This window comes from Cystobacter fuscus DSM 2262 (assembly GCF_000335475.2).
GTDB classification, from domain to species: Bacteria; Myxococcota; Myxococcia; order Myxococcales; family Myxococcaceae; genus Cystobacter; species Cystobacter fuscus.
In genome coordinates, this window is record NZ_ANAH02000009.1 from 169,816 (window position 1) to 227,486 (window position 57,671).

Here is a 57,671-nt window from a genome sequence, read left to right on the forward strand (position 1 = left end):
GTTGTAGGCCCGGGCGATGGAGCGCAGACGCATGTCCGGGTTGACGGCGGTGGGCCGCCCCACCACGGCGAGCATGGCGTAGTCGGAGGCGCTGTCGGAGTAGCCGTGGCACTGGTCGAGCGCCAGGCCCTCGCGGACACAATAGGAGCGGATGGCGTTGGCCTTGTTCGCCCCTTCGATGATGGGGGGGATGACCTTTCCGGTCGCCTTGCCCCCCACGAACTGCATCTTGTTGGCGATGAGATCGTCGGCGCCCAGGTGGCGCACGAGGGGCCGCATGCTGAAGTCCAGGGCACCCGTGACGAGCACGATGCGGCAGCCGGCCCGGCGCGCCTGGTCGATGAGGTCGCGCGTCTGCTCGTACAGGGCGGGCTTGAGCACGTCCTCGAACATGTCCTCGGCGACGGAGATGAGCCGATCCTCGGACAGTCCGGCGTAGTAGCGGTAGAAGAACTCGTTGAACTTCTTACGGTTCACCGCGTCCATGGCGGCGAACAGGGGGGCACTGGCGGCCGTGGCCAGCGTCCTCCCGGCGATGCCCAGCAGGGAACCCCGGTTCATCGCATAGTAGGCGTAGACGTGGACGACGTTGGTTTTCACCAACGTCCCGTCGACATCGTAGAAGGCGGCTTTCGCGGGCATGGGCAAGGCGGGCTTCCTGACACCGGAGTCAGGCGTGTGTCAACCGCGCTCCACCTCCCGGAATTCGCCGAATGGACCCCAGAAGCCCCGCGAGGCTCCTCGTGCTGACCGTCAAACAGCCTCGGTTATCCCACATCCTGGGACGCGGCTCTCGAAGCTGCTTGGAAAGCGAGAAGGCGGCGCATTCCCCGGGGCGGCGCGTCACAGCCAGCCGTGCTGCCTGTACCAGAGGGCACTGCGGCGGATGGTGTCGGCCGGATCCCTCGTGGCGCGAAAACCCAGGAGCCGCTCCGCCTTGGCGCTCGAACACGTCCAGGCGGGCGCGAGCAGCTGGCGCGCGAACTTGCGGTTGAGGGGCAGGGGACGGCCCGTCAGCCGCGCCACCCCATCCGCCGCGGTGGCCAGGGTGCTCAGGACGAGGGGCGGCAGGTTCACTGTCCGGGGCCGGACACCCAGGGCCTCGGCGGCGAGGTCCTGGATGCGCTCCAGGGTGAAGGGGTGGGGGTGGCCCACGAAGAAGGACTGCCCGAGGGCCTCGTCCCGCTCGGCCACCACCTGGAGCAGGTCCACCACGTCCTCCACGTCCACCAGGGTCAGGGGCCGCTCGCCCCCGCCCAGGCGCAGCCTCAGCCCCCGCGCGACCAGCCGGAAGAGCAGCAGGTTCTCCCGGTCCCGGGGCCCGACTATCCGCGGAGGCCGGACCACCGTCACCGGCAGCCGGTCCGCGTAGGAGAAGGCGATGCGCTCCGCCTCGGCCTTGCTCTCCCCATAGGCATCCGTGGGGTGGGGAACATCCTCCTCCTCCCGGGGACGCCCGGCGCTGCTCGGCCCCGAGGCCCCCAGCGAGCCCACCAGCACCAGCCGGGGCCGGTTCCCCGCGGCCACCAGGGCCTCGCACAACCGCCGGGTCCCCTCGGCGTTGACCCGCAGGAAGTCCTCCCGGGTGGCCGCCCGGCGCACGCCCGCCAGATGGAAGACCACCTCCTGGCCCTCCACCGCGCGCACCAGTCCCGGAGCGTGGATCACGTCTCCTTCCGCTCGGGTGTACTCCACCCCGGCCAGCCCCGAGACGTCGCTGCCCGGGCGCAACAGACATGTTGCACGGTGACCCCGCTCGACGAGTGCTCGCACCAGCGCCGAGCCCAGAAAACCATTCGCTCCAGTGACGAGGATCCGGCTCATGTCGATGTCATTGCAGAAAACACTCTTCCCTTCCGAGGGAGAAACATTATTTTCTCCCTCGGCCCTCAGAGGGAAGAATGCAGCGGAGGGCTGATTTTCGGCCTCGGGCGTGCTACGAGCCCGTTGGCTCAGGGTGTGAACACGCTGTGCAACGCCCCTGGACACTGCGACCAGGGGAAGGAGATCCGAACAGAATGGCCGCCAAGAAGACCACCACCGCCGCTGCGAAGAAGGCTCCCGCCGCCAAGAAGGCTCCCGCCGCCAAGAAGACGGCCGCTGCTGGGGGCAAGCGCAAGCCCAACGCGGCGTTCATGAAGGAGATGACGCCTTCGCCCGCGCTGGCGGAGATCGTCGGGAGCAAGGCCCTGCCTCGCACCGCCGTCGTCAGCAAGATCTGGGAGTACATCAAGAAGAACAACCTCCAGGATCCGAAGAACAAGCGGCAGATCAACGCCGACGACAAGCTCAAGCCCATCTTCGGCGGCAAGAAGTCCGTCACGATGTTCGAGCTGACGGCGCTGGTGAACAAGAACCTGTCCTGAGCCGTGACGACCGGCTCCACTGGCCGGTAGTTCCCCGGAGGGCCCGCCACCGCGAGGTGGCGGGCCCTTCGCGTTGAGCAAGCCACCAGGCGAGCGTTGGATAGCGGGCGGAAATCGCTCGACGTGGTGGCCAGATGCGTCAGGCGGCCCTACGACTGGGGCCATGCGATTGGATGGAACGACGGTGTCGGGGGGTGACGCCTCCCAGACGGGACTCGATGCGTTGGCGGTGGCGGTGTACACGCGGGTGCGGACGGACCTGCTCGCGCGGGGCACGCCCCTGTCCACCTACCGCGTGCAACTGCACAAGGGTTTCTCCTTCGAGGACGCGCGGCGGATCGTGCCCTACCTGGCCCGCCTGGGCGTCTCGGACATCTATTGTTCGCCCTACCTCAAGGCGAGCCCGGGCAGCACGCACGGCTATGACTGCGTGGACCACAAACAGCTCAACCCCGAGGTGGGCTCGCCCGTGCAGCACGAGGCCTTCTGCAACACGGTGCGCGAGCACGGGCTCGGGCAGGTGCTGGACGTGGTGCCCAACCACATGGGCATCGAGACCTTCAACCCCCTGTGGTTCGACGTGCTGGAGAACGGCCCCTCGTCCGTATACGCGCGCTTCTTCGACGTCGACTGGCACCCGGTGAAGGACGAGCTGGCGGGCAAGGTGCTCCTGCCGGTGCTGGGCGACCAATACGGGGTGGTGCTCGAGAAGGGTGAGCTGAAGCTGGGCTTTGGCGACGGGGCCTTCGTCCTCCACTACTACGACCGGCTCTTTCCCGTGGCCCCCCGGCAGTACGAGCGCATCCTGGCGCGTGGCCTGGAGGCGCTGGAGGCCCGGTTGGGCCCGGCGGACGCGCACCTCGTCGAGCTGCAATCCATCCTCACCGCCATCCACCACCTGCCCCCTCGCACCGAGACGGACCGCGCGCGCAGCATCGAGCGCAATCGCGAGAAGGAGGTCATCAAGCGGCGGCTCGCCGCCCTGGTGGCCGCGAGTCCCCAAGTGGCCGCGTACATCGCCGCCAACGTGGAGGCCATCAACGGCAAGCCCGGCGACCCGCGCTCCTTCGATGAGCTGGACGCCATCCTCGAGGGCGGCAGCTACCGGCTGGCCCAGTGGCGCGTGGCGGGGGAGGAGATCAACTACCGTCGCTTCTTCGACATCAACGGCCTGGCCGCCATGCGGGTGGAGGATCCGGAGGTGTTCGCCGAGGCGCACCAGCTCATCTTCGAGTGGCTGCGCAAGGGGCAGGTGACGGGGCTGCGCATCGATCACCCCGACGGGCTCTACGATCCCACCGCCTACTTCCTCGCCCTCCAGGAGCGCTTCTTCCTGGAGCGGGCGCGGGCGTTCTTCGACACGGAGCACGCGGCGCGGGCGGAGCAGTGGCCCGAGGTGGAGCGGCGGCTGCGCGAGCGCTGGCGGGCGGAGGCGGGGGCGAACGTGGACTCGCCGCTGCGCAAGGCGCTCTACGTGGCGGTGGAGAAGATCCAGGGCGGGCGCGAGCGCATCCCCGAGTCCTGGGCGGTGCACGGCACCACGGGCTACCGCTTCGCCAACGCGGTGGGCGGCATCTTCGTGCAGCCCAACGCCGAGGGGCCGATGACGGAGACCTACCACCGCTTCATCGGCGAGGCGCCCGACTTCGAGGGGCTCGTCTACGAGAAGAAGCGCCTCATCATGCACAACTTCATGTCCAGCGAGCTGAACATGCTCGCCCACCGGCTCAACCGCATCTCCGAGATGAACCGGCGCACGCGCGACTTCACCCTCAACAGCCTGCGGCGCGCGCTCACCGAGTTCATCGCGCTCTTCCCCGTCTACCGCACCTACGTGGACAACGAGCGGCCGGAGCCGGACGAGCGCGACGTGCGCTACATCAAGGACACCCTGCGCCACGCCAAGGCGCGCAACGCCACGCTCAACGTCACCATCTTCGACTTCCTCGGCGACGTGCTCCTGCGGCGCTACCCCGAGCACCTGGGCGAGCACGAGCGCGCGGAGATGCTCGCCTTCGCCATGAAGGTGCAGCAGGTGACGGGTCCGGTGATGGCCAAGGGCCTGGAGGACACCGTCTTCTACGTCTACCAGCGCATGGTCTCGCTCAACGAGGTGGGCGGCGAGCCGGAGCACTTCGGCACCAGCGCCACCATCTTCCACGAGCGCAACCATGAGCGCGCGGTGCACTGGCCGGCGAGCATGCTCACCTCCAGCACGCACGACACCAAGCGCAGCGAGGACGTGCGCGCGCGCCTCAACGTGCTCTCCGAGCTGCCCGAGGAATGGCGCCAGCGCGTGGAGCACTGGTCCTCCCTCACGCGCACCCACCGCTCGGAGATGCCCGAGGGTCCCGCCCCGTCCCTCAATGACGAGTACCTCTTCTACCAGACGGTGGTGGGGGCCTGGCCCATGGGCGGCTCGCTCTCCGGCAAGGCCCTGGAGGAGTTCCGCGGCCGCATCCGCGACTACATGCTCAAGGCCATCAAGGAGGCCAAGGTCCGCACCTCGTGGACCAACCCGGACAAGGACTACGAGGAGGGCATGTCGCGCTACGTGGAGGCTTGCCTGGACGAGGAGAAGGGGCGCGCCTTCCTCGCGGACCTGCTCGCCTTCAAGCGCCGCATCGAGCGGCCCGGCCAGCACAACGCGCTCGGACAGCTCCTCATGAAGCTCATGTCGCCCGGCGTGGTGGACACCTACCAGGGCTGCGAGCTGTGGGACCTGTCGCTCGTGGACCCGGACAACCGTCGCCCGGTGGACTACGCCCTGCGCGAGCGGATGCTGCGCTCGCTCGAGCAGGAGACGGAGAAGGGCCGCGCCGAGCTGTGCACGCGCCTGGTGGCGGACATGGAGGACGGCCGCATCAAGCTCTTCGTCCTCACCGAGGGCCTGCGCCTGCGCCAGCGTCAGGCGGAGCTCTTCCGCAAGGGGGGCTACCGGGCACTCTCGCTGACGGGCCCGCGCGCGGACGCGGCGGTGGCCTTCTCCCGCGAGCACGGGTCGTCGGTCGTCATCGCCGTCGCACCGCGTTACACCCTGTCCGCCCTGGAATCCGGGGGGTTGGTGGCGGCCTATGAAGAAACGTCCCTGGAACTCCCCGCCTCCTATGCGAGCATGACGTTCCGGGATGTCTTCACCGGGCAGCAGGTCCGACCGGGACGGCACGGAGAGGGGGCCGTGCTTCCGCTGTCACCTCTGCTGGTGGGCTTCCCGCTCGTTCTGCTCGAGAAGGAGTGATGGATGAAGTGGTCGGAAGTGCTGCCGGGCAAGCCCTACCCCCTGGGCGCGACGTATCAGGGCAACGGTGTCAACTTCGCGGTGTTCAGCGAACATGCCCGGAAGATGGAGGTCTGCCTCTTCGACTCGCGCGATCCGTCGCGCGAGTTGGGTCGCTACTCGCTCCCGGAGCACAACCAGCACGTCTGGCACGGCTTCATCCCCGAGCTGCAGACGGGCACGCTCTACGGACTGCGTGCCCACGGGCCCTACGAGCCCCGGCGCGGCCTGCGCTTCAACCCGCATAAGCTGCTGGTGGACCCCTACGCCCGTGCCCTGCACGGGCAGGTGGACTTCTCCGCCCCGGTCTACTCCTACCTGCAGGGGGATCCGGAGCAGGACCTCGGCTTCGACATCCGCGACAGCGCCACGGGGATGCCCAAGGCGGTGGTGCTCACCGACGACTTCGACTGGGAGGGGGACCGTCCCCCCGCGGTGCCCTGGCACCGCACCCTCCTCTATGAGGCCCACGTCAAGGGTCTCACCCGGTTGCACCCCTCCGTCCCCGAGCACCAGCGCGGCACCTACGCGGGGCTCGCCCACCCGGCGGTGATCGATCACCTGCTGCAACTGGGCGTCACCGCGGTGGAGCTCCTGCCCGTGCAGGCCCACGTGGACGAGCCCTTCCTCGTCAACAAGGGCTTCACCAACTACTGGGGCTACAGCACCCTGAACTACTTCGCCCCGGACGCGCGCTTCAGCGGCTCGGGTTCGCGCGGCGGCCAGGTGGCCGAGTTCAAGTCCATGGTGAAGGCGCTCCACCGCGCCGGCATCGAGGTCATCCTCGACGTCGTCTACAACCACACCGGCGAGGGCAACCACCTCGGGCCCACCCTGTCCTTCAAGGGCCTGGACAACTCCGCCTACTACCGGCTGAGCGACAAGGAGCCGCGCTACTACCAGGACTTCACCGGCACGGGGAACTCGTGGAACGCCACGCACCCGTACGCGCTCAAGCTCATCATGGACAGCCTGCGCTACTGGGTGCGGGAGATGCACGTGGACGGCTTCCGCTTCGATCTGGCCACCACGCTCGGCCGGGACCGGACGGGCTACGACACCCGCGCCGCCTTCTTCCAGATGGTGCACCAGGATCCGGTGCTCAGCCGGGTGAAGCTCATCGCCGAGCCCTGGGACGTGGGTGACTTCGGCTACCAGGTGGGCAACTTCCCCGTCATCTGGAGCGAGTGGAACGGCAAGTACCGCGACACCATCCGCCGCTACTGGCGGGGGGACGAGCGGCAGGCGGCGGAGATCGGCTGCCGGCTCACGGGCTCCTCGGACCTGTTCGCGCTGGGCGGACGCAAGCCCACCGCGAGCATCAACTTCATCACCGCCCACGACGGCTTCACCCTGCACGACCTGGTCACCTACGAGCAGAAGCACAACGAGGCCAACCTCGAGGACAACCGGGACGGGGGCAACGACAACCACTCGTGGAACTGCGGTGTGGAGGGCGAGACGAGGGATCCAGCCGTCAACGCGCTGCGCGAGCAGCAGAAGCGCAACTTCCTCGCCACGCTCTTCCTGTCCCAGGGCGTGCCCATGCTGGTGGCTGGCGACGAGATGGGCCGCACCCAGCGGGGCAACAACAACGCCTACTGTCAGGACAACCCCCTGTCGTGGGTGGAGTGGCGGCTCACCGAGCCCCAGCGCAAGCTGCTGGACTTCACCCGGCGCATGAGCCGCCTGCGCCGCGAGCAGCCCGTGCTCTCCAAGCGCCGCTTCTTCCGGGGCGCCACCATCTTCGACAGCGAGCTCAAGGATCTGGCGTGGTTCCGCCCGGACGGCCAGGAGATGAAGAAGGAGGACTGGGAGAAGCCCTTCGCGCGCTCGGTGTGCTTCCTGCTCGGCGGGGACGCCATCGCCACCCCGGATGACGCGGGCCAGCGCATCGTCGGGGACACCCTCCTGGTGCTGATGAATGCCCACCACGAGCCCATCACCTTCCACCTGCCCGCCATCGAGTGGGGCGCGGACTGGGAAGAGGTGGTGGACACGAGCCAGTCGCGCGTCTCGCTCCACCCCCACACCCCCGCGGGGGGAACCCTGGTGGTGGCGGGCCGCTCGCTGCGGGTCCTGCGCCGTCCCGCCGTCGATTAGACGGGCTACTTTTCGCGGGACGCGTGGCAAGGGGGTCGACGGCGCCCCTCCCCCTGATTATAGGGAGGGGTCCATCCCTGGTGGGATCCAGGAAGGAACCGCTTGAATACGAACGTCGCGCTCTGGGTGGGCTTCAACCTCTTCGTGCTGGCCATGCTCGCCCTGGACCTGGGCGTCTTCCATCGCAAGGAGCACGTGGTGTCGCCCAAGGAGGCGGGCCTGTGGACGGTGGTGTGGATCGTCCTGAGCCTGGGCTTCTGCGGGATTCTGGGGCTCACCGGCTACTGGAACCACGAGCAGTCGCTGCAGTGGGTGACGGCGTACGTGGTCGAGTACGCGTTGTCGGTCGACAACCTGTTCGTCTTCCTCATGGTGTTCGCCTTCTTCCAGGTGCCGCTCGTGGTGCAGCACCGGGTGCTCTTCTGGGGCATCCTCGGGGCGTTCATCATGCGCGCGGGCCTCATCGTGACGGGCACCGCGCTCGTGCAGCGCTTCCACTGGCTGCTCTACATCTTCGGCGCCTTCCTCATCTTCACGGCGGTGAAGATGGCCTTCTCCAAGGACGAGGACGCCGCGGAGCCGGAGCAGTCGCTGGTGATGCGCCTCGGCCGGCGCTTCTTGCCCGTGGCGCGCCCGCCGGAAGGCGAAAACGATCATGGCAACCGCTTCTTCATCCTGGAGGACGGCCGGCGCAAGGTGACGCCCCTGTTCCTCGTGCTGATGGTGGTGGAGACGACGGACCTGCTCTTCGCCCTGGATTCCATCCCCGCGGTGCTCGGCATCAGCCAGGACGCCTTCATCGTCTACACGTCCAACGTGTGCGCCATCCTCGGCCTGCGCTCGCTCTTCTTCGTGGTGGCCAGCCTCATGGACAAGTTCCACCTGCTCAAGGTGGGTCTGGCCATCATCCTCGGCTTCGTGGGTACGAAGATGGTCATCACCTTCTTCGACATCCACATCTCCATCGGACTGTCGCTGGGCGTGATTGGCGGGGTGCTGCTGGGCTCCATCCTGGCCTCGCTCATCTGGCCCAAGGCCGCGGAGACCCACGGGGTGCCCCACCCGTCCGTCGAGCCGGAGCGCGAGGACGCCTAGCTCGAGGGGTGAGCCAGGAGGGGGCCAGGGTCCTCGGCGGGGCCTCCCAGGCCTCCTCCGCGTGTTTGTCTTGCGTCCGGGGGGCTGGCGAGCCAATGGTGTGGGCATGTCCTCCGTCACCACCGAAGGCATTCGCGTCTCCGTCAAGCCCTCCTATTGGCCGGAACGCAGCTCCCCGGACTCCCACCAGTACGCCTTCATGTACACGGTGGAAATCACCAACACCGGCCAGGAGCCGGCCCAACTGCGCAGCCGTCACTGGGTCATCACCGACGCCAGCGGCAAGGTGGAGGAGGTGCGGGGCGAGGGCGTCGTGGGCAAGCAGCCCCGGCTCGAGCCCGGCGATCGCTTCGAGTACACGAGCTGGGCGCAGCTGCGCACGCCCTTCGGCTCCATGCGGGGCGCCTACACCCTGGTGCGTCCGGATGGCCGCCAGTTCGAGGCCCGCATCGGTGAGTTCGCCCTCACCCAGCCCCACTCGCTGCACTGAGCTTGCGCCATGCCACTCAAGGGTCTCCTCCTGGTCAACCTGGGCACGCCGGACGCCCCCGAGACGGGCGCCGTGCGCCGCTACCTGCGCGAGTTCCTCAGCGACCCCCGCGTGCTGGACATCCACCCCGTGGGCCGCTCGCTGCTGCTCAACTTCATCATCCTGCCCTTCCGCTCGCCCAAGAGCGCGCACGCCTACCGCACCGTGTGGATGGAGCAGGGCTCGCCCCTCTTGGTGCACTCGCGCGCCCTCGCGGCCGCCGTGGCCGGACGGCTCGCCGACGAGTACGCCGTGGAGCTGGGCATGCGCTATGGCAACCCGTCCCTGCCGGACGCGGTGGCGCGCCTGCGCGCGCGGGGCGTGACGGACTTCACCGTGATGCCGCTCTACCCCCAGGAGGCCCCATCCTCCTCGGGCTCCACGCTGGCGCGCACCTATGAGGTGCTCGGCCAGGCCTGGGACGTGCCCAACGTGCGCGCCGTGCCCGCCTTCCACAGCCACCCGGCCTTCCTGGACGCCTTCGCCGAGGTGGCCCGCCCCGTCATCTCCAACGCCCGGGCCGAGTACGTCCTCTTCAGCTTCCACGGCGTGCCCGAGCGGCACGTGCGCAAGAGCGATCCCTCGGGCAAGCACTGCCTCGCCTCGGCCGGGTGCTGCGACGCCCTCACGGACGCCAACCGCCACTGCTACCGCGCCCAGTGCTACTCCACGGCGCGAGGGTTGGCCGCGCGCCTGGGACTGCCCGCCGATGGCTGGAGCGTGTCCTTCCAGTCCCGCCTGGGCCGCACGCCCTGGGTGAGCCCGTACACGGACCTGGTGCTGCCGGAGCTGGCGGCGCGGGGCATCAAGCGGCTGGCGGTGATGTGCCCCGCCTTCGTCGCCGACTGTCTGGAGACCGTGGAGGAGGTGGGGGTGCGCGAGAAGGAGCGCTTCCTCGCCAGCGGCGGGGAGTCGCTCACGCTCGTGCCCTCGCTCAACGCCCACCCGGCCTGGGTGGACGCGGTGGTGCGGCTCGTGCGCGAGTCGGCGGCGGCTACTTCGTCGCCTGCCGTTGCAGCAGCGCCGCCGGTACCGGCTCCACCGGCTTGAGGCTCAGCACGCGCTCGCCCGCCGGCATGCCGGGCAGGGTGAGCCCGTGGGTGCGCGTGGTCATTCGGGCCTCCCAGGAGCGCCACCGGCCCGCCTTCACGAGGAACTCCCCCCGGCCACTCACCCGCACCTCGGCGGACAGCTCCGGCGGGGGCTCGGAGGAGGCCTTGGCGGCCTTGCCGCGGGCGTTCTTCTTCACGGACAGGGGCTCGTTCTCGTGCGCGTGGGAGTGCTCGCGCCGCTTGCCCTTGATCCGGCCCTGCTGACCGGTGACGCTCTCGAACAGCTCGTATTCGAGCGTCGCCACCTGCTCGCCGTCCGCCAGGGGCGTGAGCGCGGTGAGCCTCACCTCGCTCTTGTGCTGGGTGTTCTTCTGCCGGAAGCCCGCGGGCAGGTCGTTCATGTCCACCAGGTCCGTCGCCAGGACCCAGGCGGAGCCCGGGCCCACCGGGTCCACGGGCAGCTCCAGCACCATCACCGCCAGGTTGCGCATCGCCCCGGACAGCCCCTCCAGCACGAAGCCGCGCTCGCTCATCTTTCCCTGTTGCGTCTCTCCCGCCGGAGCCTCCGGGATGAGGGCGAAGGGCAGGGCGCCCGCGGTGGGCGTGCTCCCGCGCAGCAGGAAGAAGGTGGAGTTCTGGGCGACGGGGGCGGCGGTGTTCTCCTCGGAGGCGGTGGGCGCGGCGCGCTTGCGGCTCTTCTTGCTGGCGCGGGTCTTCTTCTTGTTCGCGGCCGGAGGCTTGGGCTCGGCAGCGGCGCCAGGGGCGGTGGACAGGGTGAGCTGGTAGGCGGTGGGCGCGTCGAGCTTCCAGCGCAGCAGCACCTTGGAGGGATCCACCGGCGCTGGCGGCGGGGCGGCCGGCGCTTGCGCGGGCGCCTGGGCGGGCGGGGGCAGGGCGCCGGGCATGCCGCGAGGACGGGGGAAGGGCTCGATCCGGCCCGCGGAATCGTCCTTCTTGCAGGCGGAGATCAGGCAGAAGGCGGCGAGCAGGCCAACGAGGCGCCGGTTCACGGGGTTGGCTCCTGGGGGAGGGCGGCGAGGGGGGGCTCCGGGAGTGGAGCCCCGCCCACTCTACGGCAGTGGGTCCGGAGCCAGAAATTGGCGGCCAGGGCAGGGGTTCTACTCGCCTGGAGTCCGAGGCGCGGCGGCGCGGCTCAAGCGATCCCTCACGGCGAGGCCGAGGCCCTCGGCCCGGGGCAGGCAGGCCACCAGCACGTCATGGCCCTGCTCGTCCGCCTCGCGCAGCCGCGTGTACAGCACGCGAGCCGCCGCGGAGGGCTCCTCCGGGACGTCATGGCGGGGGATTCCGGGGGCGAGCGCCAGTCCCGGGGGGCCCAGCACGGCCACGCGCTGGCCCCGGGCGCGCAGGGCCTCCACGCGCGCGGCGACCTCCGAGGGCTCGGCGAGGACGACGCCTGCCCGGGGCGCGTAGTGCGAGGCGAGGCTGCCCGAGACGCGCACCGTGGACGAGACGCGCACCGGCACTGGCCGCCCGAGGACGCGCGAAATCTCCTCCACCGCGAGGCCCCCGGGGCGCAGCACCGCGGGCTCCCCCTGGCTGAGGTCGACGATGGTGGACTCCACGCCCACCGTGCACGGGCCGCCGTCGAGCACCAGGTCCACGTCCGCGCCGAGATCCGCCCGCACGTGCTCCGCCGTGGTGGGGCTCACCCGGCCGAAGCGGTTGGCGCTCGGCGCGGCCACGCCTCCGCCGAGGGCTTGCAGCACCGCGCGGGCGAGGGGGTGGTGGGGGACGCGCAGGGCCACCGTGTCCTGTCCGCCCGTCACCGCGTCCGTGGCGCGGGGGGAGCGGGGCAGCACGAGGGTGAGGGGGCCGGGCCAGAAGGCCTCGGCGAGGCGCCAGGCGTCCTCGGGGACGTGGCGGGCCCAGGAGGAGAGCGCCTGGGCCTCGGCCACGTGGACGATGAGCGGGTGGGTGGCGGGGCGGCCCTTGATGGCGAAGACGCGGCGCACGGCCAGCTCGTCCTCGGCGTTGGCGGCCAGGCCGTAGACGGTTTCCGTTGGCAAGGCGATGACACCGCCGCGCCTCAGCAATTCCACTGCCCGTATGAGGAGGTCCGAGGTAAGCATTCCTGTTGGGCGCAATCTGGCCTCCGGAGGGGATGATGGGCAAGTCGCAGGTGTTCGAGGCGCGCAGTCAGGTGCCGGGGAGCGCGGAGGAACTCTTCGCCTGGCATGCGCGCGAGGGGGCCTTCCAGCGCCTGACGCCTCCCTGGGAGCCCGTCGAGGTGGTGTCCCAGCAGGGCGAGGGCATCCACGAAGGGACGCGCATCCAACTGCGCATGAAGGTGGGGCCGGTGTCGCTGCCCTGGACGGCGCGGCACACCCGCTATGTGCCCGGCTCGCTCTTCCAGGACGTGCAGGAGTCGGGGCCCTTCTCGCGCTGGGTGCACACGCACCGGATGTGGAACGAGGCGGGGGGCGGCGCGGTGCTGGAGGACGAGGTGGAGTACGCGCTGCCGGTGGGGGTGCTCGGGAAGGTGGCGGGGGGCGGCTACGCGCGGTACCGGCTGGAGCGGATGTTCGCCTACCGCCACGCGGTGACGCGCGCGGATATCCGGAGGCACGCGGCCTTCGCGGCGGAGCCCCGGCTGACGGTGGCGCTCAGTGGCGCGTCGGGACTGGTGGGCAGTGCGCTCAGGCCCTTCCTCACGACGGGGGGCCACCGGGTGAGGCGGCTGGTGCGGGGCCAGCCGGAGGCGGGGGACATCGCCTTCGCGCCTGGGCTCGGGGAGATGGACGTGGCGGCGCTGGAGGGCGTGGACGCGGTGGTGCACCTGGCCGGAGCGCCCATCGCCGAGGCCCGGTGGACGCCCGAGCGCAAGGAGCTCATCCGCCGCAGCCGGGTGGAGGGCACGCGGGTGTTGTGCGAGTCGCTCGCGCGGCTGGCGCGTCCCCCGCGCGTGCTGGTGAGCGCGTCGGCGGTGGGGTTCTACGGCGATCGCGGAGACGAGGAGCTGTCCGAGTCCAGCGTGCCGGGCACTGGCTTCCTCGCCGACGTCACGCGCGAGTGGGAGGCGGCGACGGCGCCAGCGGAGGCGGCGGGCATCCGGGTGGTGCACTTGCGGCTGGGAGTGGTGTTGGGGGCGGGTGGGGGCGCGCTGGCGAAGATGCTGCCAGCCTTCCAGGCGGGAGCCGGAGGACGCATCGGCTCGGGCCAGCAGTGGATGAGCTGGGTGTCGCTGGAGGACGTGCTCGGGCTGGTGAACTTCGCCCTGTTCACGCCGGAGCTGCGCGGGGCGGTGAACGCGGTGGCGCCCACGCCGGTGCGCCAGGAGGAGTTCGCCCGGACATTGGGGCGGGTGCTGTCGCGGCCCGCGGTGGTTCCGCTGCCCGGCGCCGCCGTGCGCACGCTCTTCGGGGAGATGGGAGATGCGACGCTGCTGGGTGGCGCGCGCGTCCTTCCACGGGTGGCCATGCGCCAGGGGTTCTCCTTCCTCCATCCCTCGTTGGAGGAAACGCTGCGCTTCACGCTCGGCGAGACGACGGAGGGTCCCCGCTTCCGTCATGGGTGACTCCCCCCCCCCGTAATCACAGCCTGCCAGACAGAGAATCGCCGGAGGTTTGTGCTGGACGCCAGGCAAGCCTCCCTCGGTCCGAGGGGCCTGCGGGAACGGGACATCACATCTGCTCTTCCTGTTCTCCGAAAGAAGAGACGACGCGTCCATCGCCACCGAACGCTCGAGTTCGGACGTCATGACGCCGAGGAAGCTGCCATGGCTGAGGGAAACGAGACCAGCCCCGAGCCGCAGGAAGCCAGCCGCCTCAAGCAGGAAGAGACTCCACTCATCTACGGGGAAGTCCGGAAGAGGATCTATGAGCGGCTGGGGCTCAAGGGCCTGCTGGGACTCTCCGTCCTCGGCCTCCTCGCTTCCATCTGGTGGAACTGGGAGAAGGTCCAGAAGCAGCCTGTCGTGTCGGACTTCGTCCGGCTGCTCTCGCGTAAAGCACTCCCGAAGGCTGACCCCCAGCGATTCAGCATCGCCATGACTCATCTGGAAAACGACATCGGGGGTGAGAACGAACGCCTTGTCTCGGAGGCGCTCAAGGAGTTCGAGGGCATTCAAATCATCAAGCTCGACAGGGCGCTGACTCTCGAAGGGACCATTCCCGAGGTAGAGGAGAGCGCCGGTCAGGAGCAGGCACGCAAATACCTCCAGGCCACAGGCGCCGACATCCTGCTCTGGGGCACAGTCCTCCACCATGATGGCAAGAGCCTGCCCAAGCTCTATTGGACGACAGCAAGAGACGTGAGGCGCGACAGGGGGTGGGGGCGATACCAGCTTGGCAGCGAGAGCTTCGAGCTTCCCGCCCTCTTCTGGGAGGACCTCGGCAAGCTCCTTCAGCTCCTGGCGCTGACCCAGCATGCCGAGTTTGAGGATCAGCGGGGGCATTACATTGCTGACCAACTCGGGCCTTTCATCAACAAGGTCAGGAAGCTCCTCCAGGATGGTGCCATGAGACCGGGTTGGAGTGTCGCTGCTCGCGCTTCGACGAGATACCTCCTCGCGGACGCACTGACCTTGGTGGGCAGGCAAAAGGGAGAGAATGCCCCACTCGAGGAGGCGGTGGCCGCCTACCGCGCGGCCCTGGGGGAAAGGACTCGGCAGCGCGTGCCCCTCGACTGGGCTGAAACGCAGAACAACCTGGGCACTGCGCTGGCGGTGCTCGGGGAGCGAGAGACTGGCACCGCACGCCTGGAGGAGGCGGTAGCCGCCCACCGCGCGGCCCTGGAGGAAAGGACTCGGCAGCGCGTGCCCCTCGACTGGGCTGGAACGCAGAACAACCTGGGCACTGCACTGGCGGTGCTCGGGGAGCGAGAGACTGGCACCGCACGCCTGGAGGAGGCGGTGGCCGCCTACCGCGCGGCCCTGGAGGAAAGGACTCGGCAGCGCGTGCCCCTCAAATGGGCTGGAACGCAGAACAACCTGGGCAATGCGCTGCGGCGGCTTGGGGAGCGTGAGGCTGGCACCGCACGCCTGGAGGAGGCGGTAGCCGCCCACCGCGCGGCCCTGGAGGAAAGGACCCGGCAGCGCGTGCCCCTCGACTGGGCTGGAACGCAGAACAACCTGGGCACTGCACTGGCGGTGCTCGGGGAGCGAGAGACTGGCACCGCACGCCTGAAGGAGGCGGTGGCCGCCTACCGCGCGGCCCTGGAGGAAAGGACTCGGCAGCGCGTGCCCCTCAAATGGGCTTGCACGCAGAACAACCTGGGCAATGCGCTGCGGCGGCTTGGGGAGCGAGAGGCTGGCACCGCACGCCTGGAGGAGGCGGTGGCCGTCTTCCGCGCGGCCCTGGAGGAAAGGACTCGGCAGCGAGTGCCCCTCAAATGGGCTGGAACGCAGAGCAACCTGGGCGTTGCGCTGCGGCGGCTCGGGGAGCGAGAGACCGGCACCGAACGCCTGGAGGAGGCGGTAGCCGCCCACCGCGCGGCCCTGGAGGAAAGGACTCGGCAGCGCGTGCCCCTCGAATGGGCTGAAACGCGGAAGGACCTGAAGGCTGTGCTTCAGATACTGGGACAGCGGACGGAGAACCGGCGTGCGGCAGTGCATGCACGCCCAGTACCGCCGCGTCGCGCATCCGACCCTGCGTCAGGGCAGTGAGTACCACGTCCGGACACAGGGGTGAACTCAGGTCCGCGGGCACGCAGCTCCGCGTGCACGCGAGCGCTGCCGTATGTGCGGCGACTGCCCTGGTGCACCTGCTTCACCACCTCGCTCAGGGCTCTATCCGCCTTGTTGGGGCAGGCGCTTGCTCCCCTCGCGCACCAACCAGACCACATCGGCCCTGCACTCCGGGGTGGAACTGCGCCTCTTCCTTCTCTCCATGGACACTCCCTCCCATGTGGCCGACTTGTGAGGTACGTCCACTAAAACGGATCAGGCCCATTTTCAGTCGACCGCCTGGCAGGAATAGAGGTCGCGCATGGTGAATTCCGCTTCTGCCCCCTGTTCTGCCGGTGTGAAGAGAATGGTCTGGCTTTCGCCCGCGGTGAGATCGAAGGCATTGTCGGAGAACCGGCCCCCGATATCGGCCTCGAGCATCACGAAGAGTGCCAGTCCCTTGGACGAAAGCGTGATCTCGTAGCTGCCGTCGGCTCTCCGGACCGTGCGGGCAGCAAGCCCCGGCGGCTCCAGTTCGAGCTGCTTGTAGGTGCCGTTGACGTGGTGCCCCCTTCCCGACGAACCGTCCGAAGCGGAATAGGACCACGCGAGCAGACGCCCCTCGGGCACGCTGCCGGCTGGTAGCGAAATCAGCGTGGAGGCGGCATCCGGCCGGCAGGTGCCACGCGCGGTGGTTAGCGGCGAGCGTTGGCCATCCATCGAGACGGTGAAGAACTCGGCCGAAACCTCGGTGGGGTGGGGGGTGTCATTGACCATGGCCATGTCGATCACCTTGCCGTCCGCTGACGGGATCGCGAAGAGGCTGACGGGCGCGAAGAAGCGCCGCGCCTGATAATGCATGGCCTTCCAGTTGCCGCCGTGATCCAGGCTCGCCCAAGAGGCCACCGGCCAGGTGTCGTTGAGCTGCCAGATGAGCGTGCCCATGCAATGGGGCTTCAGCGACCGCCAGAACTCGACGGCGGTCTTGATCGCCAGTCCCTGCTGGATTTGCGAGAGATAGACAAAGTTATGGAAATTATTTGGAAAGCGGAAATAGCGGAACATGGTGCCCGCGATGCGCTCGTTGCCGCCAGGATTCTTCTGGTGCACCTCCATCACCGGAGACGCGATGTTGATGTCCTTCTTGTCGGCGAACCGTCTGATCAGCAGGTTCGACGTATAGGATTGGAAGCCGAATTCCGAGCAGAAACGCGGCTTGACCGTGCGGTAATGGTCGAACGACTTGTTCTCGTGCCAGACCGACCAGAAATGCATGTCGCCGGAGCCGTCGGCATGCCAGGCATCGCCGAAATCGAGATAGCCGGAAGACGGGCTCGACGGCCACCAGATGAGCTCCGGATTGGCCTTCTTGGCGGCGGCCTCGATCGTCCGGTTCAGCCGATCATAGGAGACGAGGTAGCGATCGCGGTTCTTCTGGGAGACCTCGAACCAGGTGAGTGCGCCCACGAGTTCATTGTCGCCGCACCAGAGCGCGATCGAGGCGTGATGCGAGAGACGCCGCACCTGGTAGTCCACCTCGGCCGCGACATTGTCGAGGAATTCGGGTGTCGAGGGATAGAGATTGCAGGCGAACATGAAGTCCTGCCAGACCAACAGGCCCAACCGGTCGCAGGTGTCGTAGAACCCGTCGTGCTCGTAGAAGCCGCCGCCCCAGACGCGGATCATGTTCATGTTCGCGTCGACCGCCGACCGCAAGAGCGCCTCGGTCTTCTCGGGGCTCGTCTTGGAGAAGAGCGCGTCGGCCGGAATCCAGTTCGCGCCCTTGCAGAAGATCTCGCGGCCGTTGACCTTGAAGGCGAAGCGGGAGCCTGCCTCGTCCTTGTCGGTGATGAGTTCGATCGTGCGGAGGCCGACCTGGCGGGTGACGGTCTCTCCAGGGAGCGTGACCTTGAGTGCGTAGAGCTCCTGCTTGCCGCTGCCAGCGGGCCACCAGAGGCGTGGCTGCTCGATGACGAAGCGCTGGTGGAGCACCGTCTCGCCGGCATTCGCTCCGCAATCGAGCCGCACCGTCTCGCCGTCGAATTCGAACTCGACTGGCAGCACGCAAGGGTCTACGGCGAAGAGGGTCAGGACGACATCGAGTTCGACCGAGCCGTTCGTCAGATGGCGCTGCTTGACCGTGAGATGTTCGATGCGTGCCGGGTCCAGCTTGCACAGCTTGACCGTGCCGTAGAGGCCGAGCGGCGCGAGCGCGATGTTCCAGTCCCAGCCGAAGTGGCATTGTGGCTTGCGCAACATGTTTCCGTATGGAATCGGCGAGTTCCTGGTCCACGGCACCTCGAAGGGTTGCCGAGCATGGACCGCCTTGCCGGCCTCGACTGGGGAGTGCAGGAGCACCTCGATCGTGTTCTCTCCCGCGACGAGGAATCTCGACACGTCGGGCCGATAGCGGCGGAAGCAGTTGTCGGCCTCCAGCACCCGCTCGCCATTGACGCGGACGGTCGCGACCGTGTCGACGAAATCCAGGTCGAGATACCAGCGTCCATCCAAATCGGAAGCGTCCAGCCGGAAGCTGCGCGAGAGTCTCCAATCCTCGTGCGCCACCCATTGCACCTCGGCTTCGTTCTTGCCGAAGTAGGGATCGGGTATGATGCCCTGTTCCTGCAAGGCGGAATGGACGTCGCCCGGTAGGGTGATCTTGAGCGCCGGTCGCTGGCCTTCGGCATCGAGCGACCAGACGCCACCGAGGTCGATTTGGGTCGTTTCAGGCATTTCGTATTCTGAGCAGAACCTGCCCGCCCTTGACCACCGCGGACGCTCGGTTCAGCTCGGATTGTACGTGCGTCGCTTCCGCTGTGCCCCTCGCCCACAGGGAAGCCGGGTCCCCGCCGCACGGCGGGATGCAACGGGGACCGCCTGGACGAAGCTCTACCTCAGCGAGGTGGGCGGCTCATACTCGAACGAGATGGACTCGTGAAAGTGTTGATAGAGCCAATGCCCATTGCGCTTGACCAGGACGAAGGTCGCGCGAGTGGGCTGCACGAGCTCCGCGCTCGCCGGCTTGTTCTCATAGACCCAGGTGTAGTTGCAGAAGGCGTAGGCCGTGTCTCCCGTCTGGAAGATCTGCAGATTGCTGATGTCTCCGCTCTTGATGATGAGCGTGTCCAGGAAGCTCTGGTAATAGGGGGCCAGATTGGTGACCCCGACGATGGGCTGGTCCAGCTCCGCCGCGACATACGTCACGCTGCTGGGATTCACGGTGTCCCAGAGACCCAACAACATCTGCATGTCCTCTTGGATGAACCCGTTCGCGTAGTCCTCGATGGCCTGGCGGATGGCCAGCTCGTCGGCCGTCACCAGCCTCGCGATGGACTGGGTTGTTTTCGTCTCGCGGTAGGGTTCCGCCGCGTTGCCGCAGCCGAGGGCCCCCGTCAGAAGACCGATCGCGATGGAGAGTTGGAGAGTTCGCATGATTCCCTCGAAGACTAAATGGCTCACAAGTTGAACGACGATTCCCGGATGGTGCGGCCTTCGCGGTACCCGTTTCAGCGGCGGGATGCGCATTCGCCCACGTGCGAGAAGGGTGCCAATACTGCTTTCAGGCTTCGGAGAGGTGCTTTCGCGGTGGAAGCCCTTGGAATCGCTCGGTGTGTGGGGCGCGCGACCCCCTTCACGAGGGAGGGTCAATATTCGCTGACGAGTCAATCCCAACCCGGACACACGTGTCGAGCACCCACGGAGGTCGAATTCCTCTCGAAATCCTTGCGCGGCTCGCAAGGAAGTGCGTTCTCCTGGTCTGTTCCTGTCAATACCACGGAAGGAGGAGGGGTGTGGCGTGGAGGCTGGTCTGGTGGCGGGTTAGGCTCGGGGCATGGCCTCCGCATCGACCCCCAAGAAAGCCTCGGGCAGTGGTTGTGGTTCCGTGTTGCTGGGTCTGGTGTTGATCGGTTCCTGCGCGATGTGCACCGCACCGGGCACCCGGGCGCCGACGACTCCGCCCCCTGCCTCCCCCGTGATGCAGGTACAACCCACCCCGGCTCCGGAACTGCCGGCTCCCGTCCCGGGCAAGAAGAAGAAGCGGACGGCGAAGGTGAGTCCGGACGTGGTGCCCACGAAGCGTGAGCCAGCGGAGTCCACATCCGCTCCAACAGCGGCGATGCCGGATGTGGACCTCACGCGAGAGCCCTCCCGGACGTGGGACGCTCCGCCGGAAGAGCCCGCCTCTCCGCCCTCTCTCGGTTGTTGCAAGGTCTGCACGCGAGGGTGTCCGTGTGGGGATTCCTGCATCTCGTGTAGCAAGACGTGCCGCCGGGGTCCCGGGTGTGCGTGTTGAAGAGGACGACCGGACCCCTCCTGTCCACGGAGGCGGGCTCCCGGCTGGTCGCGAAGGGCTACGGGCTCGACCGCCCCGTTCGGGAAATCGGCACTCCCGAGGAGCGGCGTGAGAACCGCCGCGTCGCGTTCATCATGGAGCCCTCGGGCGCGGCACCGAAGCGCCGAGCCCTCGTGGAGGGCGCTGCCCCGCTCGACGAGGCCTCGAGCCGCGTCGCACGGGGCACCGCTTTCGATTTCCAAGAAGATGAAAGCCGTGTGGTTCAGCTCGCGGCGATCCGCTGGAGTGTCCGAACCCACGACAGGGCGTGGGAAGAGGGTGGAACCCTGCGGTTTCCATGCTCCATGCGCCAGTGAGGTCTTAAACGGAATGTAGGTTTCGCTGGATTTTCAGCTATTCTTGATTTAAGCGTATCTTCTGCTCGATGTCAGGTGCGAGCGCGGTGACCACTCCAGTCACCGTCGGGCTGGAGTTCCCCGCGGTGTGTCCACCCGAGGAGATGTTCATGGACTTGAGAAGGTTGGGTCTGGTCGCCGTATGGCTCGTGTGTACCACGCCCGCGTTCGCGGAGGCTCCGCGGGAGCAAGGGCCTGAAGCTGGCCGCTCCCTCGATCCAGAACAGGCCCAAGAGGGTCTTCTCTTGGAGCACCAGTACGCGGACATCAACGGCATCCGCATGCACTACGTGACGCAGGGTGCCGGTGAACCCATCATCTTCCTCCATGGCTTCCCCGAGTATTGGGGCGTCTGGAAGAAGCCGCTCGAGGAGATGGGCAGGGACCATTGGGTCATCGCCCCGGACATGCGTGGCTACAACCTGAGCTCGAAGCCGGCCGACGTGGAGCAGTACCACATCGAGAAGTTGGTGGCGGACATCCGCGCGCTGGCGGACCACCTGAAGATCAAGCGGTTCACCCTGGTCTCGCAGGACTGGGGCGCGCTGGTGGGCTGGAGCTTCGTGCTGCGCCATCCCGAGTACGTGCGCCGGTTCGTCACCATCAACATCACGCACCCCGCCCTCTTCAATCGGGACCTGCGCGAGGACGCCGCTCAGCAGCAGGCCAGCCAGTACATGCTGCTCTTCCGCTCGCCCGAGGCCGAGCCCTTCATCATGGCCGATGACTACGCCTTCGGGAGGCAGGGGATGATCGATGCCGCCCGGCAGCTGGGTGCCCAGATCTCCGCCGAGGACGAGGCCGAGATGATCACCGCCTGGAAGCAGCCGGGCGCCATCACCGGCGGGCTCAACTACTACCGGGCGGCGCGGATCGGTCCTCCCGATGGCCAGGGGAGCCTGGGTGGCAGCAACCTGTTGGACGGGCTGTATCCGCAGCAGCTTCAGGTGTACCTGCCCGTGCTCTTCATCCACGGCGAGATGGACCCCTATCTCTTGCCGTCTGGCCAGGTGGGATTGGAGGAGTACGTGCACGACCTCACCTTCCGGCGCATCCCCGATGCCGACCATTCGGTCACCCTGGAGAAGCCGGAGCTCGTCACGCAGTTCCTTCGCGAGTTCATGCTGGAGAATTAGCTCCAGCAGGGGATATCCCATCATTGCAGGGGAGCACACCATGTCGAAGTCGAAGCAACTCTCGTCCCGCCTCCATCCCGCCCGCCGAGCTTGGCCGACGCTCGCCGCCCTCACCCTGGCCGGCATCGCGCCGGCGGCCCATGCCGATTCGATGATCTACGGCGGTGGCCCGTTCTATTCCGGCGGCACCGCGGTGATGGACGACCTGCGCGGCTCGGGCTTCACCACCGTGATGTTGTGGAGCTTCCACATCGAGGACAACGGCGACCTAGTCTACAACGACATCCCGGTGGTGAAGAACGGCGCCTACATTGGCGACCCGGCCTGGCCGGCGCGGCTGGCCACGCTCAAGACCGCGCCAACCTCGGTCAAGCGCATCGAGGTGTCGACCGGCGCCTGGAGCGTTCCCGATTTCGAGCGCATGGCGCGGCTGGTCAACGGCACCGCCGCTGGCTGCGGCAGCACCCTCGTCTGCGGTACCGGCAGCAACAGCATCCTGTACCGCAACTTCCAGGCGCTGAAGGCCGCCACCGGTGCCGATGCGGTCAACTTCGACGACGAGAGCGCCTACGACCTCGCCCCGACCACCCAGTTCGGACAGATGCTGATTGGCCTGGGCTACAAGATCACCTTCGCGCCCTACACCAATCAGAGCTTCTGGAAGAGCCTCAAGGACAACCTCGGCAGCGCGGTCGACAACATCTACCTGCAGGTGTACGACGGAGGCGCCGGCAACAATCCGGCGAGCTGGAACACCGCGATGGGCATGACCGTCGACCCGGGCCTGTGGTCGCGCCACGGCACCGGCTGCGGCAGCGGCGACAGTCCGGCCACGGTGCAGAGCAAGATGAGCAACTGGAAGGCCTCCGCCGGCATCGGCGGCGGCTTCATGTGGCTGTATGACGATATCCAGAAATGCTGGTCGCAGGGCACGACCGCGCAGTACGCGGCGGCGATCAACACCGCGGTCAGCGGCAACACCCCGCCGGTGGCCAATTTCGGCGTCAACGTGAGCGGCTTGACCGCGACCTTCAGCGACTCCTCCAGCGACAGCGACGGCAGCATCGCCTCGCGCAGTTGGAATTTCGGTGACGGCAGCGGCTCGACCGCGACCAACCCCAGCCGTGTCTACGCCAGCGCCGGCAACTACGACGTCAGCCTGACCGTGACCGACAACGGCGGGGCCAGCCACACCAAGAGCCAGACCGTCTCGGTCGGCGCCGGCTACGTCAACCTGGCGCTCAACAAACCGGCGACCGGCTCCAGCGCCTGCAACAGCAGCGAAACGCCGGCCAAGGCGGTCAACGGTAGCGTCTCCGGCGGCGGCACTGACAAGTTCTGCTCGTTGACCTCTCCGTCCTGGCTTCAGGTCGATCTCGGCTCGGTACAGACGGTCCGCAGCTTCGTGGTCAAGCATGCCGGCGCGGGCGGCGAATCGAGCACCTGGAACACCAAGGCCTTCACCATCCAGACCTCCAGCAACGGCACCAGCTGGAGCACCCCGGTGACGGTGACCAACAACACCGCCAGCACCTCGACCCACTCGATCAGCGCCACCTCGGCGCGCTACATCAAGTTCAACGTGACCACCCCGACCCAGAACGGCGACCCGGCGACGCGCATCTACGAATTCGAGGTGCGCTGACCCCGCCGATTGCGTCCACCGAATCTCCGGGGGGGTGCCCCAGCGAGGCCTCGCCGCCTCGCTGGGGCCCTGGGAAAGGTGTCCCCGGTAAAGGCCGGGAAAGATGTCAGCTCTATGGGTCACTCCGTTTGTTCGTGGTGGCGCCCATGCGCTGGAACGCCGCCACCCGCTCGGAGGCATTGCGGCGGATGTTCATGTAGAAGAGCTGGAACTCCACGGGATGGTGGTTGCCCTTGCCCAGCACGTGGTCGAGCAGCCGGCTCATGAAGTCCCGTGGCAGGTCTCCGCCGACGAGGACCTCCAGCTTCCCTTCCTTGCAGTGCGCACCGGTGAGACCTGGCATCTCCTGGGGTGGGGTTGTCTCGAGGAACACGGCTCCTTCATTTCGCTCCCGTGGGGCCGGTTCCGTGTCGTGCCGCCAGGTCAGGGGATTCACGCAGAGGGAGGGGTCCCCCGTGGACGCCGTGTCCGTGACGGAATCCCGTACCTGGATCCGCTCCGTATAGCCGGCACTGCGTGCGTTCCAGCTGATGAGACATCCGGTCTGCTCGGGTGACGCGCAGAAGGGAATGTCGGGAAGACTCCGCCGGAGTGCACCCTCCGGCAGCGGAATCCCAATGAGATACGCGGCGACGAGCTGGTGTCGGAGTGGCGTCCCGCTCACGGCCTCACGCAGGAGGCGTCTGGCATGGACGGTTCCCTGGCTGTGTGCCGCGAGGATGAAGGGCCGTCCGTGATTGTATCGCTCCCGCCAGTAGCGGAACGCCGCGGCGACGTCCTGGTAGGCGAGGTCCACCGCGGCCTGTCCCTCGTCGCTCCGCCTGGTGAAGGCGGTCAGGTTCGCCTGCCGGTAGCGAGGCGCGTAGATGGCGCAACAGGCGTTGAAGGCGCTTGCTTGAATGAGTGTCGCCACCCGATCGGTCGCCGTGTTGAGGGCGACATCATCGACAGGGCCATTCCACTCGCCACCGACATACGTGGTGGGATGGATGTAGAAGACATCCACGGGGGCCTGGGATTGCTCGATGCCCGGGCTCGACGGGAGCACCGTGTCCGCGAGGTCATGGAGTTCGGGAAGCGCGCTCCAGGCGGAGGGCAGGGTGTAATCGGGCGGCGCGGGGGGATGCGCCTCGTTGAAGGGCGTCCTGGGGGTGACCGACCACAGGAAGATGGACGCGAAGTTCATCACCAACAGCACCCCCAACAGGGTGCACGCCGAGAGCGTGGCGGTGATGGCACGCCGGAACTTGTTCCGCATCCTGGGACGATAAGGAGGCCGAGCGGAACCTGTCAAAGCCGCCAGCCCCTTCTGCTTGCAGCCGACAGCGGATGGACGTGTCGTGGAGTGCCGCGGGCGGGATTCGAACCCGCACCTTCTGCGTTCTGAACGCAGTGCCTCTACCCATTGGGCTACCGCGGCGTGTGTTTGGACTGCGAGTGCCGGAGGCGGGATTCGAACCCGCAACCACCAGACTCTCGATCTGGGGCCTCTACCAGGTTGGGCTACTCCGGCATGGAGCACTGTTGCGACGATGAACAATCCAATCGCATCCAGGAGCTTGTGCTGCGAGGGTTGGACCCGGAAAAGCAAGAGGCCGGTCCCTTTCGGGATCCCGGCCCCTTGAGTCCCGTGCCTCGTCGTGAGACGAGGACGCGGAGGGTTCAGGATCCGGGGAGTGGGTCGTCCAGCGACACCAGGCCGCCGAGCAGGAGGTCCAGAGCGGAATCCAGACCGGTACGCGAGAGCGCGTCGATGCCAGTGTCAGTGTTGTCGTGGGACTCGAGGTTCATCGGGCTCTGCTTCGTCACCGGGGTCATGGTCACCGCTCCTTTCAGCGAGGAAAGACGCGGCCCGAATTCGTTCCTGACAACTCCTCCGCACCGCGCGGGAGTAATGGTCGATGCCTCCGCGCAGCGGCGTCCTACCAGGTGTAGGCACCCGAGGAGGAGATGATCGCGGCGGGGGACGCGAAGGTCACGCCGTTCCAGCTCGGTCTGGCCCCATTGAGCCCGACCAGGAAGGTCCGCTCATCCCCCGGCGTGCCGAAGCTCACGGTCACTCCGTAGGTCCCCGCCGACGTGGCCGCCCGGGTGATGGTGGGCAGGCGCGGCGCGCTCGACGCTGGCGCCGCGGCCAGCACGTACGCCATGCGCGCATCTCCCGTCGTGGTGAGATCGAACCGCGCGGTGGGGATCGGCCACTTCTTCCAGGTCGTGTCCTTCTCGAAGCGCCAGCCGGAGATCGTGGGGGTCTCCTGTCCCTTGACGACGGAGAGGGTTTGCCCCGAGTTCCGCAGCGGCGTGATCGTGAGCGAGGGCCGGGTCGTCGTCGAGACGGCCCTCGTGAAGGGATCCACCTCGCCCGCGTTGATCTGTACGGTGAGCCGCTGGGTGGCCGCGTCCACGACCGCCGTATCGTCATTGAGATGGAAGAGTCCCGTGTAGGTGTGGGCGCCGCCATCCAGGACCCTGAAGTCGTCAATCACTACCCACCCGTCCGGCTTCACGAAGAAGACGTGGCGGGTGGTCACCGCGGGCTTCAGCCGGTTGGGGCCCCAGCCCTCCGGGGCCTCGGCACCGTAGGAGCCCGCCGCGTAGTCGTAGAGCGCGGAGGTGCGCCAGACGACCGGCGCCGCGATGCGATCCTCGGTGGCGTTCTGCGCCGCGCGGTTCTGGTTCAGTCCATCGATGATGGGCTGGCTCTGCGCGAACGAGGAGAGTGAATAGGCGCGGTAGGGGGAGGCATCATAGTCATACGTCCCGGTATCCAGGATGTGCCGCTGCCCGTAGCCGTCGACGCTCAGGCCCAGCTTGTCCTCGTTCTGGTGCCCGGAACCGTAGGGGCCGGCCTCCAGGAGGGCCCAGGAGTCGCTCGGGCCCCAACCGGAGCGCATGACCGCCTGCCCCGCGTTGGTGAAGAGGTGGGACGTGTGCGCCGGCATCACTCCCGCGGTGCCGTTGGTCGCCATCCAGCGGAAGTCCGTGCGTGCCGGGAAGCTGGCGTAGCCGTTGGCCAGCCGGCCCGTCACGGTGAGCGGCCAGGAGTCATTGAGCACCGGCACGCCGCGGTTCGGCTCCGACAGCCACATCAGGTACGCGTACATTCCCTCCAGCCTGGCGTCGAAGACGGGCGAGGTCGGGACCGAGTTCAGCACGGCCAACGACTTGATTCCCTCCACATCGGCGATGACCCCATTGTGGTAGCCCGGTGTCAGCTCCACTTCCGCGCCATCGGGGAAGACGTCGTTCGTCAGCATCGTCTCCACCCGGGAGATCGCCAGCGTCCGCCAGGTCTCCGCCTCGCTGAACTCCGGGAAGATCGTCCCCATCGTGAAGAGCCCATGCTGCTCGATGGCCACCCAGTTTCCCGCGCCCGCCGTGTAGGCCTGCAGGTGTCTGGCCTGCATGTAGAACGACTTCAGCCACAGGATCAGCAGCTCGTCCGTGAGGGCCGGCGCGTTGAGGACGCGGAAGAAAGCGCTCGGCCACACTCCACCCAGCCGGATCCCCACCTCGATGGTGCGCCAGCGCGACCCGGCCTGCCCATTGGAGGAGGTGGCTGGCGCGGGGCTGTGCGTGATCCAATCCTTCAGCTCGAAGAGCAGCTCCTTCAGGTAGGCCTCGTTGGCCGAGGGATTGTTCTTGTAGGCCTGCGCCAGATCATCCCACCAGGCATGCCGGTTGAGCTGCCACGGCCACTCGTTGTTCACCGGGCTGGTGGGATTGTAGGACCAGTTGATCGCCGTCACCGGCTCCGGTTCGAAGTCGTAGGTCGTCCCCACCACGGTGTAGCGGTGCGCCAGCGCGTCGTTGATCTGCGTGGTGTTGGGGGTGAGGTTCGAGAGTGGGAAGATGGGGGTCGTCCGCGCGCGGAAGTAGGCCGCCAGCGAGGCGCGCGCCGCCGTGTAGTTGCCCGCCCTCACCGCCGTCCGCACCGCGTCCAGCCCCGGCCGGCCGAGATCCAGCTTCGAGAAGAAGAGCGCATCACTGGGCAGCGTCACGGCGGTGTTGTCCGCGAGGGTCACCGTGGCCGAGCGGGTTTGAAGGATCGCGCCCGGGACCTGTCCCAGGGTGACGTTCACCGTCTCGTTGCCCTCGGCGATCCAGTCCTCCAGCGGCGTCACGGTCAGGGTGGCGGAGCCCACCCCCGCCGCGAAGCTCACCGTGCCGCTCAATGGCTGGTAGTCACCGCCGCCGGTCGCCGTGCCGCTCACCGTATAGGGAACGCTCGAGGCGGTGCTCGTGTCCGTGCGGGTCACCGTCAGGACGCCGGGCGACAATCCCACCTCCGAGGCATTTGCCTGCGTCGCCGTGATGTCGAGCAGGTTCTGCCTGCTGGTCGTCACCACCACGTTGTCCAGGAGGAGCGTGGGGTAGTAGTCGGTGCCACCAAAGCCGAGGGCGAACCCATCGAAGACATAGGTGAGCACCGGCGCCGCATGCACTCCACTGGCGAGGCCCAGGTTGTCGAGCCGCGCCTGGACCAGGAGCGCTCCCGTGGTCAGTCGCGTGACCTGGAGGAACGCCGAGTGCTTCTTCGTCCCGCTCGCGACGGAGTCCCCCGCTGTCCCGAAGCCAATGCGGGCGCCCGCGCCGCTTCCGCCGAGGACATCATCCCCGGCGCCCTCGTAGGCGACCCCTGTCCCGGTGCCACTGTTGCCGCCAGCGTTCGTGCTGAAGCCGTAATTCTTGTCGTCCGAGCGGGAGCCGCCGTCCGCTGTCTGGCGCGTCCCGCCCGAGGAGAGCAGCCCCACGCGCAGGCCTCCGCCAGAACTCCCGGGAGCCACCGGGAAGCGGTAGTCGAACGTGACGGTGATCGTGTCGCCCGCCACCGCCAGCGTCTGCGGAGAGAAGAAGGTCAGCAGCTTGTGGAATCCGGAGGTCGGCGCCAGCCGGAGCGCGTTCCCGGATCCAAGGCCTCCGGCGTCATTCACGACCGAGAGTTCCGGGGTGGTACTGTCGTAATACCAGACGCCCCCCTGGGTGTCGCCTCCGCTGGTGTTCGAGCGGCTTCCGTCCGTGAACGGCTCATTCAGCACCACGCCCGCCCGCGCCGTCACTCCGAAGGCGAAGACAGACACCGCTGCCAGATTGGACAACCAGGAATATTTGGCCATGCATTCCAGTAGCTGTCCATCCCCTGCTTGTCAATCCGAGACGGGCTTCTCCGTTACGGCAGGGCGTAGCCCAGGAGCTGCTCGCGGATCTGTCCCTCGCAGGAGGAAGCGGGGGAGATGAAGTGATCCTGTCCGGTGGAGCCGATGCGGCAGCGGTAGAGCGGAACGCTGCCCGGGACTTGGGCCGTGTGGATGTAGCCCACGGGGCCGAGCGGCTGGAGTCCCTCGCAGTTCACATCTGGCGACAGCAGGTTGTGATTGCCCACGCGGCACTCGTAGAGCATGCGCGTGCCCGGCTGGGGATCGCGCCACAGGTGCCACGAGGACTCGGCGGCGAAGCCCGGGGGCAACAGGCGCGAGGTGGCCCAGTGGCCCCGGCTCTGGAGGTAGCCCCGTTGCAGGCGCGTGTAGGGCAGGTGCTCGAAGCCACAGGACAGCCGGGGCGGAGAGAGATCGTTCCGGTTGGCCAGCGCCCAGGTGCTCCACGCCGGCTTGGCGCTGCCGTCCGTGCGGCGCAGCCCGACGCCCAGCCCCTGCGCGGTCTCGACCGGGTGATCCGACATCCGATGGTAGATGTAGCTCTCCACGCCAGGCGTCCCCAGCACGGCGCGGAAGGAGTCACACACGCCGCTGCTCTGCGCCGCCTCCGAGGAGTGGGGGGACTGGGAATTGACGCCGCTCTCGGTGAGCTGGAGCTCCCAGGCCGAGGGCACGTTCGGGAACGTCTTGCGCAGCCAGCCCGCGAGGACCCCGAGGTTGCCGTACGTTACCCGCGGATAGTCATCCGCGGAGAACTGGGGGCGGGTGAGATCGGGCGGATAGGGGTGGTAGGCCACGCGCCAGGCGCGCGAGCCCACCCGCGCCGCGAAGCCGCTCAGGAACGTCATGCCCGACAGCAGCGGCTCGGCCGCGCCGGGCTGGTCGAACTCGGGGCCGAAGTGGTGCTCGAGCGAGATGAGCACCTTGGCGGCGGGCTGGGCGGCGATCACCCGATCATAGGCCGCGTTGTAGTTGGCGGCGTAGGTGTCCATCCACGTCTGGGCATTGCACGCTCCCGCGCCTTGTCCGCAGCCCACGTCGAACCAGACATTCGAGTTCACCTCGTTGTGGATGACGAAGTCCGCGATGCGGCCGTGGCCGTTCTCCCCGTTGTAGAGCCAGGCGAGCATGCCCGCGAACCGCCCGTAGTCCGCCGCGTTGTTGGGCGCGCAGAAGATCTCGAAGCCCGCCGCGGCGGGCGTGCACACCCGGCCCGCGCGAGCCCACGCCGGCACGCCGTACACCACCGCCGTCACCACCAGTCCGCGCGCCGTCCAGGTCCGGATGGCGGCATCCACCGCCGCGTCCACCACGAAGCACCGGCCGTCGTACTGCACCTCGCTCGAGGCGCATGGGGCGGCCTTCGGACTCGGCTCCCAGGTGAGCCAGGTCAGGTTCATCGCCACGCCGCCCGTGTTGTTGCCCACCACCTCGTCTGGGTTGGGCCAGAAGTCGGGCTGGAGACCCTTGATGCGGTACGCGCTCCGGGTCGGGTAGGGAAGGGCCGCGGAGGCGGGTTCTCCCCAGCACACGAGCCCCAGCAACAAGAGAAGGGTAAGGCGGAACGGCTTGGCGGCGGTCATCAAGGCCTCTCGTTCAAGACGAGAGGTCTGAATACACGAATTCCTTGAATTCTTGAATCCCTAAAATCGCACGAGTTCCTATTCCAGTGCTCCTCCTGAAATCGGCACCGCCAGCTCCGCCCTGTCAGTACCCGGGAAGGCAGGCCAGGCTCTCGCCACCTCGCCCCGTGTGGCCTCCTCCCGCCCGGTTCACTCACAGCTCGAAGATGTCCACACCATCCAGGGAGGGCCTTCGATGCACTTCCCCGAGCCCGCGAGGCGACACTGAATATTCCCATGCGCAGGCCCACCGTCTTCATCAGCTACAGCCACGAGGACGAGGCGTGGAAGGAGCGTGTCTCGACCCATCTGACCGTCCTCCACGAGTCCCTGGTGGCCTGGGACGACTCCCTCATCGAGACAGGTGCTGACTGGCGGGCGGAACTCGAGCAGGCGATCAGCGATGCTGGCGCGGCGGTGCTGCTGATCTCGGCCCACTTCCTGAGTTCGAGGTTCATCCTCGAGGAAGAAGTGCCCCGGCTCCTCCAGCGCCGGGCGGACAGCGGGCTTCACCTCATTCCCCTGCTACTCTCGCCCTGTGACTGGGAAGCCGCCGAGTGGCTTCAGCGGTTGCAGCTTCGCCCCAGGGGGGCTCGAGCCCTGTCGGAGCAGAGCAGGCATGCCTTCGATGCGGAGCTCGCCTCCCTGGCCAAGGAGCTTCGCCTGCTCACGAGCAGGTCGGTCCAGGACGTCGTTCCCGCGCCGTACTTTTCGCGGCCGGTCGATGTCTCCATCTCCAGGCTGCCCCTCTCCGGGGAGTATCTGTTTGGCCGCGAGCGGGAGCTGGCGCTGCTCGATGGTGCGTGGGCCGATCCGGACACCCACGTCATCAGCCTGGTGGCCTGGGGCGGAGTGGGTAAGTCCAGTCTGGTGAATCAATGGCTGGGAAAGCTGGCGATGAACCATTACCGCGGGGCGCACCGGGTCTATGGCTGGTCCTTCTTCAGCGAGGGCCAGCGGGACACGACGGCCCTGGCCCATGACTTCCTGTCCGAGGCGCTCAAGCGGATGGGCGACCCCGCTCCGACCCAGGGCGCGGTCTGGGAGCGCGGTGAGCGGCTGGCCAGGTACATCCAGCAAGAGCGGATGCTGCTCATCCTGGACGGGCTGGAGCCGCTGCAGGCCCAGCCGGGACCCACCTGGGGTCGGCTCAAGGATCCCGGGCTGGCGGTCCTCGTTCGCGAGCTGGCCTTCTTCAACCCCGGGTTGTGCGTCATCACCTCGCGCGTTCGCGTCACCGACATCAATCACTTCCGCAACACCACCGCACCCGTCATCGAGCTGGAGGGAGTCTCGGAGGTGGCGGGGGCGGAGTTGCTCCGGAGCCTGGGGGTGAGTGGCTCTCAAGAGGAGTTGCAACAGGCCTCACGCGAGTTCGGCGGGCACGGCCTGGCCCTCAACCTGCTGGGGACCTACCTGAGCAATGCCTGCAACGGAGACATCCGCACCCGGAGCGAACTCCACATCTTCGAGGAGAGCCTCGAGGAGGGACAGCAAGCCGAGGCGATGCTCCAGTCCTACGAGACCTGGTTCGGAGAGGAGCGGCCAGAGCTCGCGGTCCTCCGGATGCTCGGACTGTTCGACCGCCCCGTCGAATCGGAGTGGATGGACGCCTTGCTCGCGCCACCGGCCATTCCGGGGCTGACCGCACCGCTGGTCGGGCTGAGCGAGCCCGCGTGGCAGCGGGTGTTGTCCCACCTGCGCCAGGCCCAGTTGCTGGCGAAGGCGAGCGCGCCGAACCTGGACATGCTCGATACCCACCCGTTGGTTCGCGCCTACTTCGGCCATCAACTCAAGGCACGCCTCCCGGAGGCCTGGAAGCAGGGAAACGACCGACTCTACGAGTACTTCGCCTCTCAGGCCCGGTCTTTGTCTCCCACCTCCGAGGCACGCGGCCCGCTCCAACTCGCGATCGCCCACGGATGCCGGGCGGGCCGCCATGAGGAGGTCTTCGAGCAGTTGTTCATCAAGCGGCTCGTGCGCGGAACGGACCTCTCCATGCTGTGGATGGGGGGCTTCGACCGGGCCTCGGAGTTCCTGGCGGCGCTCGCCCACTTCTTCGAGCCCCCCTGGAGGACGCCGGTCGCGGTCTTCCCCGATGAACTCAATCTCAAGATGCATTGGAACGCCGCGGAACTCCTCATGTACCTGGGCCGCATGCCCGAGGCCGTCGAGCCCCTGTTGGGCGCGCTGGACAACCCGCGGCTGCACGATCATCCCCACCAGGCCGCCTATATCTTCGGCGATCTGTGCCTGGTGTACGTCTTCCTCGGCGAGCTGGAACGGGCCGTCCAGTACGGCGAGCGCGCCGTCGGATTGTCGCGAGAGACGGGGGTTGCCTGGCAACGCAGCAGCCAGTTCGCCAACCTCGCCTGGGCGCTCACTCAGTGTGGCCGCTCGGCGGAGGCCGAGGAGTTCTTCCTCCACGCCGCCTCCCTGCCACGGGGCGAGGACTGGCTGAAGTTTTTCTTCGACGACCTCGAGTATTGCGATCTGCTGCTGGATCAGGGCCGCTCCCAGGAGGTGTTCCGCCGGCTCGGTCCCTATGTGGAATGGGCGCGGTCGTCAGGCAGCCGGCAGCTCATGGGCATGCTCCAGTTGTGCCTGGGCAGAGCCCACCTGCGGCGGCGCGAGGAGGCTCCGGAGTCTCTCGGCCTGGCGCTGGAGTTCCTGAGCGAAGGCATCCTGCTGATGCGCAAGGTAGGGACGCCGGTGCTGATAACCCCCGCCTTGACCAGCCGGGCCGCGGTCCACCGGCTGCGGGGCTCGTTCGAGCTGGCGTGGAGAGACCTCGATGAGGCGCTCTTCATCTGCACCGGGGCGGGAGCACGGCTGTTCCAGGTGGATTTGCGTCTCGAGAGGTGCCGCTTGTTCCTGGCGATGGAGAAGCTCGCGCAGGCACGCTCGGAACTGGGTGCCGCCCGGAAGCTCCTCCTGCAGCGGGGCTACCATCGCCGGGATAGGGAACTGGCCGAGTTGATCGCACAGGTGGGCACACCTTCGATGGTGTCCGTGGGCCCGGGCGCCGGATCGCTCCCACGAGGGTAGTGGTGCCCGACGGGGACTCGTCGTGCATGCTCGCCATTCATCGAGAGGAAGGACACCGGCCGCATACATAGACCCGGCTTGCCACGGCGCTCATGGCTCGCGAGTCTCCTTGCCGTCGCGCCGTCCGGCTGCTAGCCATGAGTCATTCCGTTGGGGTGCCCCTTCCCGGGGGCTGAGAGGCCAGGTGCCAACCCATCGAACCTGATCCGGCTAGGACCGGCGTAGGGAACGGAGAGCAGCCCGGGCACGCGCGATCTCTCGGTCGTGGCCCCGACGCTTCCTCTGAACCCCCGCCGGTTCGAAGAGAGGAAGCGCGATGCGAACGCCCACCACCCGGTACACGATCCTCGGCGCCGGGGTCATGGGTCTGTGCACCGCCGTCGAACTCGCGAGCCGCGGCGTGCGGGTGACGCTGGTCGATCCCCGGCCCGAACCGGGCCCTCATGCCTGTTCCTGGTGGGCGGGTGGGATGCTCGCCCCCTTCTGCGAGGGCGAGACGGCCGAAGAGCCGGTGATCCGGCTCGGCCAGACCGCCGCCGACTGGTGGGCGGCACAGGGAGTGGAGGTCATCCGCCGCGGCACGCTGGTCCTCGCCCTGGGCCGCGACCGGGCCGAGCTCGACCGCTTCGCCGCCCGGACGCGGGAGCACCAGTGGATGGGAGGCGAGGCGCTCGCCGCGCTCGAACCCGATCTCGACGGCCGCTTCCCTCGCGGGCTCTTCTTCCCGACCGAGGCGCATCTGACGCCGCGCGTGGCCCTCTGCTCCCTGCGCGCCCGTGCCGCGGCGCTCGGCGTCGCCTTCGTGGAGACCGCGCCCGAGGGCCAGCGCATCGACTGCCGGGGCCTCGCCGCGCGCGACGCGCTCCCCGAGCTGCGCGGCGTGAAGGGCGAGATGCTCGTGCTGCGCCTGCCCGACCTTGCCCTCTCGCGCCCGATCCGGCTCCTCCACCCGCGCATCCCGGTCTACCTCGTCCCCCGCGGCGGTGGGGTCTACATGCTCGGCGCCACGATGATCGAAAGCGCCGAGCGCGGGCGCGCGAGCGTCCGCTCGGTCCTGGAACTCCTCAGCGCCGCCTATGCGTTGCACCCGGCCTTCGGCGAGGCCGAGATCCTCGAGATCGGCACCGATGCGCGGCCCGCCTTCCCCGACAACGTCCCGCGCCTCCTCTGGCGCGACGGCACGCTCTTCCTCAACGGCCTCTACCGCCACGGCTACCTGATGGCGCCGGTCCTGGCGCGGATGGCGGCCGACCACCTTCTGTCCGGCGAACCCGTGGAGCTCCTGCAATGAAGATCACCGTGAACGGCGAGACACGCGAGACGGCGAGCGAGACACTCGGCGCGCTCCTCCTTGAACTGGGCCATGGCGATGCCAGGGTCGCGACCGCGGTGAACGAGGCCTTCGTGCCCGCCGCCGCGCGCAACGGGTTGCGGCTCGCCGCGGGCGACCGGGTGGAGATCGTGACGCCCCGGCAGGGAGGCTGAGCCGATGCCCGTCTTCTACGGAACCAAAGTCGCCTCGCCCCTGATGCTCGGCACCGCGCAATATCCCTCGCCCGCCGTTCTGGCCGAGTCCTTCCGCCGTTCGGGCGCGGGCGTCGCCACCGTCTCGGTCCGCCGCGAGGCGGGGGGCGAGCGGGCGGGACAGGCATTCTGGCGCCTGATCGCGGGGCTCGGCGTGCGGGTGCTCCCCAACACCGCTGGCTGCCACAGCGCCCGCGAAGCGGTCACCACGGCCCAGATGGCGCGCGAGCTCTTCGAGACCGACTGGATCAAGCTCGAGGTGATCGGCAACGCCGACACGCTCCAGCCCGATCCCTTCGGCCTGGTCGAGGCGGCGCGGATCCTCGTGGCCGAGGGCTTCAAGGTCTTCCCCTACATGACGGAGGATCTGGTGCTCGCCGATCGCCTCTTGGCGGCGGGCTGCGAGGTACTGATGCCCTGGGGCGCGCCGATCGGGACGGGGCTGGGGCTGCTCAATCCCTATGGGCTGCGCAGCCTGCGCGCACACTTCCCGGACGTGCCGATGGTGATCGACGCGGGGCTGGGCCTGCCGAGCCAGGCGGCCGCGGCGATGGAGATGGGCTTCGACGCGGTGCTGCTGAACACCGCCGTCGCCAAGGCGGGCGATCCCGCGGCGATGGCCGAGGGCTTCGCGAAGGCACTGGAGGCCGGGCGCCTCGCCCGTGGCGCCGACCCGATGCCGCCGCGCGACATGGCCGCCCCCTCCACCCCCGTGATTGGAAAGGCCTTCCTGTGACGCTCGACCGCTTCTACCCGATCTTCGACGACGTGGCCTGGCTGCCCCGGGCGCTCCCCCTGGGCGTGAAGCTCGTCCAACTCCGTCTCAAGGACCGCGCGCCGGACGACCTGCGCCGCCAGATCGCCGCCGCCCGCGACCTCTGTCGCGAGGCCGGCGCCGTGCTGGTGGTCAACGATCACTGGCGGCTCGCCATCGAGGAGGGCTGCGACTGGCTGCATCTGGGGCAGGAGGATCTGGACGGCGCCGACCTGCCCGCCATCCGCCGCGCGGGGCTGCGCCTCGGCATCAGCACCCATGACCCCGCCGAACTCGACCGCGCCCTCTCGCTCGCGCCCGACTACGTCGCGCTGGGTCCGGTCTATCCCACCCTTCTCAAGCAGATGAAGTGGCACCAGCAGGGGCTGGAGCGGGTGACGGAATGGAAGCGCCGGATCGGCGACATTCCCCTCGTCGCCATCGGCGGCATGCGCACCGACCGCGCCCCGGGCGTCTTCGCGGCGGGGGCCGACATCGTCTCGGTCGTGACCGACATCTCGCTGAACCCCCATCCCGAGGCGCGGATCGCCCAATGGCTCGAGGTGACGCGATGAGCCGCTATGCCCGCCAGACCGCCGTGCTGGGGGAGGGCGCTCAGCAGCGGCTCCAGGCGGCGCGGCTCCTCGTCGTGGGGGCGGGGGGCCTCGGCGCGCCGGTGCTGCAATACCTCGTCGGAGCGGGGGTGGGGCACATCCGCCTCGTCGAACCCGACCGGGTGGAGGAGAGCAACCTGCACCGCCAGACGCTCTTCCGCATGGGCGACCTTGGCCAGCCCAAGGCCGAAGCTTGTGCCCGCCACCTCGCCGGGCTCAACCCGGAGAGCGTGGTGGAGCCCGTGATGGCCGCGCTGGAGCCCGCCAACGCCCCCACGCTCATCGAGGGCTGCGAGCTGATCCTCGACTGCGCCGACAGCTTCGCGGTCAGTTACATCCTCTCGGACCTGTGCCTCGCGCGGGGCCTGCCGTTCCTCTCCGCCTCCGTCACGGGGCGCGAGGGCCATGCGGGCGGCTTCTGCGGCGGCGCGCCGAGTCTGCGCGCGGTCTTCCCCGACCTGCCGCGGCGGATGGGCAGCTGTGCCGAAACGGGCGTTCTCGGCCCCGTCGTGGGCGTGATTGGTTCGCTGCAGGCGCAGATGGCGCTGGCGCTGCTGGCGGGGGAGACGGGCGTCCTCGGGCGGCTCGTCACCTTTGACGCCGCGACCTTCCGCGCGGGCGGCTTCCGCTTCGACGGGGCGGAGGAGCCCGCGCATGCGCCGCGCTTCGTCTCCCCCTCGGAGATCAAGCGAGGAGACCTGACCATCGACCTGCGCGGGGCGGAGGAGGCCCCGCTGATCCACCCCGCCGCGCGGCGCCTGACCGTGGCCCAGGTCGGCCCTGGCATGGACCTGCCCGAACCCGGCCAGCGCGCCGTGCTCGTCTGCCGCTCCGGCCTCCGCGCCTGGAGGGCGGCGGAACGCCTCGCCGCGATCTGGCCCGGAGACATCGCCCTCGTCGCCGCGGGCGACCGCGTGGGAGAGCCATCATGAGAATCGAGCCCGCCGCGGTGGATGGGGCTTGTGCGGCGGATGTTCCAGTTCGTGGAAACCAGCGCCGCGGCCTGTCCGGCGCGGACCCGCTCAGTAGTCGTAGCGGGTCTTGGCGTCGAGAGGCCCGGAGAAGGAGTAGCCTACCTTGCCGTTGTCGACGTAGCCCTTGAGATACTCGTAGCCCTGTCCCGGAGAGGTCACGTAGAGAGAACCCTTGCATCCGGCGCACGTGGGATCGCCATTCTTGAACACGTCCCACTCGCCATTGACTGTATTGGCGTCGCTGGAGGTGATGCGCACCAACTTGAGTTCGAACATGTGGCCTGTACCGTCCTTTGTACCGACCTTCGTGCTCAGGTTGCCGAATCCGTGCAACGAGTTCTCCTGCCAGCTGAACGTCACGGAGGACGAGCCCACCGTGTAGTCGATGTGCTGGTTCTGGGCGTTGCGCTCGGAGAAGAAGTCGAGGGCCGACGAGCGGACGTTGTGGACCGGCAGGCCGTAGCTCCAGGCCAGGATCGGAATCGCCACGGTGACGGCGGCCAGTCCGTTGAAAACAGTCGGGGACATGTTGCGCAGCATGGTTCTCCTTGAGGGTGAGATGAGGGCCGATAGTCTCCTACCAGCCGTGATGCTCCAAGCACCTGGAATGCCAACGGTTGGACACAGCCAAGCCGCTGGAATTCCTGGTGGCCTGCCTGCCTGCTCTCCGTGAAGTGACGAATATGGCCAGCGGAGTGACCAAATTTGTCAGGAGCGTGCGCGCTCGTCAGCGCGAAGGCTCACGCGGCCGGCGTCACCTGGGGATGGAGCTCTCTGATCGCCTGGCGCGTGGAGGCATGCCCCACGCGCGCAAGTGGCCCCTGCTCCTCCTATTACATCTGGGTCCAGCACACAGGGCCTGGCGATGCTGCTGGATGGGAATGCTGTTGTTCCTTGGGCGGGAATTTTCATCTGGCAAACATATACTTCGGGTCATCCAGGTTCGTATTTTGTTGTTCAGGATGATGGCAATCGGGTTGTCTACCCGCCTGGGTTTGTACCTCTTTGGAATTCAGGTGCTGGCGGACATTGATCCTTTACGCGCTGCGCGCCCGGACACGCCTCTCTTCTTTTGTCGGTAGGGCACGTCCTGAAGATGTTTGTGTCAGGAGTGTCACGGCCTGCTCCGCCGCCCATACAGCGTGCTCCGTAGCGGGCTCGCCAACAGGGCTGGGCGTCAGGCGCATGCCGGGGAGATGGCCCCTCGGGCATCCTCCCCCACCCGCACCTCCGACCCCGGACCCGCCCCGCTCCTTCTGGCGGGACGTACGGGCGACCTTCTCGCCCCCTGGAGAGCTTCATACGAAGTCACTCATCGCAAGCATCCTCGGGATCGCGGTGGCGGCGCTGCACTGCTCGAGCCTGTTCTGCGTCCACGTCCAACTCCTCGGCCTATCGCCGCGGAGCCCGTCCCAGAGGAAGAAGGATTGAAGTACAGGGAATTTCTTGGTAAGCTTGATTTCCATCGTTCATTACCCTTTAGGAGAAAAATGAAACGACAACTCACGACTCTAGCCACAGCGGTGGTCGTGCTTCTCGGTTTTGGACCCGTCAGCGCCAGCGCAGCTGTTGTCAACTTCAGCGTTATCTCGTCCGACGTCACTGTGACGGGCAACACCGCCGTGGCTACCGCTTCCATCTCCGCGTCCGCGCGCGAGCAGGTCGAGGAGTACAAGGTCTGTGTGAGCCCCTACAGCGGTGGAGCGCTGGACTTCTCGAAGCGCACGAACGTCTATGTCAACACCGCAGCTCAGGGGGGAACCTCCTACACCTCGGCGTCCAAGACGTTCGCCAACGGGACGTATCAGTACGCTCCCTGTGTCCTGAATGATGGTGTCTGGTACGTCCTCGGTGGGACTCCCTACAAGACCTTCACCGTTCCCCAAGCCACGCCCCCTCCGGCCTCTGTGACCTTCACGGAAAACAGCCTGTCGGCCACGGTCAACGGAACCTCGGTCACCGTGAACGGCAACATCAAGGCTTCCAGCTCGGTCACCGTGCAGGAGGTCGGGATCTTCGCCACCCACACTGACGGCACGGTCTACGACATCGCCAAGCAGATCAACGTGGTTGTCCCTACAACTGGGCTCGCGCTCACCGGCACGATGACCGTCAAGCCCGGAACGTACACCTACGCTCTGTTTGTCGGGTACAACAACACGTGGCCGGACATGCCGGACAAGTCCTTCACCGTGAGCGGAACCACCACGCCGCCCACTTCGAGGGCACCTGTCGGTAATCTCCCCGGCTGGACTCAGAACATGGTCCAGGACTTTGACACCGCGGCGTCAACGGGAACCGGTACCGGCTCGTTCATGAGCACCTACGCGAACTCGTGGCAGCCCTACGATGACGCCGGTATCTACTGGCCTCGCGCGCTCATCAACGCCCATGACGGGATGATGGACATCAACCTCGATGGTGACCGTGGTGCTGCTGGTGTGTTCGGTCCTCCGAACCGCGCATGGGGACACCTGTACGGGCGCTATTCGATCCGATTCAAGGCGGTTGACGCTGAGGGCAACGGAACGGCGATGATGGTTTGGCCTGCGTCTGACTACTGGCCGGACGGGGAGATCGACTTCCCTGAGGGACCGCTCGACGGCTACTTCAACATCTACCACCACCCGACCCCTTGTGATGACGACGACGGCGACCCTGTACCGCACTGCGGCTCCTCGGACAGCCTGACCAACATCGCCACCTTCGAGGACTGGCACGTCGCCACGACCGAGTGGACTCCCACGAGCGTCAAGTACTACGTGGACGGAACTCTGGTGAAGACGGTCACGCACGACATCCCCACCACCAACCACCGCTGGACAATTCAGGTCGCGCCTGACCGCTCAAACGCTCAGTCGGGACACCTGCTGATCGACTGGGTTACCAGCTACACTTACACCCCGTAACAACTACCTGCTGAACCAAGAGGGACCGAGCATCGCGCTCGGTCCCTCTTTCATGTGGGGAGCCGTAATGGCAAACAGAAGGTCGAGCGAAAGCTTCGTGATTTCGAGCAGCGCGAAATACTTGCGCTACCAATTCTAATCACCAGGGCAGCACAGCGGACGCCTTGGGCCAGTGCGGGTACCAGGGCACGGACTTCCTCCCCAGGGTTCGTGAGGGACTCCGTCCACGAGAAGGCTGCCCGCTCGTGAGAGGGTGAGCACCTGATTTTATTCTCCGGGCCCGTTCTCCCCGTGGGCCGATGACCGTGGAGCGACCGGCCTGCCGAGGCACCCGTGGCCACCCATTGCCGTCCGGCGAGGAGGGCCCAGTTTGCCCTGGACTCGCGAGGCCTCCGGGCATCGCGGGCCCCACGTGACACCGAGAGGTAGCTGCAACGGAAACGTCACCGTCACGTGACACGTACGCGCAACCACGAGGAGACACACGTCATGGCGAACAGGGACTACGAGACGCGTCGGTATCTGGGAGAAGACCGGGAGCGCTGGTCGGGCCGGGAGCGGGACTCCGACGAGGGCTTCCGGGGCAGTGACATTGGGCCGAGGCAGGAGCGCGGTCCGTGGCAGGGCGGCCAGGGGTACTCGGTCGGCAACCGCGGGTTCGAGGACTACGGCCGGGGTCCCCGCGAGGACTCCAGCCGCTATTCCCGTGACTTCGGCCAGGGCAATTACAACCAGGGGAATTACAACCAGGGCGATTATAACCAAGGTCACTACAACCCTTCGGGCTACTCCACCTCGCGGGGCAACTTCGGAGGCGGGTACTCCGAACGCGACCTCGGGTACGACCGGGACAATGGGAATTACGGGATGCGCGACAGGAACGAGGGCCTCTACGGCCGCCGCGACATCAACGAGCGCGGCCCGATCGAGCGGCTCGGCGACCGGTTCCGCGAGGGTCTGCGCAAGCTGGGCAAGGGGCCCAAGGCCTACACGCGCTCGGATGACCGCATCCGCGAGGACATCTACGACCGGCTCATGCACGGGTGGGTGAACGCCGAGCACGTGGAGGTGCAGGTGAAGAGCGGCGAAGTCACGCTGACCGGCCTGGTCGAGGATCGCCGCGACAAGCGCACCATCGAGGACATCATCGAGGATGTCCTCGGCGTGAAGGACGTGCACAACCAGCTCAAGGTGGGCAGTGCCGAGCAATTCAACACCGGGATCTCCGGCACCTCGGTGACGAAGGTCGCCCGCTCGTAGCGCGGGAGGCATGGCGGGCTCCCCGCGACCGCGCGGGGGCCGCCGCGTGACTTGCCTTGCCCTGGCCCTCCACCACCGAGGTGGATGCGCGCGGGTGCAGCCGCGGATTATAGAAGGCCCTCCATTTCTGGAGCCTTGGAGGGACGTAGCGGATGACACCGGGAAACATGCGAGAGAAGGTCTGCCTCATCACGGGTGCCACCTCGGGCATCGGGCTGGAGTCCGCACGGGGGCTCGCGGGCCAGGGGGCCACGGTGGTCCTGGCGGGACGGGATCCGGGCCGGGGTGAGGCCGCGCTCGCGGAGATCCGCCGCACGGTCCCCGACGCGAAGCTGGATCTGATGCTCGCGGACCTCACCTCGCTGGCCTCCGTCCGCAAGCTCGCGGAGGACTTCCAGCGCAAGTACTCGCGGCTGGATGTGCTGCTCAACAACGCGGGCCTCATCATCGACCGGCGCAAGGTGACCGCGGACGGCTTCGAGGCCACCTTCGCCACCAATCACCTCGCGCACTTCCTGCTCACCCACCAACTGCTGGAACTGCTCGAGGCCAGCGGCACCTCTCGCGTGGTGAACGTCTCCTCCGAGGGCCACCGCATGGGCTCGCTCGACTTCCTCGACGACTTGCAGGCCGAGCGGGGCGGCTACAGCGGAATGAAGGTGTACGGCAACTCGAAGCTGGCCAACATCCTCTTCACGCGCGGCCTGAAGCGACGGCTGGAAGGCACGAAGGTGACCACCAACAGCCTGCACCCGGGCGTGGTGCGCACCGGCTTCGCCCTCAACTCCGAGGGCATCCTGAAGCACCTGATCAAGCTGGCCGCGCCCTTCATGCTCTCGGCCGAGGGCGGCGCCCGCACGTCGGTGTACCTGGCCTCCTCGCCCGAGGTGGAGGGCGTGAGCGGCAGGTACTTCATCAAGAGCAGGGTGGCCAAGGAGTCCCGGGCCGCCCAGGACGACGACGCCGCCGAGGAGCTGTGGCGGAAGAGCGCCGAGCTGACAGGCGTTGGACGATGAACGACTGCCTCCAAACGTGAACCATCCGACGGCGTCCTCGGCCGGGCGAACATGGGCCTCGCGCGTGGCACCTGTGCCACGGTGGGTCCGTGGCTTCCGACCCGACCCGGAGTGCGACCCCGACCTCGTCGTCCCGTGTGCGCCTGCTCGGACTGCTCGCCGGGCCGCTCGCCGCCGCGGCCCTGCTGCTCATCCCCTCGGGGCTCCACGAGGTCCCCGGTGCCGGCCACCGCCCGGCGGCGGCCGCCGCCGTGGCCGCCTGGATGGCCCTCTGGTGGTTCACCGAGGCCGTCCCCATGGCCTGGACCTCCCTGCTCCCGCTCGTCCTCTTCCCCTCGCTGGGCGTCTTCGGCGTGCGCGGCCTTCCCTCCTCCGTGGGCCGCTCCGCCTTGCCCTACGTGGACCCCTACATCTTCCTCTTCCTGGGGGGTATGGCCCTGGGCGCCGCCCTGGAGCAGTGGCACCTGCACCGGCGCATCGCCCTGCTCATCATGCGCACCATCGGCACCGAGCCCCAGCGGTTGCTGCTCGGCATGCTCCTGGCCACCGCGTCCGTCTCGCTGTGGATCTCCAACACCGCCACCGCCGTGATGATGGTGCCCATCGGCATGGCGCTCGTCTCCCAGCTCGAGTCCACCGAGGGCCGCCGGCTCGGGCATTTCGGCGCCGCGCTGATGCTCTCGGTCGCCTACGGCTCCAACATCGGAGGGATTGGCACGAAGATCGGCAGTCCCACCAACTCCGTCTTCGCGGGCGTGGCCTCGCGGCGGCTGGCCACCGAAGTGGGCTTTCTCGAGTACATGGTGGCGGCCCTGCCCTTCGTCCTCCTCTTCCTGCCGCTCGTCTGGTGGGTGCTGTGGCGCGAGGGACGCCTGGACGCGCTCGGCCCCGGGCGGGGCTCGGACCTCATTGAGCGGGAACTGGCCGCGCTCGGGCCCCTGTCGGGGGGCGAGAAGGTGGTGGGCTCCGTCTTCCTGGTGGCCGCGGCACTGTGGATGGGCGGGGACTTCTTGCGCGACGTGCTGACCCCGTGGGTGGCCTCGGCCTTCGGGGGCTTCAAACTGCTGGGGAAGCATTACGAGGCGGCCGTGGCGATGCTCGCCGCCGGGACGCTGGTGTTGCTGGGGCGGCTGTCCCGAGGAGCACTGGCCCGGGTGCCCTGGGACACACTGCTGCTGTTGGGAGGAGGCTTCGCGCTCGCCGCTGGCATCGAGGGCAGCGGCCTGTCCTCCTACCTGGGGGGGCGCCTGGCGGGTCTGGAGTCCCTGGGCCTCCTCGCGCAGTACGGCGCCGTGGCCCTGTCCACCGTGGCCCTGTCCGCCGTGGCCTCCAACACCGCCACCGTGAACGTGCTGCTCAACGTGCTGCCCGGCTCGCTCCCCCTGCTCGCGGTGAGCGCCTTCGCCGCGTCGTGCGACTTCGCCCTGCCCGCGGGCACTCCGCCCAACGCCATCGTCTTCGGCAGCGGCTATGTGCGCCTGCCCACGATGATGAAGCGCGGCGGGGCGTTGGATCTGCTCGCCTCCGCCGTGCTCACCCTCTATGGGCTCGTCTGGGTTCGCTTCGTGCTCGGCTGAGCGCGGACGGTCCCTTGTCGCGCGCCGCCGTGGCCACCCCGTTCGTTGGCGCTACGGCCGCCAGGCGTAGGGCGGCGCGATCGTGACGTCCGTCGGGTTCGAGAGGGACGGGGTGCTCGAGTCGACGAAACCGGAGTAGGAGCCGCTCGACTTGTTCAGGCCCACGCCCCGGTATTCGACATCACCGAAGACCTGCGCCGTGCCCGAGACCGACTGCTGGCCCTCGTAGAAGCCGAGCGGGTAGAACGTGGAGGCGACCCTGGCCGAGCCGCTCACGCCGAAGCCGTTCGTCAGCACCGACAGCCCGGTGACGGTGCCGCCGGAGACGTTGCCCGACAGGACCACCGCGTGATCCTCGATGCGCGCCGAGCCGCTCACGCTCCCGCCGAGCACCTGCGCGTAGGGGCCGACGTACACGCTCGCCGGAACGCTGCTGGTGACGCAGCCGCCGCCGTTCGAGTGACGCTTCGTTCCCGTGGGGCAGGCGTCCTGGCTGCCGTTCTTGAACCCCTCGGGCCAGGCATTCGCGAGCTGCACCATCCAGGGGTAGCGATGAATGGTGTTGTACATCTGGTCCCAGACGATCTGCTTCTGCACCGCGGGCGTTCCGACCACGACGAGGAAGAGCGATTCGCCGGGAGTGATGCAGAACTCGAGCGTGCTGTCCGAGCCGCGCTGCATGGCGCTATAGCGTGGCGTGGTGATGGCGCTGTCCGTGGCGACGAGCCCCCAGCGCCAATCGGAGTCCGCTCCGCTCTGCGTCACGCCGCGGAAGGTCACGGTCACGCTCGTGGCGCCCGTTTCCGGGTAGAGCCGCACGATGTTGTAGCCCCAGCGCTGCGGCGCCCAGTTGCTCGGCGTCACGAAGCGCCGATTCGTCGCGTAGTTCCCGTCCAGCGGTTCGAGCTGGGTCAGCCGCAGGCGCTGCTCCGGCCTCGACTTCGTCGTGATCGAGCCATACCGCGCGCGGTAGGTCGGGCCCTGGTTGCCTCCGCTGGTGGGGGGCGGATCCTTGTAATCCCAGGTCACGTTGTGCATCGCCCACTCGCCGAAGAAGTCGTTCAGCTGGCTGATGTTCCAGCCGCGCGTCTTCATGATTTGCGAGAAGGGATCGTTGCTCGGGCTGCTCGTCCAGATTTCGTTGACCGCGCTGTAGCAGTATTTGTCCTTCAAGAACTCCATGAACTGCCAGTTGCAATAACGGTCACGCGTCGAGCCCAGATAGACGTGCGGCGCGTTCACGGACATCTCGGAGCAGTGCACCTCGCCGCGGTACTCGGGGAGCTGGTGCGGCATGAAGTTGGCGTGGCTCTCGTAGATCCAGCCGCAGGTGTTCGACTGGTTGCACGTCATGCCTCCGCTCACGCTCTGCACGGCGTGCATGAACTCGTGCCCGAGCCCCCAGTGATCATTGAGCGCACCGGGGCCGATCCACATACCCATCCGCGTCGAGGACCAGGCGCCGCCGGAGAGACCCCATCCGGAATGCACGTGGATGCTGGCCTTGGTCTTGTTCGTCAGGTTGCAGAGCGGCTCCTTGAAGTAGATCGGCGAGCCGAAATAGAACTTCCAGATCGTGTTCTCGAGCGTGTCGAGCGCGGACTGGGCCGTGGAGTCGGAGATGGCCTCGTCCGAATAGATGGCGAAGTGCGCGGACTCCTTGATCAGCTTGAAGTTGGTGTGATCCGGATCCGGTCCGCCCGCCTTCCAGGTTCCCGCGGTGCAAGTCGGCGGAGCGGTCGGACAGCTCGTCGCCCAGGCCGTCGTCGTGGTTCCGGGATCACACGCGGTCGCCAGCTGGCTTTCGCCGCTGCCACTGGACTCGCTGCTGCCCGCCGTTTCGCCGCTGTTACATTCTCCGCTGGTGCATTCACCGGAGACGCCCTCTTCCCGCGTCGTGCCTTCGTCCGGAAGACATCCGGTTCCGAAGATGCCCAGCACGAGCAGCAGGGCAGGGGAACGCAAGCTCCTGTGGATGATCATGCTTTGACTCCTCCTCTTCTGTTCGGCGACTTGAATCCCTGGCGCATCCGGCCAAAGAAGGGCGGTAGTGCCTTGAGATGGGTATACCTCATCATATCAAGTAAAAGCCGTATAAAAAGCTTATGTATGAAAATGAGAAATCAAGAACGCACATCCTGCGACTCCAGAAGGCGGTCTCCGCGGCGAGTTGGGGTGCGAAGAGCACCTCCTTCCCGCGGTGTGGGCGATTGTGATGAGTCGCCGTACCCTGGCCCTACACCCAAGGAAGGAGAGGGAGACCCTACCGAATGGCAATGTCTTTCATTGATAGACCCCTGGAGAAGCGGATGAAGAGTTCATGAGCTTCGTACTCGTCATCAAGGACACCCAGGATGGAGATGCCGCTCATACCTGGCTACCCAAATCTGCTTCAGTCGCTGCTGGAAGAGAAAGCCTCCCTTACATCCAGGAAATTCAATCTAGAGGGTATACTTCATCAGCTCGAGAAGCTGGCGGGTGAGGAATCGCGTACACCCGAGGACATCACGGCCATCAAGTCAGCCGCGGAGGCACTCCACTTCGTGGACGGACGGGTGCTCAAGCGCCAGGGCCGGCTGACGGCCTTGGAGCCCGAGCGCATCGTCTCCGAGTCCTCGGCCGCCGCGCGGGCACTTCGCGCCCGTACGGGCTGGAGATGACGGCCCTACCCCTTCCGGGCGTGCGCCGCGGGAGTGTATCCGCCTGGGACCGTGCGGGAGGCGATGGCGAGCCGGTTCCACGCGTTGATGGTGACCACGGCGAGTGTCAGGTCGGCCAGTTCCCGTTCGGAGAAGTGCGGCTTCACGGCCTCATAGACGGAGTCCGGCACGTGTCCTTCCCCGAGGTGGGTGAGGGACTCGGTCCACGCGAAGGCCGCTCGCTCCCGGTCCGAGTAGTAGGGGCTCTCCTCCCAGGCATTCAGCCCGTACAGGCGCTGCTCCGTCTCTCCGAGCGCGCGTGCGTCCTTCCAGTGCATGTCGATGCAGTAGGCGCAGCCGTTGAGCTGAGAGGCTCGCAGCTTGATGAGATGGAGCAATCCCTCCTCCAGACCGCACTCGCTCAGGTACTTCTCGAGGCCCAGCATGGCCCGGTACGCCCCAGGGGAGACCGCCGCGACGTTGATGCGTGCTTTCATGTGCTTCCTCCTGGGAGGTTTCTAATGAGGGGCTCCTCCCCGGACGAGAGCCACTTGCACGCGAAGTCATGGGGCCACTTTGGGGAGCGGGGCGTCAGCGGAGGGCCTGGGCCAGCCTCCGGACTCCCTCGGAAATGTCCCGCTCCGGCACCCCGGCGTAGCCCAGCAGCAGTGCGCCACGTCCCGAGGTCTGGCGCCGGAACGCGGAGAGGGGGGAGGTGCGGATGCCCACGGAGGCCGCGCGCTCGGAGGCGATGCGATCATCCATTCCCCGGGGCAGCCAGCCTGTCAGGTGCATGCTTTCGAGGCATGGAGCGGTGACGGGTTTCTACCGCGACTCGAAGCCAGGGAAGGGAGGGAGGGGGGCCCTGGGGCGTGCGGGGTCGGGGTTCAGGGCGTGCCTGGGGAGGGGATGCCCGGCGGGGGCGGGAAGTCCTCCGGACGCTCCACCGAGAGGGCCTCTTGCACCGAGCGCAGGACCCGCCCATCGCGCAGCATCAGCGGGTGGAGGACGACGGGGATGGTGCGCTCCCTCGCTCCTGCGAGCTGGGAGGAGCGAGCGGGGAGGATCATCAGGTCGAGCGGCGTCCAGAGGGTGAAGACCTGGACGTCCCCGAAGGGGGCCTCATCCGCGGCGAGCCCCCGCAGCAGCTCGCTCCCGGGCCGCATGTCCCGTGCCCCGGGGTTGGCTCGCAGCCACCCCATCAGCGTTCCCGCATGGGGGCCGGAGATGGACACGAAGCGGCGCACGTGGTTGCGGCCCTCCAACCGCTGCAGGTAGTAGCGGCTGACGAGCGCCCCCATGCTGAAGGCCACCACGTCGACTCGCGCATGGCCCGTTCGCGCGCGCAGGTTGTTGGCCGCCTCGGCCACCTGCTCGGCCAGCACGGAGATGGGCGCCGCCCCGTTGTTGGGCTTCAGCTCGACGCGATGCACGTCCTGGAAACCGGCCCGCGTCAACCCGTCCGCGAGCGGCGCCAGGGAGCGCGCATCGTCATCGATGCCGTGCACCAGCAACACGGGCAACCGCTCGCGTGATGCCAGGGTGGTGTGCCTCAACGGGTTCTTCATCGTTCCCCCAGGGAGAGCGCTCAACCTACCGGGGCTCGTCGTTCCCGACATGCAACAAGTCCATCCGCGATCGATGACTCCCCGTGATGAGTCAAGAGGCGTGGAATGAAGCGTACTCTCCAGCGGCGGCCGGGTTCCTCGGGACGGGAGGAACAAACGTCACGGGCGTTGTTGACCCTGTGGGTGTGCTCCTGACCACGGGCGGGGTCCGATTGAGTGAGATGCGGCAGCGGGCGGCGCGACAATCGATGGAGCGGCTGCTGCGCTTGCAGAAGGTGACGAGTGAGCTGTCCCAGGCGCTCACGCCCGAGCAGGTGGCCAGTGTCATCGTCCGGCAGGCGGGGCCGGCCATGGGGGCGTGCGAGGCTTGCATCTATCTGCTCGCGGCGCCCGGGATGCTGCACCTGGTTCAAGCGATGGGGATGCCCGAGGCTGCACTCGAGCGCTGGCGTTGGCTGCCCGTGACCGAGCCCGTCCCCATCGCGCAGGCCGCGCGCACGGAGAAGCCCGTCTGGGTCGAGTCGCTGGCGTCCTTCCGCCAGCTCTACCCGGCCCTCGACGACATGCCGCTGAGCCAGAATGGCGCGTGGGCGTTCCTGCCGCTGCACGTGGAGCGACGGTTCCTGGGTGTGTTTGCGGTTGGCTTCCCGCTGGGGGGGGGCTTCACGGCGGAGGACAAGGACTTCGCCTGTCTCCTCTCCAGACAATGCGCGCAGGCGTTGGAGCGTGCCCTCCTCTATGCGCGCGAGCGGGAGTTGCGCGAGGAGGCGGAGCGGGCGCGGTCCGAGGCCGAGGAGCACCGCCGTTTGTTGGAATTGGAGCACCGCCGCCTCCAGGCCGTGCTCCAGCAACTGCCCCAAGGCGTCCTCCTCGCCGAAGCCCCGAGTGGCCGGATGGTGATGGCCAATGATCGGGCGCTGCGGCTCGGCAAATGTCCTCTCCCCGTGCAACTCGACTGGAGCCTGAAGGAGTACTCGGCCCTCCGTGGTTTCCACCCGGATGGGCGCCCCTATCCTCCGAGCGAGTGGCCCCTGGTTCGTGCCCTCTCTGGAGAGGTGGTGCGCGGCGATGTCATGGAATTTCCCGACACCGAGGGCTCCACGCTCACGCTCGAGGTGAGCGCTGGACCGGTGCGCGACGCGGAGGGCCAGGTGACGGCCGCGGTGGCCGTCCTCGATGACATCTCCGAGCGGTTGCGGATGGAGCGGGCCCTGCGCGAGGGGGAGTGTGTGTTCCGCCGCATCATGGAGTCCGACATGATGGGGCTGTCCTTCTGTGACCAGGACGGACTCCTGCTCGAGGCCAATGACACCTTCCTCTCGCTCGTCGGCCACGATCGGGAGGAGGTGCGGCGGGGCCGCCTGCACTGGCGCATGTTGTTGCCTCAGGAGGAGGAATCGATCGCTGGCGAGCTGTGGACGCGCGGCGCGTCCCCCCCCACCTTCGAGATGGAGCTGCTGCGCGGGGATGGCGGCCGGGTGCCGGTGCTGACGGGCTCGGCGTGGGTGGAGGAGCAGGAGCGCGTCCTCACCTTCGTGTTGGATCTGTCGGACCTCAAGCGGGCGGAAGGTGCGCTGCGCTTCCTCGCCACGGCCAGCCGCGTCCTGGGCCAGTCGCTGGAGGTGTCCGACGCCACGCTCCAGGACGTGGCGGGTCTGGCGAGTTTCTCGGTGGCCTCGTGGTGTGTCATCGACCTGGCTACCCCCGAGGGGATGCTGCGCAGGGCGGCCGTGGCCCACCGGGAGGAGGGGCGCGAGGAGCGGCTGCGGCGGGCATGGCCGTTGCCCCCGCTGAGTGATTCGGGGGGGGCCCTGCTGGACGCGATGCACTCGGGCGAGCCGCTGCTCTTCCAGGACTTCGGCGTGGAGACGTGGCGCTTCCTGGCCTCGGGCGCCGTGCCCGAGGTCGAGGACCTGTCGGACGGGACCTGCTCGGTGCTGGTGGTGCCGCTGCGCTCGCACGAGCGCACCCTGGGCCTCGTCACCCTGGGCGCCTGCTCGCAGCGGCGGCGCTTCGGCCCCGAGGACATCTCCCTGGGTCAGGAACTGGCGCACCGCGTGGCGGCGGCGCTGGAGAGCACGCGGCTCTTCACGGATTCGCAGCGCGCGGTGCGTCTGCGCGACGAGTTCCTCGCGGTCGCCTCGCACGAACTGAAGACGCCGCTCACGCCGCTGCGGCTTCAACTCCAGGGACTGCGGCGGGTGGTCGACTCGACGGAGGGTCGGCCCGTGGACCCGGAGCGCGTGCTCCGGGCCTCGCGGATCTGCGAGGCCCAGGTGCGCAAGTTGTCGGGGCTGGTGAATGATTTGCTGGACGTCTCCCGGTTGGCACAGGGCCGGCTCCCGCTTCATCTGGAGCAGGTGGACCTGATGGCGATCGCGCGGGACGTGCTCTCGCAGTTCTCGGACGAGGCCGCGCGCGCGGGCTGCTCGGTGGAGTTATGGGCCGGACCGCCCGTGGTGGGCGAGTGGGACCGGGTGCGGCTGGAGCAGGTGGTGACCAACCTGCTGACCAACGCGCTCAAATACGGAGCGGGCCGGCCCGTGCACGTGCGCGTCTGGGCGGAAGAGGGCGTGGCGCGGCTGTCGGTGCGGGACGAGGGCATCGGCATCGCGCCGGAGCACCGCTCGCGCATCTTCGGCAAATTCGAGCGCGCCGTGTCCGAGCGTCACTATGGCGGGCTGGGCCTGGGGCTCCACATCACGCAGCAGATCGTCCAGGCGTTCGGGGGCTCCATCCTGGTGGAGAGCGAGCCGGGCCGGGGCTCGACCTTCACGGTGGCGCTCCCACCCGGGATGCATGCCATGCTCGCGCACCCCTGAGTCCGATGACAGGCGGCCCAAGGGTTTGTATTGACTGGTTGTTTCTGGAATCCAGGATAAACTCGAATTTATCTTGAGGCATGGACCTGATCGACGCAGGATGCGGGCCATGAAATCGACGCTCGATGATGGACGTGCAGGCCGTCGTTTGGACACAGCTGCGGTGACTCGCGAAGACCGTGGTTCATTGCCTTCAGGGGGCACATGGCTGCGTCCCGGGTTGGGCCGCCTGGCGCCGCTGCTCCTGGCCGCCACGCTCCATTGTGGCGACGGGACGACGCCCTCCCAGAACACGGGAGGGGACGACGTCCCCAGCGGAGGCAGCGGCGGCTCGGACGTGTCGCCCACACCTGGTTCCGACTCTGGGGGAGCGGGCCCTGGCAATGAATCGCCGGGCAGCGTGCCCCTGGGGCCGGAGTGTTCGCCCGGCACCTCTGGCAATCCCTTCGTGGGCGGCTGGTACGCCGATCCCGACATGAAGATCTACAACGGCGTGTACTGGGTCTATCCGACGTACTCCGCTCCTTATGACCAGCAGACCTATCTGGACGCCTTCTCGTCCACGGATCTCATCCACTGGACGAAGCATTCCAGGGTCCTGGACAAGGCGAACGTGTCCTGGGCAACCCGGGCGATCTGGGCGCCGTCGCCCATCTTCCGCAACAACACCTATTACCTCTACTTCGGAGCCAACGACATCCAGCAGGGCGATGGAAAGGTGGGCGGTATCGGGGTCGCGAAGTCCAACAACCCCGCTGGGCCCTACGTCGACGCGATCGGCCGCCCGCTGATCGGCCAGTTCATCAACGGAGCGCAGCCGATCGATCAGAACATCTTCATCGACGATGACGGCCAAGCGTATCTCTATTATGGCGGCCATGGTCACTGCAATGTCGTCAAGGTCAACAATGACATGATCAGCGTGGACAGCACGTCCTTCAAGGAGATCACGCCGTCGGGCTACGTCGAGGGCGCGCTGATGTTCAAGCGCAACGGGAAGTATTACCTGATGTGGTCCGAGGGCGGGTGGACGGGGCCGGACTATCGCGTGTCGTATGCCATTGCCAACTCGCCGCTGGGGCCCTTCCCCAAGGTGGGGACGATCCTCAGCCAGAACGCGGCCATCGCCACCGGTTCGGGCCACAACACGGTGGTCAACGTCCCTGGGACGGACGACTGGTACATCTTCTATCACCGCCGTCCGCTCGGAGAGACGGACGGGAATCACCGCGTGCTCTCCTATGATCGCATGTCCTTCAACGCCGACGGGACCATCAAGCCGGTGGAGATGAGCAGCCAGGACAACTTCTGTGATGGCAACTCGCTGGGCTGGACCACCTACGGCGCGACGTGGTCCGTGTCGAACGGCCGGTATGCCACCCCGCAGGTGCAGGATGCGAAGGCCTTGCTGAACACCAATTACTCCGCGCTGTCCTATGAGGCCGACATCACGCCGGGTGCCTCCGGAGACGCTGGGTTGATCTTCCGGGTGAGCAGCCCGGGCGCCGGGCTCGACGCCTACAAGGGGTACTATGCCGGCATCTCCGCGGGCAGCGACAGGGTGGTGCTGGGCAAGGCGGGCGGAGGGACCTGGACCGAGCTCGCGAGCGCCGCCGCGACGATCGATCCGAATGTCACCTACCACCTCTCGGTCGTGGCCAACGGCGACCGCATCTCGGTCTATCTGAACCGTTCGTCGGCCCCCATCGTCACGGCCGTCGACGCCACGTATGCCTCGGGGGCGCTTGGACTCCGGGCCCATGACAGCGCGGCCGCGTTCGACAACGTGAATGCCACGAAGCCGCCCGGAGTCGTCTTCTACGCGGATGGCGGGTACGGCGGTCTCGGAGTCTCGCTGGGCGCCGGGAGCTACACGTACACGCAGCTCATCGCGGCGGGCGTCCCCAACGACTGGATGAGCTCGCTCCGCGTCCCCGCCGGCTGGACGGTGCAGGTCTATGCGGACGACAACTTCCTCGGAACGATGTGGAAGTTCACGGCGGATACGTCGCTGATCCCGGCGGACGCCAACGACAAGATGTCGTCGGTGAAGATCTTCGCGCCGTAGCGCTCGAGTCGGAGAACTCCGGACCTTCTGGGACCCTGTGGTCGATGGGCTCGCTCTCTTTCGACCGTCAGGGCTCCAGGAACACCTGGAGCCAGGCACTTCGCTGCCTTGTACGCTACCGTCCCGGTTTCAACCCCGTGGGGAGCGACATGGATCCACAACCCCGTGTTGGTGTCGGCGCATTCATCCAAGACCCGGACCGAAGACTGCTGCTGGTGCGGCGCCGACGCATGCCCGAGGCGGACCATTGGGGTCTGCCGGGCGGCAAGGTCGACTTCGGCGAGACGCTGCGAGCCGCCGTGGTCCGGGAGATCGCCGAGGAACTGGGCGTGGAGATCGCTCTCGACGGGCTGCTGTGCCTCGTCGATCAGATCGACGTGGCGGCGGGCACCCATTGGGTGTCGCCGGTCTACCGGGCCCATATCGTCCGGGGCGAGCCGATCAACCGCGAACCGGCGGCCCTGGCCGAGGTGGGCTGGTTCGCGCTGGATGCCCTGCCACAACCCCTGACCTTGTCGACCCGGACGGCGTTGGCTCGGGGGGATGAACGCTAGAAGGTCGCCGTGGTGGAGACGTAGAAGGATCGCCCGTCGGCGGGGTTGTAGAGGACGGCGTTCGCCTCGAAGTTCCGGTACCACACGGACGAGGAGTAGCGGGCGTCGAGCAGGTTCTTCACCTGCACGGCCACCTGGAGCCAGGACGTCAGCTCGTAGGACAGGTCCAGGTTGAGCGTCAGGTAGTCGCCGTACTGGCCGAGGGTGTTCTCCTTGTCCAGGTAGTAGTCCCCCTGCGCGTACATCCACAGCGAGGTGCGCAGGGCGGGCAGGGGCCGGTAGTCCACGCCCGCCTTGGCGCTGAAGTCCGGCACGTGGTCCAGCTCCTTGCCCTTGCGCGCGGGGAAGGCCAGCCCCGGCTCCACCTGCTCGGAGACGTGGCGGCTGAAGGCGCCCCACACCAGGAGCGGCTCCAGGGGCTGGAGGTTGAGCTCCACGTCGAAGCCCCGGCGCAGTGTCTGGCCCACGTTCTCCGAGTCGCCCGAGTTGTCGAACCTGAGCTGGACCTCGTTGCTCGCGTACTGCCGCCAGTAGGACACGCGCCCGGTGAGCCAGGAGACGGGGTTGGTCTTGTAACCCACCTCCCAGCCGTCGTTGAGCGAGGGGGCCAGGGGCTCGGCCTGGGTCCGGTAGGCGCCGAGGCCCACCCCCGTCTGGAAGGTGCGGCCATAGTTGGCGTACAGGTTGTGGCCATACAGCGGCGTGAAGACGGCGCTCAGCTTGGGCTGCCAGATGGGGCCGGAGTCGTTGATGCCGTACTCCTTCCCCGAGAGCCGGTCGTGGAAGCGGCCCGCCAGACCGTCCACCCGCAGGCCGGCCACGAGCTTGAGCGTGTCCAGGGGCCAGGCTCGCGCCTGAAGGTAGGAGCCGAAGGAGTGGAAGCCGAAGTCGTGGTGGCGCACCGGGGCCCCGGTGCGCTCGCGCTCGCGGGTGCGGTAGCGCTGGTGGAGGTTGTCCTGGAACTGGTAGTCCACGCCCCACTCGGCGGAGAAGCCCTCGAGGCCCAGCTCATCGGTGCGCAGCGTGAGCACGGAGAGGGCGCCGTACTGCTTCTCGTTCTCGATGCGCTCCTGCTGGCTGGACTCGGTGCTCTGGCGCACCCAGCGGGTTCGCCGGAAGCCCTGCCCGTAGGCCTTGAGGGACCAGGAGAGGGACGAGGAGAAGTCGTGGTCGACGTGCAGGCTGGCGTGCAGGTTGCGCTGCGCGCCTCCGTCGCGGTTCGCGTAGTCCACCGAGGCGGTGGGGTCCAGGCGCACCTCGTCGAGCGTGAGGTAGCCGGGGGCCTGGGCCGCCAGGTTCATGCCCCGGAGGATGAGACCCACCCGCGAGCGCTCATCGAGTTCGAGGAACCACTTGCCGGAGGCGGCCAGCCGGTTCGTGTCCGAGTTCGCGCGGTAGCCGTTGCCGTGGCGGTACGCGGCGAAGTACGTCTGGGCCAGCCGCCCGTCGTCGAACCCCGCCAGGACCTGGGGCTCCAGCGTGACGAAGCTGCCGCCCAGCAGGCGCACCTTGCGCTCGTTGCCGCCGCGCCGGGTGTGCACGTTGACGTTGCCGGCCACGTTGTTGAGGCCGTAGCGCGGATCGTTCGTTCCCTTGACCACCTCCATGCGCTCGATCTCCAGTGGGAAGACCGACTTGAGATCGCTCACACCGATGTGCAGGTTGCTGGGGATGCCGTCGATGAGCAGCCGGGTGTGGGCGGTCTCCCCCTGGGTGCTGAAGCCACGGAGGCCCAGCTCGGAGCCGACGACGCCCTGGTTGTAGGTGTCCACGTAGACGGCGGGAGCGCGTCGCAGCAGCTCCAGGGGCTCGTTGGCGTTCTCCTGCTCGAGCTGTTCCCGGCCGAGGATGTTGACGGAGGTGAGCACCTCGGCGCTGGAGAGCGGGCCCACGCCCCGACCCTGCACCTGGACGACCTCTCCCAGGGTGAGGGCCGTGTCCTCGCTGCCCTCGGGTGGCGGCTCCCGGGCGGGCGTGGAGGCGGGCGGCGGGGGCTGTGCCGGCTGGGCCGCGGCGAGCGCTGGCCGCGCCAACAGCAGCGTGGCCATGAGAGGGGAGGGGGTTCTTCGCTTCACAGGTGTCCTCGCGCGCCCTGACTGGCGCGCGCGGACCCTAGGTCGGCGGATTTCTTCAATGCAATTACTTTTGTAGCCGGGTTGCATCTACCCGGAGGCGGTGCGGCCCTGGCGGCTCATCGCTGGCAGTAGCTCGGCATGGTGCTCGGCAGTCCGCCCGCGTAGGGAGACGGGACGGTGCCGAAGGGGTGGGCCTGGAGGAACTGCCAGACCGCCGCGCGCGCGTCCGTGGGGATGGAGTGCCCCCTGCCGTGGTTGCAAATCATGGCGAACTGGGACTTGGACTTCAGGTCGTTGTAGTAGTTCTGGCTCACCGTCTGGAAGTTGATGACGAGTCGGCTCCGAGCTGGGCCTCCGCGGCTTCAGCACCCAGGGGGAGACCGCCACACCCGGCTGCTCATCGACGGCATCGCCAGCAACCTGCACATCGGTGTGAGCGATCTCAAGTCGGTCTTCCCGCTGGAGATCGAGCGCATGGAGGTGGTCAAGGGAACGAACGCTCCGTCGCAATTATGCAAGCACAACAGAATGGACAATCCAGTGAACGCGTACACCCAGTGTCCACTGCGCAAGTTACTCTTGCGCTTGACCATCTAGATTCACTTACGGTATAAGTTGAAGCTCTCGCTACCTAAGCGGGAGTTACCACGCTGCACAACAAAGGACACCCAATGGACAACGAGAAGAAAGTCGCGGAGAGCGCGATTGAACTCCCGAAGTCTGACGAGAAGAAGGCGGAGAAGAGCCTGTTCCGCATCAAGACCGTGAAGACTGGCATCAAGGCCGCTATGCAGGGTTGCACCGACGGTCCAGGCCCCTGAGTTCGCCGGTTTATGTATTGCAGCATCCCATGAACAGGTGTTGGGTCAAGCCGACCGACCACCACATGCAGCGCCACTCGTAGGTAGCTAAGCCAAGCGAAGTAATTCCGTTCAGCGGGCTGACTCCAGGGCTCGATTTCTCGGCCTCAACGGTTGTACCCCCTGGCCAAATTCAGTTCGGGTGGCGTAGTCGCAGGATGCAGGTGTCATTCGTGTGAAAGCATAGCCTGCCTGCTGGCTCCTGCTCAACACCTACCAAGGTTCCATGTGATTAGGAGCACGGAACCTTGGTTTTTTGTGCCCCCGACTCCCTAGGGAACTAGGACAAGATGAAACTTCGGCTGGCTCCTGGGCTCGTTGCACTCAACAGTCCTCTAGGCTTCACCATCCTCAGCCCTCACCTCAATCGGCAGGTGGATGGTGGTCTGTTGGAAGAGCGCTCCTTCGTCACCCTGTTGGAGCAGTGTCGTGAGTGGATCGACCGGGGGCAGGTGAGTCGCCTGATCTGCGAGCGGATGAACGCAGATTCGGATGCCGCCGAGGCGACTATCGACGAACTCCTGGGCGCCGGCATGCTGGTCATGGATGCGGATGACCAAGCGGACGGCTTCCGCGCGCAAGAAGAATGGAGCCGGTACGGGTGGGATGAGCCATTTCGGTTCCACTGGACCATCAACCACATCGAGCGGTTCAACTATCGGCAGGACGGACGCGCAGCCGACATCCAGATGATGGAGTCGTTTGTCAAAGCCGAGACCCCACCGCCCCAGTACAAGGAGTTCACAAACAAGCCGTTCATCGCGCTTGAGAGCAATGTCGACCTGGAGCACGGCTCGGTCGAGGATGCGTTCATTGGCCGGCAGGGCGCGCCGCGCGATTTGCCAATGACGCTGCGCGAGTTCTCGTGGTTGACCAAGCTTGCCTACGGACAAACCGCAGTGCGGCGGCTGTTCGTCACCGGTGAGCACGTCGCGAAGACCAGCCCGTCGGGTGGCAGCCGCCATCCCACGGAGGTGTATCCGCTCGTGATTGACGTCGAAGGCTTGGAGCCGGGCCTCTATCATTACAGCGTGAAACGGCACGGTCTTGAGCTGCTCGTCGCAGGTAACCATACGCGGTTCCTCCGGGAGCACATCATCTGCAGAGAGGACCGCC

General features: G+C 67.4%; 44 protein-coding genes, 2 tRNA genes, 1 pseudogene and 1 riboswitch (2 of these 48 only partly in view). Of the genes and pseudogenes, 27 read left to right on the forward strand and 20 right to left on the reverse strand.

What is annotated here, in order from left to right; genetic code table 11:
• A protein-coding gene (locus tag D187_RS17045) for an HAD family hydrolase (protein ID WP_002629078.1) crosses the window boundary here: on the reverse strand, nucleotides 1–642 show its 5' portion. Its footprint begins 24 nt before the window's first position; 642 of the gene's 666 nt are visible here — the first part of the coding sequence; the start codon lies at nucleotides 640–642; its stop codon lies off the left edge, out of view.
• A gap of 201 nt (nucleotides 643–843) precedes the next feature.
• Nucleotides 844–1,824 carry an NAD-dependent epimerase/dehydratase family protein gene (locus tag D187_RS17050; protein WP_002629077.1) on the reverse strand — a complete coding sequence of 327 codons (981 nt, stop codon included), beginning with the start codon at nucleotides 1,822–1,824 and terminating at the stop codon, nucleotides 844–846.
• 194 nt (nucleotides 1,825–2,018) lie between these two features.
• On the opposite strand from D187_RS17050, the gene D187_RS17055 reads away from it, so the two are divergent.
• The 6 genes from D187_RS17055 to hemH all read left to right on the forward strand — a co-directional run bounded on the left by D187_RS17055 (nucleotide 2,019) and on the right by hemH (nucleotide 10,420).
• Nucleotides 2,019–2,366, forward strand: a complete 348-nt coding sequence (locus tag D187_RS17055; RefSeq protein ID WP_002629076.1) for an SWIB/MDM2 domain-containing protein — start codon at nucleotides 2,019–2,021, stop codon at nucleotides 2,364–2,366.
• Between the two features lie 163 nt (nucleotides 2,367–2,529).
• Nucleotides 2,530–5,604: a malto-oligosyltrehalose synthase gene (treY, locus tag D187_RS17060; RefSeq protein WP_002629075.1), complete on the forward strand. Its 3,075-nt coding sequence runs from the start codon at nucleotides 2,530–2,532 to the stop codon at nucleotides 5,602–5,604.
• Between the two features lie 3 nt (nucleotides 5,605–5,607).
• Nucleotides 5,608–7,746: a glycogen debranching protein GlgX gene (glgX, locus tag D187_RS17065; RefSeq protein ID WP_002629074.1), complete on the forward strand. Its 2,139-nt coding sequence runs from the start codon at nucleotides 5,608–5,610 to the stop codon at nucleotides 7,744–7,746.
• 102 nt (nucleotides 7,747–7,848) lie between these two features.
• Complete coding sequence (locus D187_RS17070) at nucleotides 7,849–8,841, forward strand: TerC family protein (protein ID WP_002629073.1); 993 nt, start codon at nucleotides 7,849–7,851, stop codon at nucleotides 8,839–8,841.
• Between the two features lie 106 nt (nucleotides 8,842–8,947).
• Nucleotides 8,948–9,331, forward strand: a complete 384-nt coding sequence (gene apaG, locus D187_RS17075; protein ID WP_002629072.1) for a Co2+/Mg2+ efflux facilitator ApaG/CorD — start codon at nucleotides 8,948–8,950, stop codon at nucleotides 9,329–9,331.
• 9 nt (nucleotides 9,332–9,340) lie between these two features.
• The gene (gene hemH, locus D187_RS17080; RefSeq protein ID WP_043430222.1) at nucleotides 9,341–10,420 is read left to right on the forward strand and encodes a ferrochelatase; all 1,080 of its coding nucleotides are present in this window, start codon (nucleotides 9,341–9,343) and stop codon (nucleotides 10,418–10,420) included.
• Here hemH and D187_RS17085 read toward each other — a convergent pair.
• Together D187_RS17085 and D187_RS17090 are read right to left on the reverse strand one after the other, a co-directional pair.
• The gene (locus tag D187_RS17085) at nucleotides 10,365–11,432 is read right to left on the reverse strand and encodes a hypothetical protein (protein WP_002629069.1); all 1,068 of its coding nucleotides are present in this window, start codon (nucleotides 11,430–11,432) and stop codon (nucleotides 10,365–10,367) included. The two genes, hemH and D187_RS17085, sit on opposite strands and share 56 nt — an antisense overlap.
• Before the next feature lie 108 nt (nucleotides 11,433–11,540).
• Complete coding sequence (locus D187_RS17090) at nucleotides 11,541–12,512, reverse strand: L-threonylcarbamoyladenylate synthase (RefSeq protein WP_043430224.1); 972 nt, start codon at nucleotides 12,510–12,512, stop codon at nucleotides 11,541–11,543.
• A 35-nt stretch (nucleotides 12,513–12,547) separates the two neighbouring features.
• On the opposite strand from D187_RS17090, the gene D187_RS17095 reads away from it, so the two are divergent.
• Together D187_RS17095 and D187_RS53930 are read left to right on the forward strand one after the other, a co-directional pair.
• A complete protein-coding gene (locus tag D187_RS17095) occupies nucleotides 12,548–13,957 on the forward strand; it encodes a TIGR01777 family oxidoreductase (protein ID WP_002629067.1) in 1,410 nt (469 codons plus the stop codon).
• A gap of 201 nt (nucleotides 13,958–14,158) precedes the next feature.
• Nucleotides 14,159–16,045, forward strand: coding sequence for a tetratricopeptide repeat protein (locus D187_RS53930; RefSeq protein WP_020918091.1), 1,887 nt, complete (start codon nucleotides 14,159–14,161; stop codon nucleotides 16,043–16,045).
• 32 nt (nucleotides 16,046–16,077) lie between these two features.
• On the opposite strand, the pseudogene D187_RS59550 reads toward D187_RS53930, so the two are convergent.
• The 3 genes and pseudogenes from D187_RS59550 to D187_RS17110 form a co-directional block, all read right to left on the reverse strand.
• A pseudogene (locus tag D187_RS59550) lies at nucleotides 16,078–16,212 on the reverse strand (IS3 family transposase); the annotation flags it as partial.
• 121 nt (nucleotides 16,213–16,333) lie between these two features.
• Nucleotides 16,334–18,778, reverse strand: coding sequence for a beta-mannosidase (locus D187_RS17105; RefSeq protein ID WP_002628632.1), 2,445 nt, complete (start codon nucleotides 18,776–18,778; stop codon nucleotides 16,334–16,336).
• 156 nt (nucleotides 18,779–18,934) lie between these two features.
• Entirely contained in the window at nucleotides 18,935–19,477 is a 543-nt protein-coding gene (locus tag D187_RS17110) for a YybH family protein (RefSeq protein WP_002628633.1), read from the reverse strand.
• Nucleotides 19,478–20,781: 1,304 nt separating this feature from the next.
• Here D187_RS17110 and D187_RS17125 point away from each other — a divergent pair.
• Both D187_RS17125 and D187_RS17130 read left to right on the forward strand, forming a co-directional pair.
• Nucleotides 20,782–21,870 carry an alpha/beta fold hydrolase gene (locus D187_RS17125; RefSeq protein ID WP_245591743.1) on the forward strand — a complete coding sequence of 363 codons (1,089 nt, stop codon included), beginning with the start codon at nucleotides 20,782–20,784 and terminating at the stop codon, nucleotides 21,868–21,870.
• 40 nt (nucleotides 21,871–21,910) lie between these two features.
• A complete protein-coding gene (locus D187_RS17130; RefSeq protein ID WP_002628636.1) occupies nucleotides 21,911–23,515 on the forward strand; it encodes a discoidin domain-containing protein in 1,605 nt (534 codons plus the stop codon).
• A 112-nt stretch (nucleotides 23,516–23,627) separates the two neighbouring features.
• Here D187_RS17130 and D187_RS17135 read toward each other — a convergent pair whose 3' ends face one another.
• The 6 genes from D187_RS17135 to D187_RS17155 form a co-directional block, all read right to left on the reverse strand.
• Entirely contained in the window at nucleotides 23,628–24,773 is a 1,146-nt protein-coding gene (locus D187_RS17135; RefSeq protein ID WP_002628637.1) for a DUF3089 domain-containing protein, read from the reverse strand.
• Between the two features lie 88 nt (nucleotides 24,774–24,861).
• Nucleotides 24,862–24,935, reverse strand: a tRNA-Leu gene (locus D187_RS17140).
• 18 nt (nucleotides 24,936–24,953) lie between these two features.
• A tRNA-Leu gene (locus tag D187_RS17145) sits at nucleotides 24,954–25,028 on the reverse strand.
• A 149-nt stretch (nucleotides 25,029–25,177) separates the two neighbouring features.
• Nucleotides 25,178–25,333 carry a hypothetical protein gene (locus tag D187_RS55195; protein ID WP_002628638.1) on the reverse strand — a complete coding sequence of 52 codons (156 nt, stop codon included), beginning with the start codon at nucleotides 25,331–25,333 and terminating at the stop codon, nucleotides 25,178–25,180.
• A gap of 104 nt (nucleotides 25,334–25,437) precedes the next feature.
• Nucleotides 25,438–28,632: a heparinase II/III family protein gene (locus D187_RS17150; RefSeq protein ID WP_002628639.1), complete on the reverse strand. Its 3,195-nt coding sequence runs from the start codon at nucleotides 28,630–28,632 to the stop codon at nucleotides 25,438–25,440.
• Between the two features lie 53 nt (nucleotides 28,633–28,685).
• Nucleotides 28,686–30,254, reverse strand: a complete 1,569-nt coding sequence (locus D187_RS17155; protein WP_002628640.1) for a DUF5722 domain-containing protein — start codon at nucleotides 30,252–30,254, stop codon at nucleotides 28,686–28,688.
• 276 nt (nucleotides 30,255–30,530) lie between these two features.
• Between D187_RS17155 and D187_RS50005 the strand changes: the two genes are divergently transcribed.
• The 6 genes from D187_RS50005 (at nucleotide 30,531) to D187_RS17185 (ending at nucleotide 37,165) form a co-directional block, all read left to right on the forward strand.
• Nucleotides 30,531–33,341 (forward strand): TIR domain-containing protein, encoded by a 2,811-nt coding sequence (locus D187_RS50005; RefSeq protein WP_002628641.1) that lies wholly within the window; start codon nucleotides 30,531–30,533, stop codon nucleotides 33,339–33,341.
• A gap of 141 nt (nucleotides 33,342–33,482) precedes the next feature.
• Nucleotides 33,483–33,586: riboswitch (TPP riboswitch) on the forward strand.
• A 71-nt stretch (nucleotides 33,587–33,657) separates the two neighbouring features.
• Entirely contained in the window at nucleotides 33,658–34,632 is a 975-nt protein-coding gene (locus D187_RS17165; RefSeq protein WP_002628642.1) for an FAD-dependent oxidoreductase, read from the forward strand.
• Nucleotides 34,629–34,826 carry a sulfur carrier protein ThiS gene (gene thiS / locus D187_RS17170; protein WP_002628643.1) on the forward strand — a complete coding sequence of 66 codons (198 nt, stop codon included), beginning with the start codon at nucleotides 34,629–34,631 and terminating at the stop codon, nucleotides 34,824–34,826. Before D187_RS17165 ends, thiS begins: the two co-directional genes overlap by 4 nt.
• A gap of 4 nt (nucleotides 34,827–34,830) precedes the next feature.
• Complete coding sequence (locus D187_RS17175; protein WP_002628644.1) at nucleotides 34,831–35,601, forward strand: thiazole synthase; 771 nt, start codon at nucleotides 34,831–34,833, stop codon at nucleotides 35,599–35,601.
• Entirely contained in the window at nucleotides 35,598–36,194 is a 597-nt protein-coding gene (locus tag D187_RS17180) for a thiamine phosphate synthase (RefSeq protein ID WP_002628645.1), read from the forward strand. The genes D187_RS17175 and D187_RS17180 overlap by 4 nt, the downstream gene beginning before the upstream one ends.
• The gene (locus tag D187_RS17185; RefSeq protein ID WP_002628646.1) at nucleotides 36,191–37,165 is read left to right on the forward strand and encodes a HesA/MoeB/ThiF family protein; all 975 of its coding nucleotides are present in this window, start codon (nucleotides 36,191–36,193) and stop codon (nucleotides 37,163–37,165) included. Before D187_RS17180 ends, D187_RS17185 begins: the two co-directional genes overlap by 4 nt.
• A gap of 90 nt (nucleotides 37,166–37,255) precedes the next feature.
• Here D187_RS17185 and D187_RS17190 read toward each other — a convergent pair whose 3' ends face one another.
• Entirely contained in the window at nucleotides 37,256–37,747 is a 492-nt protein-coding gene (locus tag D187_RS17190) for a hypothetical protein (RefSeq protein ID WP_002628647.1), read from the reverse strand.
• Nucleotides 37,748–38,697: 950 nt separating this feature from the next.
• Between D187_RS17190 and D187_RS17200 the strand changes: the two genes are divergently transcribed.
• The 4 genes from D187_RS17200 (at nucleotide 38,698) to D187_RS17215 (ending at nucleotide 43,969) form a co-directional block, all read left to right on the forward strand.
• Nucleotides 38,698–40,116, forward strand: coding sequence for a glycoside hydrolase family 16 protein (locus D187_RS17200; RefSeq protein WP_162159647.1), 1,419 nt, complete (start codon nucleotides 38,698–38,700; stop codon nucleotides 40,114–40,116).
• 489 nt (nucleotides 40,117–40,605) lie between these two features.
• Complete coding sequence (locus tag D187_RS17205; protein WP_002628649.1) at nucleotides 40,606–41,376, forward strand: BON domain-containing protein; 771 nt, start codon at nucleotides 40,606–40,608, stop codon at nucleotides 41,374–41,376.
• A 167-nt stretch (nucleotides 41,377–41,543) separates the two neighbouring features.
• Nucleotides 41,544–42,392 (forward strand): SDR family oxidoreductase, encoded by an 849-nt coding sequence (locus tag D187_RS17210; protein WP_081713740.1) that lies wholly within the window; start codon nucleotides 41,544–41,546, stop codon nucleotides 42,390–42,392.
• A gap of 89 nt (nucleotides 42,393–42,481) precedes the next feature.
• On the forward strand, nucleotides 42,482–43,969 hold the full coding sequence (locus tag D187_RS17215; RefSeq protein ID WP_076606179.1) for an SLC13 family permease: 1,488 nt from the start codon (nucleotides 42,482–42,484) through the stop codon (nucleotides 43,967–43,969).
• A gap of 51 nt (nucleotides 43,970–44,020) precedes the next feature.
• On the opposite strand, the gene D187_RS17220 is transcribed toward D187_RS17215, so the two are convergent.
• Nucleotides 44,021–45,952 (reverse strand): DUF6055 domain-containing protein, encoded by a 1,932-nt coding sequence (locus D187_RS17220; RefSeq protein WP_002628652.1) that lies wholly within the window; start codon nucleotides 45,950–45,952, stop codon nucleotides 44,021–44,023.
• Between the two features lie 371 nt (nucleotides 45,953–46,323).
• On the opposite strand from D187_RS17220, the gene D187_RS17225 reads away from it, so the two are divergent.
• Nucleotides 46,324–46,629 carry a hypothetical protein gene (locus tag D187_RS17225; RefSeq protein WP_002628654.1) on the forward strand — a complete coding sequence of 102 codons (306 nt, stop codon included), beginning with the start codon at nucleotides 46,324–46,326 and terminating at the stop codon, nucleotides 46,627–46,629.
• A gap of 5 nt (nucleotides 46,630–46,634) precedes the next feature.
• On the opposite strand, the gene D187_RS17230 is transcribed toward D187_RS17225, so the two are convergent.
• The 3 genes from D187_RS17230 to D187_RS17235 all read right to left on the reverse strand — a co-directional run bounded on the left by D187_RS17230 (nucleotide 46,635) and on the right by D187_RS17235 (nucleotide 48,176).
• Nucleotides 46,635–47,105 carry a carboxymuconolactone decarboxylase family protein gene (locus D187_RS17230; RefSeq protein WP_002628655.1) on the reverse strand — a complete coding sequence of 157 codons (471 nt, stop codon included), beginning with the start codon at nucleotides 47,103–47,105 and terminating at the stop codon, nucleotides 46,635–46,637.
• A 94-nt stretch (nucleotides 47,106–47,199) separates the two neighbouring features.
• Complete coding sequence (locus tag D187_RS55200) at nucleotides 47,200–47,403, reverse strand: hypothetical protein (RefSeq protein ID WP_002628656.1); 204 nt, start codon at nucleotides 47,401–47,403, stop codon at nucleotides 47,200–47,202.
• Nucleotides 47,404–47,495: 92 nt separating this feature from the next.
• Nucleotides 47,496–48,176 (reverse strand): esterase/lipase family protein, encoded by a 681-nt coding sequence (locus tag D187_RS17235; protein ID WP_020918094.1) that lies wholly within the window; start codon nucleotides 48,174–48,176, stop codon nucleotides 47,496–47,498.
• 221 nt (nucleotides 48,177–48,397) lie between these two features.
• Between D187_RS17235 and D187_RS50010 the strand changes: the two genes are divergently transcribed.
• From D187_RS50010 to D187_RS17250, 3 genes are all read left to right on the forward strand, one after another.
• Nucleotides 48,398–50,998, forward strand: coding sequence for a sensor histidine kinase (locus D187_RS50010; RefSeq protein ID WP_002628659.1), 2,601 nt, complete (start codon nucleotides 48,398–48,400; stop codon nucleotides 50,996–50,998).
• Nucleotides 50,999–51,161: 163 nt separating this feature from the next.
• Entirely contained in the window at nucleotides 51,162–53,066 is a 1,905-nt protein-coding gene (locus D187_RS17245; protein WP_245591744.1) for a family 43 glycosylhydrolase, read from the forward strand.
• Between the two features lie 149 nt (nucleotides 53,067–53,215).
• Nucleotides 53,216–53,620, forward strand: a complete 405-nt coding sequence (locus D187_RS17250; protein ID WP_043430237.1) for an NUDIX domain-containing protein — start codon at nucleotides 53,216–53,218, stop codon at nucleotides 53,618–53,620.
• Here D187_RS17250 and D187_RS17255 read toward each other — a convergent pair.
• Both D187_RS17255 and D187_RS17260 read right to left on the reverse strand, forming a co-directional pair.
• Nucleotides 53,617–55,668, reverse strand: a complete 2,052-nt coding sequence (locus tag D187_RS17255; protein ID WP_002628662.1) for a TonB-dependent receptor — start codon at nucleotides 55,666–55,668, stop codon at nucleotides 53,617–53,619. The two genes, D187_RS17250 and D187_RS17255, sit on opposite strands and share 4 nt — an antisense overlap.
• Before the next feature lie 143 nt (nucleotides 55,669–55,811).
• Complete coding sequence (locus tag D187_RS17260; RefSeq protein WP_002628663.1) at nucleotides 55,812–56,009, reverse strand: hypothetical protein; 198 nt, start codon at nucleotides 56,007–56,009, stop codon at nucleotides 55,812–55,814.
• 13 nt (nucleotides 56,010–56,022) lie between these two features.
• Between D187_RS17260 and D187_RS57870 the strand changes: the two genes are divergently transcribed.
• From D187_RS57870 to D187_RS17270, 3 genes are all read left to right on the forward strand, one after another.
• Entirely contained in the window at nucleotides 56,023–56,292 is a 270-nt protein-coding gene (locus D187_RS57870) for a Plug domain-containing protein (protein WP_002628664.1), read from the forward strand.
• A gap of 74 nt (nucleotides 56,293–56,366) precedes the next feature.
• Nucleotides 56,367–56,516 (forward strand): hypothetical protein, encoded by a 150-nt coding sequence (locus D187_RS55205; protein ID WP_002628665.1) that lies wholly within the window; start codon nucleotides 56,367–56,369, stop codon nucleotides 56,514–56,516.
• 329 nt (nucleotides 56,517–56,845) lie between these two features.
• A protein-coding gene (locus tag D187_RS17270; protein WP_002628666.1) for a SagB/ThcOx family dehydrogenase crosses the window boundary here: on the forward strand, nucleotides 56,846–57,671 show its 5' portion. It continues 254 nt past the right edge of the window; only the first 826 of its 1,080 coding nucleotides appear in the window; its start codon is at nucleotides 56,846–56,848; its stop codon lies off the right edge, out of view.

Bases quoted from the DNA above. Each gene is read 5' to 3' on its own strand.
- D187_RS17055 (WP_002629076.1), top strand. From the start codon at position 2,019: ATGGCCGCCAAGAAGACCACCACCGCCGCTGCGAAGAAGGCTCCCGCC.
- D187_RS17050 (WP_002629077.1), bottom strand. From the start codon at position 1,824: ATGAGCCGGATCCTCGTCACTGGAGCGAATGGTTTTCTGGGCTCGGCG.
- D187_RS17190 (WP_002628647.1), bottom strand. From the start codon at position 37,747: ATGCTGCGCAACATGTCCCCGACTGTTTTCAACGGACTGGCCGCCGTC.
- D187_RS17235 (WP_020918094.1), bottom strand. From the start codon at position 48,176: ATGAAGAACCCGTTGAGGCACACCACCCTGGCATCACGCGAGCGGTTG.
- D187_RS55205 (WP_002628665.1), top strand. From the start codon at position 56,367: ATGGACAACGAGAAGAAAGTCGCGGAGAGCGCGATTGAACTCCCGAAG.
- D187_RS17130 (WP_002628636.1), top strand. From the start codon at position 21,911: ATGTCGAAGTCGAAGCAACTCTCGTCCCGCCTCCATCCCGCCCGCCGA.
- D187_RS55195 (WP_002628638.1), bottom strand. From the start codon at position 25,333: ATGACCCCGGTGACGAAGCAGAGCCCGATGAACCTCGAGTCCCACGAC.
- D187_RS17210 (WP_081713740.1), top strand. From the start codon at position 41,544: ATGCGAGAGAAGGTCTGCCTCATCACGGGTGCCACCTCGGGCATCGGG.
- D187_RS17185 (WP_002628646.1), top strand. From the start codon at position 36,191: ATGAGCCGCTATGCCCGCCAGACCGCCGTGCTGGGGGAGGGCGCTCAG.
- D187_RS17090 (WP_043430224.1), bottom strand. From the start codon at position 12,512: ATGCTTACCTCGGACCTCCTCATACGGGCAGTGGAATTGCTGAGGCGC.
- D187_RS17175 (WP_002628644.1), top strand. From the start codon at position 34,831: ATGCCCGTCTTCTACGGAACCAAAGTCGCCTCGCCCCTGATGCTCGGC.
- D187_RS57870 (WP_002628664.1), top strand. From the start codon at position 56,023: ATGACGAGTCGGCTCCGAGCTGGGCCTCCGCGGCTTCAGCACCCAGGG.
- D187_RS50010 (WP_002628659.1), top strand. From the start codon at position 48,398: ATGCGGCAGCGGGCGGCGCGACAATCGATGGAGCGGCTGCTGCGCTTG.
- D187_RS55200 (WP_002628656.1), bottom strand. From the start codon at position 47,403: ATGCACCTGACAGGCTGGCTGCCCCGGGGAATGGATGATCGCATCGCC.
- D187_RS17135 (WP_002628637.1), bottom strand. From the start codon at position 24,773: ATGCGGAACAAGTTCCGGCGTGCCATCACCGCCACGCTCTCGGCGTGC.
- D187_RS17230 (WP_002628655.1), bottom strand. From the start codon at position 47,105: ATGAAAGCACGCATCAACGTCGCGGCGGTCTCCCCTGGGGCGTACCGG.
- D187_RS17205 (WP_002628649.1), top strand. From the start codon at position 40,606: ATGGCGAACAGGGACTACGAGACGCGTCGGTATCTGGGAGAAGACCGG.
- D187_RS53930 (WP_020918091.1), top strand. From the start codon at position 14,159: ATGGCTGAGGGAAACGAGACCAGCCCCGAGCCGCAGGAAGCCAGCCGC.
- thiS (WP_002628643.1), top strand. From the start codon at position 34,629: ATGAAGATCACCGTGAACGGCGAGACACGCGAGACGGCGAGCGAGACA.
- D187_RS17250 (WP_043430237.1), top strand. From the start codon at position 53,216: ATGGATCCACAACCCCGTGTTGGTGTCGGCGCATTCATCCAAGACCCG.
- apaG (WP_002629072.1), top strand. From the start codon at position 8,948: ATGTCCTCCGTCACCACCGAAGGCATTCGCGTCTCCGTCAAGCCCTCC.
- D187_RS17150 (WP_002628639.1), bottom strand. From the start codon at position 28,632: ATGGCCAAATATTCCTGGTTGTCCAATCTGGCAGCGGTGTCTGTCTTC.
- treY (WP_002629075.1), top strand. From the start codon at position 2,530: ATGCGATTGGATGGAACGACGGTGTCGGGGGGTGACGCCTCCCAGACG.
- D187_RS17155 (WP_002628640.1), bottom strand. From the start codon at position 30,254: ATGACCGCCGCCAAGCCGTTCCGCCTTACCCTTCTCTTGTTGCTGGGG.
- D187_RS50005 (WP_002628641.1), top strand. From the start codon at position 30,531: ATGCGCAGGCCCACCGTCTTCATCAGCTACAGCCACGAGGACGAGGCG.
- D187_RS17200 (WP_162159647.1), top strand. From the start codon at position 38,698: ATGAAACGACAACTCACGACTCTAGCCACAGCGGTGGTCGTGCTTCTC.
- D187_RS17165 (WP_002628642.1), top strand. From the start codon at position 33,658: ATGCGAACGCCCACCACCCGGTACACGATCCTCGGCGCCGGGGTCATG.
- D187_RS17220 (WP_002628652.1), bottom strand. From the start codon at position 45,952: ATGATCATCCACAGGAGCTTGCGTTCCCCTGCCCTGCTGCTCGTGCTG.
- D187_RS17095 (WP_002629067.1), top strand. From the start codon at position 12,548: ATGGGCAAGTCGCAGGTGTTCGAGGCGCGCAGTCAGGTGCCGGGGAGC.
- D187_RS17225 (WP_002628654.1), top strand. From the start codon at position 46,324: ATGGAGATGCCGCTCATACCTGGCTACCCAAATCTGCTTCAGTCGCTG.
- D187_RS17105 (WP_002628632.1), bottom strand. From the start codon at position 18,778: ATGCCTGAAACGACCCAAATCGACCTCGGTGGCGTCTGGTCGCTCGAT.
- D187_RS17110 (WP_002628633.1), bottom strand. From the start codon at position 19,477: ATGCGAACTCTCCAACTCTCCATCGCGATCGGTCTTCTGACGGGGGCC.
- D187_RS17255 (WP_002628662.1), bottom strand. From the start codon at position 55,668: ATGGCCACGCTGCTGTTGGCGCGGCCAGCGCTCGCCGCGGCCCAGCCG.
- glgX (WP_002629074.1), top strand. From the start codon at position 5,608: ATGAAGTGGTCGGAAGTGCTGCCGGGCAAGCCCTACCCCCTGGGCGCG.
- hemH (WP_043430222.1), top strand. From the start codon at position 9,341: ATGCCACTCAAGGGTCTCCTCCTGGTCAACCTGGGCACGCCGGACGCC.